General features: G+C 34.7%; 54 protein-coding genes, 1 other RNA gene, 1 pseudogene, 1 riboswitch and 1 other annotated feature (1 of these 58 running past the window's edge). Of the genes and pseudogenes, 8 read left to right on the plus strand and 48 right to left on the minus strand.

Features of this window, described 5'->3' with window-relative positions; translation table 11 throughout:
• Positions 1 to 611, plus strand: the 3' portion of a protein-coding gene (locus CBP76_RS09775) for a GntR family transcriptional regulator (RefSeq protein WP_102196701.1). The gene continues 106 nt to the left of window position 1, outside the view; only the last 611 of its 717 coding nucleotides appear in the window; its start codon lies beyond the left edge, outside the window; it ends in the stop codon at positions 609 to 611.
• Positions 612 to 792: 181 nt separating this feature from the next.
• On the opposite strand, the gene tsaD is transcribed toward CBP76_RS09775, so the two are convergent.
• From tsaD to CBP76_RS09940, 33 genes are all read right to left on the minus strand, one after another.
• On the minus strand, positions 793 to 1,812 hold the full coding sequence (gene tsaD, locus CBP76_RS09780) for a tRNA (adenosine(37)-N6)-threonylcarbamoyltransferase complex transferase subunit TsaD (protein WP_102196702.1): 1,020 nt from the start codon (positions 1,810 to 1,812) through the stop codon (positions 793 to 795).
• 10 nt (positions 1,813 to 1,822) lie between these two features.
• Positions 1,823 to 2,368, minus strand: a complete 546-nt coding sequence (gene rimI, locus CBP76_RS09785; RefSeq protein WP_245865725.1) for a ribosomal protein S18-alanine N-acetyltransferase — start codon at positions 2,366 to 2,368, stop codon at positions 1,823 to 1,825.
• Positions 2,337 to 3,059: a tRNA (adenosine(37)-N6)-threonylcarbamoyltransferase complex dimerization subunit type 1 TsaB gene (gene tsaB, locus CBP76_RS09790; RefSeq protein WP_102196703.1), complete on the minus strand. Its 723-nt coding sequence runs from the start codon at positions 3,057 to 3,059 to the stop codon at positions 2,337 to 2,339. The genes rimI and tsaB overlap by 32 nt, the downstream gene beginning before the upstream one ends.
• Positions 3,060 to 3,123: 64 nt before the next feature.
• Positions 3,124 to 3,648, minus strand: coding sequence for a folate family ECF transporter S component (locus CBP76_RS09795; RefSeq protein ID WP_102196704.1), 525 nt, complete (start codon positions 3,646 to 3,648; stop codon positions 3,124 to 3,126).
• Positions 3,649 to 3,705: 57 nt separating this feature from the next.
• Positions 3,706 to 3,800: riboswitch (THF riboswitch) on the minus strand.
• A 61-nt stretch (positions 3,801 to 3,861) separates the two neighbouring features.
• Entirely contained in the window at positions 3,862 to 4,605 is a 744-nt protein-coding gene (locus tag CBP76_RS09800) for an acyl-[acyl-carrier-protein] thioesterase (protein ID WP_102196705.1), read from the minus strand.
• Positions 4,606 to 4,608: 3 nt separating this feature from the next.
• Positions 4,609 to 5,478 carry a 16S rRNA (cytidine(1402)-2'-O)-methyltransferase gene (rsmI, locus tag CBP76_RS09805; protein ID WP_102196706.1) on the minus strand — a complete coding sequence of 290 codons (870 nt, stop codon included), beginning with the start codon at positions 5,476 to 5,478 and terminating at the stop codon, positions 4,609 to 4,611.
• A 14-nt stretch (positions 5,479 to 5,492) separates the two neighbouring features.
• Entirely contained in the window at positions 5,493 to 5,858 is a 366-nt protein-coding gene (locus tag CBP76_RS09810; RefSeq protein WP_102196707.1) for an initiation control protein YabA, read from the minus strand.
• A gap of 11 nt (positions 5,859 to 5,869) precedes the next feature.
• Positions 5,870 to 6,823, minus strand: coding sequence for a DNA polymerase III subunit delta' (locus CBP76_RS09815; RefSeq protein WP_102196708.1), 954 nt, complete (start codon positions 6,821 to 6,823; stop codon positions 5,870 to 5,872).
• A 1-nt stretch (position 6,824) separates the two neighbouring features.
• Positions 6,825 to 7,151: a cyclic-di-AMP receptor gene (locus CBP76_RS09820; protein WP_102196709.1), complete on the minus strand. Its 327-nt coding sequence runs from the start codon at positions 7,149 to 7,151 to the stop codon at positions 6,825 to 6,827.
• 2 nt (positions 7,152 to 7,153) lie between these two features.
• Positions 7,154 to 7,804 carry a dTMP kinase gene (gene tmk, locus CBP76_RS09825; RefSeq protein WP_102196710.1) on the minus strand — a complete coding sequence of 217 codons (651 nt, stop codon included), beginning with the start codon at positions 7,802 to 7,804 and terminating at the stop codon, positions 7,154 to 7,156.
• Between the two features lie 285 nt (positions 7,805 to 8,089).
• On the minus strand, positions 8,090 to 8,377 hold the full coding sequence (locus tag CBP76_RS09830) for a YaaL family protein (protein ID WP_102196711.1): 288 nt from the start codon (positions 8,375 to 8,377) through the stop codon (positions 8,090 to 8,092).
• Between the two features lies 1 nt (position 8,378).
• Complete coding sequence (gene recR, locus CBP76_RS09835; RefSeq protein WP_102196712.1) at positions 8,379 to 8,978, minus strand: recombination mediator RecR; 600 nt, start codon at positions 8,976 to 8,978, stop codon at positions 8,379 to 8,381.
• A complete protein-coding gene (locus CBP76_RS09840) occupies positions 8,978 to 9,307 on the minus strand; it encodes a YbaB/EbfC family nucleoid-associated protein (protein WP_102196713.1) in 330 nt (109 codons plus the stop codon). Before CBP76_RS09840 ends, recR begins: the two co-directional genes overlap by 1 nt.
• Before the next feature lie 11 nt (positions 9,308 to 9,318).
• Positions 9,319 to 11,034 (minus strand): DNA polymerase III subunit gamma/tau, encoded by a 1,716-nt coding sequence (gene dnaX, locus CBP76_RS09845; protein ID WP_102196714.1) that lies wholly within the window; start codon positions 11,032 to 11,034, stop codon positions 9,319 to 9,321.
• A gap of 137 nt (positions 11,035 to 11,171) precedes the next feature.
• An RNA gene (ffs, locus tag CBP76_RS09850) (signal recognition particle sRNA small type) lies at positions 11,172 to 11,254 on the minus strand.
• A 43-nt stretch (positions 11,255 to 11,297) separates the two neighbouring features.
• Positions 11,298 to 11,777, minus strand: a complete 480-nt coding sequence (locus CBP76_RS09855) for a nucleoside deaminase (RefSeq protein WP_166667250.1) — start codon at positions 11,775 to 11,777, stop codon at positions 11,298 to 11,300.
• Between the two features lies 1 nt (position 11,778).
• A complete protein-coding gene (locus tag CBP76_RS09860) occupies positions 11,779 to 12,093 on the minus strand; it encodes a hypothetical protein (RefSeq protein ID WP_102196715.1) in 315 nt (104 codons plus the stop codon).
• 43 nt (positions 12,094 to 12,136) lie between these two features.
• Complete coding sequence (locus CBP76_RS09865; RefSeq protein WP_102196716.1) at positions 12,137 to 12,739, minus strand: class I SAM-dependent methyltransferase; 603 nt, start codon at positions 12,737 to 12,739, stop codon at positions 12,137 to 12,139.
• A gap of 71 nt (positions 12,740 to 12,810) precedes the next feature.
• Entirely contained in the window at positions 12,811 to 13,179 is a 369-nt protein-coding gene (gene rplL, locus CBP76_RS09870) for a 50S ribosomal protein L7/L12 (RefSeq protein WP_102196717.1), read from the minus strand.
• 46 nt (positions 13,180 to 13,225) lie between these two features.
• Positions 13,226 to 13,729, minus strand: coding sequence for a 50S ribosomal protein L10 (rplJ, locus tag CBP76_RS09875; RefSeq protein WP_102196718.1), 504 nt, complete (start codon positions 13,727 to 13,729; stop codon positions 13,226 to 13,228).
• Positions 13,730 to 13,779: 50 nt separating this feature from the next.
• Positions 13,780 to 13,899: a sequence feature (ribosomal protein L10 leader region), on the minus strand.
• 34 nt (positions 13,900 to 13,933) lie between these two features.
• Entirely contained in the window at positions 13,934 to 14,614 is a 681-nt protein-coding gene (gene rplA, locus CBP76_RS09880; RefSeq protein WP_102196719.1) for a 50S ribosomal protein L1, read from the minus strand.
• Positions 14,615 to 14,717: 103 nt separating this feature from the next.
• Entirely contained in the window at positions 14,718 to 15,140 is a 423-nt protein-coding gene (rplK, locus tag CBP76_RS09885; RefSeq protein WP_010018673.1) for a 50S ribosomal protein L11, read from the minus strand.
• 125 nt (positions 15,141 to 15,265) lie between these two features.
• Positions 15,266 to 15,808, minus strand: coding sequence for a transcription termination/antitermination protein NusG (gene nusG, locus CBP76_RS09890; RefSeq protein WP_102196720.1), 543 nt, complete (start codon positions 15,806 to 15,808; stop codon positions 15,266 to 15,268).
• Positions 15,809 to 15,902: 94 nt separating this feature from the next.
• Positions 15,903 to 16,088 (minus strand): preprotein translocase subunit SecE, encoded by a 186-nt coding sequence (gene secE, locus CBP76_RS09895; protein WP_102196721.1) that lies wholly within the window; start codon positions 16,086 to 16,088, stop codon positions 15,903 to 15,905.
• Between the two features lie 13 nt (positions 16,089 to 16,101).
• Entirely contained in the window at positions 16,102 to 16,251 is a 150-nt protein-coding gene (rpmG, locus tag CBP76_RS09900) for a 50S ribosomal protein L33 (RefSeq protein WP_057880839.1), read from the minus strand.
• An 83-nt stretch (positions 16,252 to 16,334) separates the two neighbouring features.
• On the minus strand, positions 16,335 to 16,883 hold the full coding sequence (locus CBP76_RS09905; RefSeq protein WP_102196722.1) for a sigma-70 family RNA polymerase sigma factor: 549 nt from the start codon (positions 16,881 to 16,883) through the stop codon (positions 16,335 to 16,337).
• 133 nt (positions 16,884 to 17,016) lie between these two features.
• Positions 17,017 to 17,784: a 23S rRNA (guanosine(2251)-2'-O)-methyltransferase RlmB gene (gene rlmB, locus CBP76_RS09910; protein ID WP_102196723.1), complete on the minus strand. Its 768-nt coding sequence runs from the start codon at positions 17,782 to 17,784 to the stop codon at positions 17,017 to 17,019.
• Positions 17,765 to 18,178 (minus strand): Mini-ribonuclease 3, encoded by a 414-nt coding sequence (locus CBP76_RS09915; protein ID WP_102196724.1) that lies wholly within the window; start codon positions 18,176 to 18,178, stop codon positions 17,765 to 17,767. The genes rlmB and CBP76_RS09915 overlap by 20 nt, the downstream gene beginning before the upstream one ends.
• Positions 18,171 to 19,580 (minus strand): cysteine--tRNA ligase, encoded by a 1,410-nt coding sequence (cysS, locus tag CBP76_RS09920; protein ID WP_102196725.1) that lies wholly within the window; start codon positions 19,578 to 19,580, stop codon positions 18,171 to 18,173. The genes CBP76_RS09915 and cysS overlap by 8 nt, the downstream gene beginning before the upstream one ends.
• Before the next feature lie 80 nt (positions 19,581 to 19,660).
• Positions 19,661 to 21,157 carry a glutamate--tRNA ligase gene (gltX, locus tag CBP76_RS09925; protein ID WP_102196726.1) on the minus strand — a complete coding sequence of 499 codons (1,497 nt, stop codon included), beginning with the start codon at positions 21,155 to 21,157 and terminating at the stop codon, positions 19,661 to 19,663.
• Positions 21,138 to 22,400, minus strand: a complete 1,263-nt coding sequence (locus CBP76_RS09930) for a PIN/TRAM domain-containing protein (RefSeq protein ID WP_102196727.1) — start codon at positions 22,398 to 22,400, stop codon at positions 21,138 to 21,140. Before CBP76_RS09930 ends, gltX begins: the two co-directional genes overlap by 20 nt.
• A gap of 13 nt (positions 22,401 to 22,413) precedes the next feature.
• The gene (gene radA, locus CBP76_RS09935) at positions 22,414 to 23,835 is read right to left on the minus strand and encodes a DNA repair protein RadA (protein WP_425430305.1); all 1,422 of its coding nucleotides are present in this window, start codon (positions 23,833 to 23,835) and stop codon (positions 22,414 to 22,416) included.
• Positions 23,807 to 24,349 carry a dCTP deaminase/dUTPase family protein gene (locus CBP76_RS09940; protein ID WP_102196728.1) on the minus strand — a complete coding sequence of 181 codons (543 nt, stop codon included), beginning with the start codon at positions 24,347 to 24,349 and terminating at the stop codon, positions 23,807 to 23,809. Before CBP76_RS09940 ends, radA begins: the two co-directional genes overlap by 29 nt.
• Before the next feature lie 130 nt (positions 24,350 to 24,479).
• On the opposite strand from CBP76_RS09940, the gene CBP76_RS09945 reads away from it, so the two are divergent.
• The 5 genes from CBP76_RS09945 (at position 24,480) to CBP76_RS09965 (ending at position 31,656) form a co-directional block, all read left to right on the plus strand.
• Positions 24,480 to 24,782, plus strand: coding sequence for a GNAT family N-acetyltransferase (locus CBP76_RS09945; protein ID WP_102196729.1), 303 nt, complete (start codon positions 24,480 to 24,482; stop codon positions 24,780 to 24,782).
• Entirely contained in the window at positions 24,783 to 25,472 is a 690-nt protein-coding gene (gene rpiA / locus CBP76_RS09950; protein ID WP_102196730.1) for a ribose-5-phosphate isomerase RpiA, read from the plus strand.
• A gap of 13 nt (positions 25,473 to 25,485) precedes the next feature.
• Entirely contained in the window at positions 25,486 to 26,829 is a 1,344-nt protein-coding gene (locus CBP76_RS09955; protein ID WP_102196731.1) for a C1 family peptidase, read from the plus strand.
• 194 nt (positions 26,830 to 27,023) lie between these two features.
• Positions 27,024 to 29,447: a Xaa-Pro dipeptidyl-peptidase gene (locus tag CBP76_RS09960; protein ID WP_102196732.1), complete on the plus strand. Its 2,424-nt coding sequence runs from the start codon at positions 27,024 to 27,026 to the stop codon at positions 29,445 to 29,447.
• A 124-nt stretch (positions 29,448 to 29,571) separates the two neighbouring features.
• Entirely contained in the window at positions 29,572 to 31,656 is a 2,085-nt protein-coding gene (locus tag CBP76_RS09965; protein WP_102196733.1) for a KUP/HAK/KT family potassium transporter, read from the plus strand.
• 81 nt (positions 31,657 to 31,737) lie between these two features.
• On the opposite strand, the gene CBP76_RS09970 is transcribed toward CBP76_RS09965, so the two are convergent.
• On the minus strand, positions 31,738 to 32,259 hold the full coding sequence (locus CBP76_RS09970) for a hypothetical protein (protein ID WP_102196734.1): 522 nt from the start codon (positions 32,257 to 32,259) through the stop codon (positions 31,738 to 31,740).
• A gap of 210 nt (positions 32,260 to 32,469) precedes the next feature.
• Between CBP76_RS09970 and CBP76_RS09975 the strand changes: the two genes are divergently transcribed.
• Entirely contained in the window at positions 32,470 to 32,763 is a 294-nt protein-coding gene (locus tag CBP76_RS09975) for a hypothetical protein (RefSeq protein WP_102196735.1), read from the plus strand.
• A gap of 59 nt (positions 32,764 to 32,822) precedes the next feature.
• Here CBP76_RS09975 and CBP76_RS13500 read toward each other — a convergent pair whose 3' ends face one another.
• The 7 genes from CBP76_RS13500 to CBP76_RS10005 all read right to left on the minus strand — a co-directional run bounded on the left by CBP76_RS13500 (position 32,823) and on the right by CBP76_RS10005 (position 38,046).
• Positions 32,823 to 32,948 (minus strand): hypothetical protein, encoded by a 126-nt coding sequence (locus CBP76_RS13500; protein ID WP_281258475.1) that lies wholly within the window; start codon positions 32,946 to 32,948, stop codon positions 32,823 to 32,825.
• Between the two features lie 85 nt (positions 32,949 to 33,033).
• Positions 33,034 to 33,969, minus strand: coding sequence for a LacI family DNA-binding transcriptional regulator (locus CBP76_RS09980; RefSeq protein ID WP_102196736.1), 936 nt, complete (start codon positions 33,967 to 33,969; stop codon positions 33,034 to 33,036).
• Entirely contained in the window at positions 33,969 to 34,772 is an 804-nt protein-coding gene (locus tag CBP76_RS09985; RefSeq protein ID WP_245865728.1) for a Cof-type HAD-IIB family hydrolase, read from the minus strand. Before CBP76_RS09985 ends, CBP76_RS09980 begins: the two co-directional genes overlap by 1 nt.
• A 171-nt stretch (positions 34,773 to 34,943) precedes the next feature.
• Positions 34,944 to 35,801, minus strand: a complete 858-nt coding sequence (locus CBP76_RS09990) for a GRP family sugar transporter (protein WP_102196738.1) — start codon at positions 35,799 to 35,801, stop codon at positions 34,944 to 34,946.
• A 313-nt stretch (positions 35,802 to 36,114) separates the two neighbouring features.
• A complete protein-coding gene (locus tag CBP76_RS09995) occupies positions 36,115 to 36,789 on the minus strand; it encodes a 2,3-bisphosphoglycerate-dependent phosphoglycerate mutase (RefSeq protein ID WP_102196739.1) in 675 nt (224 codons plus the stop codon).
• Between the two features lie 64 nt (positions 36,790 to 36,853).
• Positions 36,854 to 37,732: a cation diffusion facilitator family transporter gene (locus tag CBP76_RS10000; protein WP_102196740.1), complete on the minus strand. Its 879-nt coding sequence runs from the start codon at positions 37,730 to 37,732 to the stop codon at positions 36,854 to 36,856.
• A 101-nt stretch (positions 37,733 to 37,833) separates the two neighbouring features.
• Positions 37,834 to 38,046, minus strand: coding sequence for a hypothetical protein (locus CBP76_RS10005; protein ID WP_245865731.1), 213 nt, complete (start codon positions 38,044 to 38,046; stop codon positions 37,834 to 37,836).
• Between the two features lie 193 nt (positions 38,047 to 38,239).
• On the opposite strand from CBP76_RS10005, the gene CBP76_RS10010 reads away from it, so the two are divergent.
• Positions 38,240 to 38,968, plus strand: a complete 729-nt coding sequence (locus tag CBP76_RS10010) for a DUF5067 domain-containing protein (protein ID WP_166667251.1) — start codon at positions 38,240 to 38,242, stop codon at positions 38,966 to 38,968.
• A gap of 69 nt (positions 38,969 to 39,037) precedes the next feature.
• Here CBP76_RS10010 and CBP76_RS10015 read toward each other — a convergent pair whose 3' ends face one another.
• The 7 genes and pseudogenes from CBP76_RS10015 to CBP76_RS13380 all read right to left on the minus strand — a co-directional run.
• Positions 39,038 to 39,778 carry a CPBP family intramembrane glutamic endopeptidase gene (locus tag CBP76_RS10015; protein WP_102196743.1) on the minus strand — a complete coding sequence of 247 codons (741 nt, stop codon included), beginning with the start codon at positions 39,776 to 39,778 and terminating at the stop codon, positions 39,038 to 39,040.
• 139 nt (positions 39,779 to 39,917) lie between these two features.
• Positions 39,918 to 40,496 carry a hypothetical protein gene (locus CBP76_RS10020; RefSeq protein WP_102196744.1) on the minus strand — a complete coding sequence of 193 codons (579 nt, stop codon included), beginning with the start codon at positions 40,494 to 40,496 and terminating at the stop codon, positions 39,918 to 39,920.
• 268 nt (positions 40,497 to 40,764) lie between these two features.
• A complete protein-coding gene (locus CBP76_RS10025; protein WP_102196745.1) occupies positions 40,765 to 41,133 on the minus strand; it encodes a DUF956 family protein in 369 nt (122 codons plus the stop codon).
• Between the two features lie 110 nt (positions 41,134 to 41,243).
• Complete coding sequence (locus CBP76_RS10030) at positions 41,244 to 42,155, minus strand: PTS system mannose/fructose/sorbose family transporter subunit IID (protein ID WP_102196746.1); 912 nt, start codon at positions 42,153 to 42,155, stop codon at positions 41,244 to 41,246.
• 19 nt (positions 42,156 to 42,174) lie between these two features.
• On the minus strand, positions 42,175 to 42,990 hold the full coding sequence (locus CBP76_RS10035; protein ID WP_102196747.1) for a PTS mannose/fructose/sorbose transporter subunit IIC: 816 nt from the start codon (positions 42,988 to 42,990) through the stop codon (positions 42,175 to 42,177).
• A 43-nt stretch (positions 42,991 to 43,033) separates the two neighbouring features.
• Positions 43,034 to 44,005, minus strand: coding sequence for a PTS sugar transporter subunit IIB (locus tag CBP76_RS10040; RefSeq protein WP_102196748.1), 972 nt, complete (start codon positions 44,003 to 44,005; stop codon positions 43,034 to 43,036).
• A gap of 905 nt (positions 44,006 to 44,910) precedes the next feature.
• Positions 44,911 to 45,031, minus strand: a pseudogene (locus CBP76_RS13380) (DUF4867 family protein); the annotation flags it as partial.

The following is a 45,031-nucleotide window of genomic DNA, read 5'->3' on the forward strand; positions in this document are numbered from 1 at the left end:
TTATGGAACGATTCTCAATCAGTCGCATGACCGCCAGACAAATTTTAAATAACTTAGTTGCAGATGGACTATTATATCGTGAAAAAGGCAAAGGAGTTTTTATTAATAAACGTATCATTCAGCGAAGCCAATACATCCATAGCTTTACTGAACAGATGAAAGATCGTGGATTAACCCCCAGTAGCAAAGTGCTTGAATTCAAAAAATTGGTCCCACCAGAAATCGTCCGCCTCTCTTTAGCAATGGATGAAGACGAACTTTGTTTCTTTATAAAACGATTGCGTCTAGCTGATAATAAACCATTTTCAATTGAAAAAATCTATACACCAGTCAACCTATTCCCTAAACTTGATAAATATGATTTCGAGAATGACTCTTTTTATCGAATCTTAGAACAAGAATTTCATAAGGAATTTTCATATGACAAAGAGGTTGTAAGTGCCACTAGTGTTGATGGAGAAATAGCTCAAAATTTATATAAAACAAAAAATGGTGTTGCCCTAAATGTCATTGATATCTTATATGACATTGAACAAACACCACTTGAGTATACTGAGTCTTGGTATCATGCTCAGCGCTATTCTTATATATCTATTAGTCAGAAACGTTGATTATTTGATCGGTAATTTTATTGCCGGTCTTTTTTTGTACCATTAATCAAGAGAGAACTTGATATATCATGGATTTTCTTTTGAATAATAATATGGTCCTACCTAGAAGATATTTTACTGTTTCTAAATCTTTAATAGAGCAAGTAATCAAAATCCGACTACTTACTCTATACCTTACAAATTACATATCAAAGTCCAAACTAGGATCAGCATTCAAATCCAAATCAGCAAAATCGCCCTTATCATACTGAATTTGAGCCATAGCACCGATCATGGCAGCATTATCACCACAAAGTCTTAAAGGTGGAAAGACTAATTCCATATCCAAATGACGTTTTTCAATTTCCTCAGCCAAACGTTTGCGTAATCCTTGGTTAGCAGAAACGCCTCCACCAACAACAAGCTGTTTGACAGGATGTTGCTTCAAAGCACGAAAAGTTTTATTGGACAATATATCTAAAACAGCCCCTTGGAAACTAGCGGCTAGATCATCTTTATTTAATTCCTCATGAACTTGATCAGCATGATGAACTGTATTAATAAAAGCACTCTTCAAGCCACTGAAACTAAAGTCCAAATTATCCTCTTGAACCATGGCTCTTGGAAAGTTAAAAGTATCATGTCCAATAGCAGCCATTTGATCAACTTTTTTACCAGCTGGATAATTAATCCCTAAAACCCGTCCTATCTTGTCATAAGCTTCACCAACAGCATCATCACGTGTATCACCAAGTGTATGAAACTCTCCAGGTCCGGTTACTAAAACTAGTTCAGTATGACCACCGGAAACAAGTAAAGACATAAATGGATATTGCAACTCGGTTACAAAATTAGCCGAATAAATATGTCCCGCTAAATGGTTTACTTTAATTAAAGGCAAATCATGTGCAAAGGCAACTGTCTTAGCAGCCATAATACCAATCAAAAGCGATCCTACTAGTCCAGGTCCATAAGTAACCGCTACGGCGTCCAAATCATCATAATCTACTTTAGCTTCGTCTAAGGCCAAATTGATACATTTAGTAACCTCTTCTACATGATGGCGGCTGGCAACTTCCGGAACTACCCCTCCAAAACGTTGATGACTCTTTATTTGTGTAGCAATAATATTTGATAAGATTTCTTTACCATTTTTAATAACAGCAACTGATGTCTCATCACAACTGCTTTCAAATGACAATATTAATGTATCTTTTTCCACAATAATCTCCTCACAGATCAACCATCATTTCCAATGCGTCGTGATGATTTCTAAAATAATACTTTTTATGGACAGTTTTTACCTTAAAGCCAAAGGCATCATACAAAGCAAGTGCCGGATCATTTGTCACATCAACTTCCAACGACATTTTCTGATAATTACGTTTACGACAATAGTCAAAAACCTGGTTTAACAAAAGATGCCCAATTCCCATATTTTGATAATCAACATGTACTGCTAAATTAGTTATATGTGATTCACTTTTATCACCCAATGACACGCCAATAAAAGCTACTACTTGTTCTTTATCAATTAAGGACAAATAAAGCGCATTTTTATTACTTATTTCCATCTTAACAATGTCAATTGGCCAAGGCACCGGAATCGGATAGATTGTTTCTTGCACTTTCATATATTCAATTGCATCTTTTTGAATAGCTTTTCTCAAAGTAAATTTCTGATCGTCAATCGTTATTACTTGTTCTTCAAAATCAAATCTTGGTGCTTTATTAATAAACAGGTTTTTAAACTTCTTCAACATAGGAAACATTGCCATTGTCCTTATGCCCCTTAGCATACCAGTCATGTTCCGCCTGCGTTAGACGTAAGTATGTTGGAACAAAATCATCAATATTTTCAACTGGTTTCTTTGTTTCCGCTAACTTAGCTAATTTGGCTGCATCTGGCAATGAATTTTCACTGGTAATGATTTTGGCATTAGGAAATTGATTTTGAATTAACTCTTGTAATCTTGGTGTAGCGTTAATAAATTCTAACTGACTTTCATCGTATTGCTTCAATGCATCAAATAACTTTTCCATCGAGGTGTGATGATCTTGCATTATGCTAACAAAATTATCACGTGAATTCTGATACACTCCGGCAAAGGCATTATCATTTCTAGCATCCATCAGTGGTACTAAAATATGAGCCTTATCTCCATTGGCCGCTAATAATTCCAAACTAGAAACGCCAACTAATTTTTTAGACAACGTATCAGTCAATGTTTTAGCAACTGTAACCGCAATTCTGACACCAGTGTAAGAGCCGGGTCCTTTGGAAACAGCAATTAAATCAATATCATTGATCGTTAAATTAGATTCTTCCAGCGTGTTTTTTATATCTGGCAAAATACTGATGCTATGAGTCTTCTTTTCGGTTGACTCCACGTGTGCTAAAACCTCACCATCGACTACAACTGCAACGGATAAAGGCTTATTAGATGTATCAAACGCTAATATTTTCATATTTATCCCTCATTCTTCATAAAACCTATTTTATCACAAATATTTAAACAAAAAAAAATCGACCCTATTGGCCGATTCTATTAAATTTTGAATTATCAATCCATTTAAGGACAATGTATAAAAGACCCGTTTGATAAACTAAACTGAAAGCCTCTTTTGCCAATCTTGGAATTAATAAAGTCACATAAGGAATATTAGTCATCATGTTAATCCACAAGGTATTCATCCCTGTATTAACAACCACTGTAATCAACAGAACTGTAACGAAAGTTCTCCAAACCGTTACTTTGTGATTGTACAACATGAAACCGTAAATTAATCCAGCTACTAAAGCCGAAAATGTGAATCCTAAGAAGAATCCACCAGCTGACGGCATTACCACATTACTGATCACATCAGCAATTACATTGGCAATAGCAGCTTTAAATGGTCCAAAATAATAACCCAATAAACCAATTGCAATAAAACTAAATCCTACTTTCAAAGTGTTACTACCAATAGATAACTTGGACAATACCATCTGCATTGCTATCAACAACGACATCCAAGTAATTTCTTGAACACTAACTACTGTGCTTCTACTGTTCATAATCGACATCTCCCCAAAGGAGCTGCCACCAGATATAGGCAAACGAGACATATATAAAGTGGCGAATGCGGAAACAAGATCGCGAGAAAACTCTTTGTCCGATGTTCACATTCCGTTCCATCGACACTTAACGCCTTGAATCCTACCCCAAATTTTTAAGTACTCGTTTATAATAGCACTATTTTTTCTGTAAACAAGTAATTTGCTCTGAAATTATTTATTTTCCCATTCAAATTCAGCAACAACGTTCAGAACGTCACCACTCTTTATCCAATGAATAGATTTATTGTTCGTATTATCAATTTTAGCAAAAGCCATAGGTTGACTATCAATATTCAATTCCTTATCGTACTTAATATCCATGCTCTTAATATGATGGTTGGCAATAAAATCCATATCTAAAGTATCAACCATCCAATCAAAATAATATGAGTTATTAACATGTTTATTAACATCAATATTATAGTAACCAATATGCTGTGCCTGTTTGAAGTCAAAATCAGCTGGTACTTTAATTCTTGGAAAACGAACTAATTTACTAGTTTCTTCAGCTCCAAATTTATCATCTAGTCGATCAGCTGCACCAACAATTTTGCGTTCTTTAATATCAATTAGGACAAATGCACTGGTAGCATCTACCATTCTATTGCCATTCTCATCATCAATCCAAAAATCACGATAAAAGAAATATTTATTATAACTTGTTGCTTGAGTAGTGATTTTTAACTTTTGTCCTAGACGTGGCATCTGTTTAATATCCATATGATATTGAACCACAACCCATCCCAAGCCATTATTTTTTACCATCTCACTACTATCCACAGCAGACTGATGGAGTTGTTTTTCAGAGGTTAAAAGCATTATATCGACCAAAGCTGACAAGCGCATGTCGCCAGTAAAATTGACAAAATAATACGGTACCTCCATCTCGATTGAAAAAGTTCTCTTCTCTGTCACTTTTTATTCCTCTCCAATTCCGTGATAAAGATTATAAACATCTTGTTTTTTGAGACCGTTCTTAGTTGCTATTTCTTTGATCGCCTTATTCGGTTTAATACCTTGGTCAACCAATTTATCAACTGCAAGAACCAAATCATCATCAGATTCTACCTCAATGGTCTCCTCTGGTTTACCGGCAATAATTAATACATACTCACCTTTAGGATCATTTTCTTCATAATACTCTGCTACCTGTGACAGGCTTCCTCTTAAGAAAGCCTCATGAATCTTGGTCAATTCACGTGCTAAGGTGATTTGTCGATCAGGACCAAAAGCCTCTATCAAATCTTGAACTGTTTTTTTGACCCGATAAGGAGACTCATAAACAATAGTTGTTTCAACCCGGTTTGCCAAATTTTCTAAAGCCTCAGTTCTTTCTTTACCTTTACGAGGTAGAAAACCAAAGAAGTAAAATGGCTGTGGAGCAATTCCAGAGGCAATCAACGCAGTAATTGAAGCAGTCGCACCAGGTAATGGTACAACTGGAATATCAGCCTTAATAGCTGCCTTAACTAATTCCTTACCCGGATCACTAATTGAGGGAGCACCTGCATCACTAACTTGAGCGATTTTGGTTCCCGCATTCATTTTTTCTATTAATTCTGGAATACGCTGGGCAGTATTATGTTCATGAAAACTTATTAAATTAGCTGGTATCTCTAATTTTTTTAATAATATCCCGGTATTACGAGTATCCTCAGCCGCAACCAAATCAACCTCTTTTAATGTCTTCAATGCCCGTAAAGTTATATCTTCCAAATTACCAATTGGCGTTGGCACTAAAAAAAGGCAACCCTTTGAATTATCACCAAAACTTCTCTGTTCCTTCATTCAAATAGCTCCCCTTATCTAATTTTAACTTTGTTCTTTTTGCCCTTGCCATTACTTCCATACAAAACATTCATACAGAAAATACATTCTTCATTATTCTTACGATGTGTTCCATAGAATTGTTGGCAAACATGAAATCCTTTACGATATAAATTTTCCAAATTCAATCGTGAATCGGATAACGTATTACCCTTGAAATCCTTATCTTCATAGCCAACCTTTTCCAAATGTTTTCGAAGATTATGATTTTCCATCTTTAATTCTTCTTTTTCTTCCAAGGTCTTGGATAATTCTTCTTTAAGCAAAGAAACTTTTTTACTTATATCATTTAATTGATTTGTAATTGTCTCAAATTCATCATATAAATCCTTCTCTGCCATAACTTCACCTACTAATCCACAAATTTTAATGACAAATCTTCTAAAATAGCTTGAAACGATACATTACTTTTCCACATTTGTTCAGCTGTGAATAAATCATCTGACATGTTAATAATCTTTTGAATATTTCTTTTTTCTAAGATATCCACAGGGGTTAATGTTGATTTTTCTAAATTGTACCTAATTGATAATATATCACTAAAAATTTGATTCAACATATTAAATACCAAATGTTGTTGGTCTTTATTCTCTACCAATGGCATTAGATCAGTCTGTACGTCCACAAAACAATTTATTTTTTGTTGATTTACTTCTTTCAACCAATTTGTAATAGCTGACAACAATGACTGATATTTTTCACCAGTGGTACTTTCCAAATATTTGATATCACTAACTTTTAAAGCCCGCAACGCCTGTTCTTCTTTGAAACCTAATTCAACCAGACTTGCTATTTCATCTTCATTACTTTGATTAGACAAATGAAAAATTTGTACTCGAGATTGAATCGTTGGAAGCAACTGTTTAGAAGAATCAGCTAATAAAATAATCATCAAATTGCCTTCTGGTTCTTCAATAGTTTTCAACAGGTTATTCGCCGCTTGAACGGTCATTTTCTCTGCTTCATCAATAATTAAGATTCTTCTCTTACCTTGAGTAGCAGCCATATTGGCTTCTTTTTTGAAGAATTTAATATCATCGACCCCAATACTCTGTTTTTCAGTTTTAATTTCAAGTACATCAGGGTTATCGCCTAATATTATTGTCTGACACTTTTGACAAGTTTGATCCGGCATTCCATTTTCTAGGTTATCGCAGAATTGACTTTGAGCTAACCAAATAGCCATCTGATGTCTTATCTTAGAAGAAGCATTATCAATTAAGTAAGCATGCGACAACATATTTGAAGAAATAATCTTTTGAAATTCATGAACAACACGTGGTTGTTCTTTAACTAAGTTTTCCATTTTAAAATCTCACAAATTTATCAACAGGCAGGATAAAACATGTAGCACCGCCAACTTGAACCTCAACTGGATCACTTAAACTAGAAGCGGCCTCCGGCATAAGGAAGGTTGGTGTAACGTATTGTGTTCTTGTATGACAGGTCTTCTTGATAATATTCAAAGCATCATCAATTTTGTCTTCTTCTACACCAATTAAAAAAGTACAATTTCCGGCTTTTAAGAAACCACCAGTTGATGGTAATTTAGTGGCTCTGAAGCCATCTTTAACCAAGCGTGTTTGTAATTGTTGACTATCTTTATCTTGTACGATTGCGACAATAAGTTTCATAATTATTCTCCTTTATTAAAAATATTAGGAAATCTATTTACGATAACAGTTAATGCATCTTGTACAACTTGATCAGGTGCTTGCTGTGCATTAATTGCTTTAATTCTATCAGGATTTGCTTTTACAATATCCATATATGAATCATAAACTCGATTATGAAAATCAATAGCTTCCTTTTCCAAGCGGTCCATTGCACCTTCATGATCTTTTTTGATTCTAGCTAAACCAACCTCTGGGGTTACATCAAAGTAGATTGTTAGATCTGGTAAATGCCCATCAATAGCAAAGTCATTTATTTCACCAACCTCTTTGGTACCGATCTGACGACCACCGCCTTGATATGCAATTGAGCTATCAACAAAACGATCACTCAGCATCACTTTACCTTCATTTAAAGTTGGCAAGATAACATCAATCAGATGCTGACGTCTAGCTGCGGCATATAATAAAGCTTCTGTTCGGTCATCCATCTCTTGATCGTGAATATCCAAAATAATTTTTCTGATTTTTTCAGAAATAGGACTACCACCTGGTTCTCTTGAAAGAACGATTTCTTTATTCGTCCGTTCTTGCAACAATGGCATTAGTTTATTTAGAGCTGTGGTTTTGCCCGCTCCATCTGGTCCTTCAAACGATATAAATATTCCTGGCATATATAATCTCTCCTAGATGATTACTACTATTTTACTTGAAATTGTGGATAAATGAAACTTTTGACATTGAGAGACTTGAGAAATAATTAATATAACGAGCTTATGCACAGCTTTTTTAGATCAGCAAGTGTATTAACTCTATTCTAAATATTTAAAAATAGTCTGTATTGATATCAATCAATGTTCTTTTGTAAACATTGTTGAAGATCAATACAGACTATTTATTTTTAATCAGTAAAACTATTTTAATAACAAATTATACAACAATAATTACTAGTCTTAATTCTACCAGTGTTTCTCTGCTCGACTAGGTTGTTTCAAGAACGTATCCTCATCTCCAAAGATAATGTTCGTTGTTGCCTTGGCCTTAGCTTTTCTTCTTCTAGCTTCTAAATATAAAAATTGATATTTCAATTGATCTAATTTTAAACGTATTCTAGTCGTATCGTCTATATCAACCGAATTATTCATCATTCTTTGTGTATTCCCGATTCTTTGTTGAATCTGGTGAATATTATCTAAGAGGCGATCGTCTTCCATTTTCTGGACGGTTACTTTTCTTCTACCAAACATGTTAAATCTCCCTGCGACCTAGAACTGCACTCTTTAGAGTCATTTCGTCTGCATATTCAATATCAGATCCCACGGCTAATCCGTGTGCTAGTCTAGTTACTTTTATTCCTGCTGGCTTAACTAATTTGGCTAAATACTGAGCGGTTGCCTCTCCTTCTGGAGTAGCGTTTGTAGCAATAATCAACTCTCTAACACTTTGATTTTCCTTCAAACGATTTAACAGCAGCTTAATATTCAAATCTTCTGGGCCAATTCCATCAACTGGCGATAAGACCCCTCCTAGTACGTGATATAAACCATTATATCCATTCATATCATCCAAAGACATAATGTCTTTGGCCTGTTCAACTACTAAAATAGTTGATTGATCACGACTCTTATCACTACAAATATTGCAAATTTCTTCTGTTGTAATATTGCCGCAGATTTTACATGAACGTAAATCTGTTTTTGCGGCAATCAAATTATCGGCGAATTCTTTCACTTGGTCTTTATCCATGCCCAAGGTAAAGAAAGCCATTCTTGTAGCAGTCTTACGACCGATACCTGGTAGCATCATATAACTATCAATTAATTTCGATATTGGTTCTGGATATTTCATTACATCAACCCGTTTGTGTATTTACCTAGTTTAGCTTGTTTATCATTATCTACTGCTTCAAAGGCATTATTCAAAGCATCGATCAACATATCTTGCAATGTATCAGGATCATCAGGATCAATAATCTTTTCACTGATAGTTAGATCGGCAATTTTCTTATCACCTGTAACCTTAACAACTACAAAATCATCAACTGACTTTCCAGTATATTCTGTTTTATTAAGTTCTTCTGTTGTAGCTTGAACTTCTTTTTGCATTTTTTGGGCTTGTTTCATAATGTTGGCCATGTTGCCACCCATTCCACCCATATTTGGCATACCTTTACTCATAATAATTCCTCCTAATCGTCTTTTACATCAACCACATCGTTACCAAATAATTTTAACGCTTCATCGACAGTGGGATCAGTTTTTTTAGTTTCTTTCTTAGATTCTACATTGTTTTGATTGCTTGAATCAATATTATTGTGAATATATTCTTTTCTAATATTAGGCCAATCAGCTTTGGGAACCAGAACTATCTGACAATCCTTTTTCATTAATCGACTAACATTATCGCTAAGTTCTTTTAAAAATGTTGTATCGTCTTGAGCCTGTTCAAACCACATAGCATAGTCAAAGGCCACGACAATACCATCCGATGATGCAGCAACTGGTTCTGCGACTTTCATCATAGCACGTTGAGTAATTGAAAGCATACTCATTAAATCGGGCCATATATCACGAGCAGAGACCAAATCATCTTTAGTAGCGCTCCCTAAAACCTTATAGATTGCGGTTTTGTTCAAACGAGCATTGTTATTAGCCCGACGATGGACTTTCTTAGGTGCAGGGGCTTCACTATTATTAATACCATTAGTAGACAAACTCTTTACTTGGTTTTGTAAATGTGAAATTTCATCGCGTAACTTATCAAATTCAGTATCATTTCCATCATCAGTTGATTCAATTAATGGTTGTTTTTCCTGAGTAATTTTGGGTTCACTGATTTTGACAGTTAAAATTTCCATATAAATATCTGTTTGATTGGAATTTTTAATATTTTTTTGCGTAGCACTGACTTGATCAACAATATAAAATAAACGAGTATTATCAAATTTATCGGCAATATCCAATAATTCCTGTGTCATTACCGAATTATCCATTTGTTTAGATAAATCAGAATTGGAGTTGTACAAAATTAAATTCCGACAGACCCGTATGATCATCTCTGTAAAACGCAACGCTGAACGCCCACTAGCCAGTATTTGATACAAACTAGTCAATGCTTCGGCTGGTTTATTATCAGCAATAGCTGTCATGTAGGAAACAATCTGTTCATTACTGAGAGCACCTGTAACCTCCTGGGCGTTCTTCAAGGTCAACTCATCATCGCCATAAGATAAAGCTTGATCCAATATGCTCAATGCATCACGCATTCCACCTTCGGCAGAAGCAGCAATAATGTTTAAAGCCTCTTCATCATAATTGATATTCTTATCATCCAAAATAAAAGTCATTCGTTTAAGAATATCCAGACGAGAAATTCTTCTAAAATTAAAACTCTGCGTTCTTGAAATAATAGTTGCTGGAATTTTTTGTGGTTCCGTCGTAGCTAAAATAAACATAACATTCTCAGGTGGTTCCTCCAGCGTTTTTAGCAAGGCATTAAAAGCACCCTGAGAAAGCATATGAACTTCGTCAATAATATAAACCTTAAATTTGGCTTCAGTCGGAGCATATTTAACTTTATCACGAATATCACGAATTTCTTCAACACCATTATTAGAAGCAGCATCAATTTCAATTACATCGTTCAAACGGTTTTCATTCGCAGCTATACAAATCTCACACTCATTACAAGGTTCACCATCGTGTGGATTCAAGCAGTTAACCGCTTTGGCTAAAATTTTGGCACAAGATGTTTTACCCGTACCACGTGGTCCACTGAATAAATAAGCATGACTGGTCATGTGACTAGCAACTGCATTACGCAATGTTTGGGTAATGACATCCTGACCGATTACATCAGAAAAAGTTTGGGGACGCCAAACTCGATATAGTGCTTGATATGCCATTTTTTCTCCTTCAAAAAATCTAATATATAAATTTTACCACAAGAGTTTTATCAAATACCGTTTAGAAAAAATTTACATTCTCTTTCTTCAAAGACAAAAAAACTCCTAATCTAAAAAGATTAGGAGGCTAATTTACATAACAAAAGGCACATGGTACACCTTACTTAGTGCTGCTTTCTTCCGAACCTGACACGATTCACAAGAGCACCATTGCCCTAAGGCCTTACGGCAATAACTATAATACTATAAATTATAAAATTTTGCTACTTTTTACGCCTAATTTCTCTAAAGAAATTTTGTAAAAGTTTAGCTGAATCTTCTGCCTTGATCTCACTAATAATTTCAATTGGTTGATGATTATAGCTAGTCTCCGTCAAAAGGTTATTAATTGAGCCAACAGAACCAGCCTTGGGATCTTTGGCACCATAATAAACTCCTTCAATTCGACTGTTAATAATAGCACCGGCACACATTGGACAAGGTTCCAAAGTAACGAATAAACTTGTATGTTCCAAGCGCCAACTGCCAATTTTTGAACAGGCTTTTTCAATGGCAATTATTTCAGCATGTTTTATTGCATTTTGAGTTTCCTCACGTTCATTCGATCCTCTAGCAATTACATCGCCAGTAACATTATTAACGATAATACAGCCAATTGGTACCTCTTTACGTTCCTGTGCTTTTTTAGCTTCATCTAAGGCCAAATCCATATATTGATTTATTTTGTCTTCTGAAAATATCATTTTAACCTATTAAATTGGTTACTTTCTTTTCTAAGTATTTTGGAAAAACAGGTGCTTTTATTTTTAATTGATTCTTTTCTTTTTGAAGTGACTCTAAAATTCCAATTAATTCTTTAACTTGTTCGTCTGAAAGTGTACCAACGAATTCCAATAATTTTTCATTACCTTGAAGATATTTATCCACATAGGATTCTAATTTCTCACGTTCTTTATTAACTGTTTTATTTTTCAAATACTTAATCAGCGATTTGACCATTAACATTGATCCAGCTGAAACTATTGATAGTCCTGCGACAATTAAAATTTTTTTCTTCATAAGAAAACGCCTCCAGTATGAATATAACATATCCCGGAATAATTTAAATTAATTTACTTCTTAGAATGTAATATCCTTTATCACGTACTACAACATCAACATTACCAAATGTTTGATCCATCAACTTTTTGGCCGAAGGAGCGCCTTGCTTCTTTTGTAAAACAATCCACAATTCACCATTAGGTTCTAAATAATCTTTAGAATCAGCCAGAATTGAATTAACAACATTTTTCCCCGCTCTAACTGGTGGATTGGAAACTATTAAAGCAAATTTGCCCTTAACATCTTTATAAGTATCTGATTCAAATATTTCAACATTTTTAATTTGATTATTATCAGCATTCTTCTTTGCTAGGTCTAATGCTCGTAAATTAACATCAACCATGGTTACCTGACGTTTATCTTGCTCTTTTGCCAAAGACAAACCGATAGGACCATAACCACAACCAACGTCTAAGATGTTGCCGGCTGGAATATCTTGGAAATCGATTGCTTCTATTAAAACTCGTGATCCATAATCAACTGTTTGTCTAGAAAAAACTCCACTATCCGACATAAAATCAAAATTGTGATCTCTCAAAGTAAAATTAAAATTCTTCACTTCATGTTCAAGACCAGGATCATTTTCAAAATATTGATTCGCCATATTTTTCACCTTTCTATTTGAGGGTAAAAAAAAATCCTCTTTACGAGGATTAATTTTATCATTAAAATGAATTACTTCAATGTAACTGTTGCACCAACAGCTTCAAGTTTTGACTTCATTTCGTCAGCGTCAGCCTTAGCAACGCCTTCCTTGATAACGCTAGGAGCACCATCAACAAGGTCTTTTGAGTCTTTCAAGCCAAGTCCTGTGATACCACGAACTTCCTTGATAACCTTAACCTTTTCTTGACCTGCTTCTGTAAGTTCAACGTCAAATGAGTCCTTTTCTGCAGCAGCGTCGCCACCAGCAGCACCGGCAGCTGCAACTGGAGCAGCAGCCTTAACGTCAAATTCTTCTTCGATAGCCTTAACAAGGTCGTTAAGTTCTAGGATTGAAGCTTCTTTTAAATCATCGATAATCTTTTGTGTATCTAAAGCCATTATAGTATCCTCCAAATATTATGAGTTTTTTGTTTAGTAATATTAATTAAGCGGCAGGTTCGTCGTCTTTGTCTGCAACGGCCTTAACAACCATAGCAAAGTCGCGAACTGGAGCTTGTAATACAGATACCAACATTGATAGCAAGCCATCTCTGTCTGGTAATGTTGCAAGTTCTTGAATTTGATCAAGAGTTGCTGCTTTACCTTCGATGATACCACCCTTAATTTCAACGGCTTCAACATCTTTGGCAAATTTAGCTGCTACTTTAGCAGGTCCAACTGGATCTGTTTCTGAATAAGCAATAGCTGTTGGTCCTACGAAGTATTCTTCTAGACCTTCAACACCGGCTTTTTCAGCTGCACGTCTCAAGATTGTATTCTTGATAACTTGCATTGTAGCACCTTGTTCACGTAATTCAGCACGCATTTCTGTTACTTGTTCAACGGTTAGACCTAAGTAATCAACAACGATTACTGACTTTGCGCCAACCAATTGTTTAGCAATTTCATCAACTTGTGCTTGTTTTGCTGCTAATACATCTTGCTTCATTATTACGTTTCACCTCCACAATTTTTTAGTTAATTATCTACAAAATTGGCTTAAAAATAATAAAATCTCTGTGCCCTAAGGACACAGAGATTAAGTGAAATAATCTTCTGGCCTCGGCAGGATATTAAGACTTTCATCACCTGAGTCTTCGGTAGAAATCAACTATATTAATCTATCATTATTTTGGTAGTTAGTCAACACTAATTAAGCGTTGATTTTTAGACCAGGTCCAAATGTAGATGTCAAGTTAACACTTGTTACATATCCACCCTTAAGTGAAGCTGGACGTGCTTTCAAGATTGCATCGTAGAATGTTGTAAAGTTTTCTACGATCTTGTTTGTATCAAATGAGATCTTACCAATTGGTGCATGAATAAGACCATTTGAATCAACACGGTATGTAACTTGTCCGGCTTTAATATCATTAACAGCCTTTGTAACATCCATTGTAACAGTACCTGTCTTAGGGTTAGGCATCAAACCTTTAGGTCCAAGAACACGACCTAAACGACCTACTTTAGCCATCATTGGTGGTGTTGCAACAGCAACATCAAAGTCCAACCAGCCATCTTGAATCTTTTCAACAAGGTCATCTGAGCCAACAATATCAGCACCGGCTGCTTCAGCATCCTTAGCTTGTTGTCCTTCAGCAAAGACAATAACCTTTTGTGTCTTACCAGTACCATTAGGCAGTACGATAGCACCACGAATTTGTTGATCAGCTTGCTTTGGATCTACATCCAAGTTAACAGCAACTTCAACGGTTGCGTCAAATTTAGCAAAGTCAACTTTCTTTAATAATTCAACAGCTTCTTCAGCAGTATATTTTTTATCTTTATCTACTTGTTTTAATGCTTCTGTATATTTCTTTCCATGCTTAGCCATGCTAAGTTCCTCCTTGCTTTGTGGTCTTTCGGAGATTAATATTTTCTCCTCCCACTTGTTAAGAATGCTTTCACATCCCTGTAAACTGCTTAAATCTAGTCTTTTACTTTACTTCAAAGCCCATACTTCTTGCAGTACCAGCAACCATACGCATTGCAGATTCAACACTAGCAGCGTTTAGGTCTTTCATCTTGGTTTCAGCAATTTCGCGAACTTGGTCTTCAGTAACAGTGGCAACCTTATTTGTGTTAGGTTCGCCAGAGCCCTTTTCAACGCCAGCAGCTTTCTTCAATAGAACAGCAGCTGGTGGTGTCTTTGTAACGAAATCGAATGAACGGTCTTCGTATACTGAGATAACAACAGGAATGATCATTCCCTTTTGATCTTGTGTACGTGCATTGAAGTCCTTTGTAAAGGCAACAATGTTAATACCAGCTTGTCCCAAAGCAGGACCAACTGGAGGAGCTGGAGTAGCCTGTCCAGCAGGAATTTGTAATTTTACTACGTTAGCAACTTTTTTAGCCACGGTGCATACCTCCTTGTTCCGTGATGTGGTCATGATGAGAATCAAAATTTTCTCTCCCACATGTATGTATCAAAAACATACCGTTATATAGTAGCACGGTCTACTAGTCTTAGCAATAAGATTTTTTACTTTTCAACAGCTGAAAAATCAACTTCAGCACTAGTCATACGTCCAAACATATCAACATCAACTTTAAGTTTTCTATGCTCTTCATCAATTTCTGTGATCTTACCATGAGTATCTGAGAAAGCACCATCAGTAATTTTAACTGTTTCGCCAATTTCAAAGTCAGATGGATTGTTTTGAGAACTCATACCGAATTGACTTAAGATATTGTCAATTTCTTCAGGTAATAGAGGTGCTGGCTTACTACCAGAACCGTGACTGCCGACAAAACCGGTAACACCTGGAGTATTACGAACGATAAACCATGATTCATCGGACATAACCATTTCTACTAGAACATATCCAGGAAAAGTCTTTTCCATTTCTTTCTTTTCTTTACCGTTTTTTACCTTTGTTTCTTCTTCTTCAGGAACAACTGCACGGAAAATATAATCCTCCATACCCATTGATTGAGCACGTGATTCAAGATTTTCCTTAACTTTGTTTTCGTATCCTGAATAGGTATGCAGTACATACCATTGCTTTTCGCCAGCTTCAGCCATAATTTCCTCCAAAAATTCAAAATAAAAAAACTCCGAACAGGTCGAAGTTTTTTTCGTTACAAGTATAATAGCAAATTTTGACTGTAGTTACAATCTATTTACCCATTACAAATGTTTGTAATAATGCAACCAATCCCCAATCAACTAATGCAAAGAAGATTGCGTACATCAATGACGTTGCGATAACAGTCCATGTATCACGTCTGTTTTCTTTAAATGTAGGCCAAACAACTAATTTCATTTCTTTATTGACACTACCAAAAAATTTAAATAGTTTCATTTGTTCCTCCAGATTATCTTGTTTCTTTATGTAATGTATGTTTACCACAGTGCTTACAGAACTTCTTAACCTCTAAGCGTTCTGTTCTGTTAGGGTTCTCAGTGATCGTATAGTTACGTGAACCACAAACTTCACAAGCAAGGGCGACTTTTCTTAATCCCATGTTTATCTCCAAAATCTAATCTTAATCTTATTAATTGTAAACTCTGGAAGGTAGTTTGTCCATTGCAATCTCATGACAAATAATTAAGAATTATATCCTGAAATTTTCTTTTTACAGGAAAAAACAATTTCTTGAAACCTTTTTTCATCACAATTAATATCGTCACAAGCCTTTTTTAAAGTAATTTTTCCGAAAATGAATTGCATAGCAACCAACTCATCTTGTCCCATTGTACTGGTCACTTGTTCAATATGTTCTGAAAGTTCCACTAGTCTCCTATGACCTGGCGTCGTCAACTGATCTTGATCACTTTCTTCTAAAAGTTTAGCTAATGTATTTACTTTTCGTTTGTTAGCATTTTCTCGTCTAATTAAATCAATTGCATGATTTCTAAACCTTAATTTAAAAAAACTACCAAATTTTGAACCAGTCGAACCATCAAATATTTTACATGTTTGATAACAAATAAAAAAAGCTTCTTGATACCAATCACTGTGGTCAAAACCAACAATATAGTATTTATTGCACATGTTATCAATCATTGGTCGGTATTTCTCAATCAATTTACTCAATGCAAATGAATCATTATTAGTTCTAATCTGATCAATCCATAGTGTTTCGTCGCTATGCATTTGGTAATTTTATTACGGACAATAATCTTATAATTAATAAAATAACACGTGATAGTTTTGATTTTAAGAGAACATTTGTTTACAAAAAAAACGAATGAAATATAATTTTTCAAATTATACTTCATTCATTAATTTAAGCATTTCTTGAAGCAAAAGCTTGATACAACAGAACACCGGTTGCAACTGAAGCGTTCAAACTTTGCACATGTCCAACCATTGGAATATTCAATGTTTGGTCTGCTTGTTTAAGAACTAGTGGTGAAATGCCCTTACCTTCGTTACCAATAATTAGAGCTATTGCTCCTTTGGCATTCCAGTTACGGTAATTATCACCTTCCATAGCTGTACCAAAGACCCAAACATTACGTTTCTTTAAATCTTTAATAGTATTAACTAAATTAGTTACTCGAACCACTGGCACATGCTCAATTGCACCAGTTGAGGTCTTAGCAACAGTCGACGTTAGACCTGTTGAACGATGCTTTGGTACGATAATTCCATGAACGCCTACAGCATCAGCTGTTCTCATGATTGAACCCAAGTTATGGGGATCTTCAATCTTATCCAAGATCAAAATAAATGGATCTTCATTTTTTTTCTCGGCATTTTTAAAAATATCATCTAATTCGGCGTATTGATAAGGAGCAATATAAGCCGCCATACCTTGATGGTTTCCACCATCACTAATATCATCCAATTTATTCTTGGGTACTTCTTGAACAATTAGACGATCACGTTTAGCCAGCTTAATTGCCTCGGCAATATGTTCACTTGAAAGTCCCTTTTGTACCAAAACTTTATTAACACGTTGATCAGCGGTTGCGGATTTCAATAGTTCCATAACTGAATGAACTCCGTAAATTAACTCTTTTTCTTCCGTATTATTCGAATTGTCTGTCATCGGCTTCACCACTCTCTACTTCATCTATGCACCATTGTGCTAATTCTCTAACCCGTGCTTTGTTATCAGTCAAATCTAAATAACCAAAAACAGCTTCAAATCCAGTTGACATATGATATGTAACTACACTGGTATTCTTTGCTTTGGTTTGTTTCTTAGCATTTCGACCATTTTTATAAATCCTAATCTCTTGTTCTGTCAAAACATCTTTATCCAGCATCAAGGTAATCAAAGATGCTTGAGCTTTGGCCGAAACATAGTGCTTGGCTTGGTGCTGTAATTCATTAACTTTAACAATATTCTTGGAAAGTAAATGTTCACGTACAAAAACCTCGTAAACGGCATCCCCTAAATATGCCAGAGTTACACCATTAAACTTTTTAACATCAGTCATCAATATGCCACCGTGTTCCTTGAGGTGTATCCTCGAGGATCACACCCATTTCTTTTAATTGGTCACGCAACTTATCACTCGTTGCAAAATCTTTATTTGCACGCGCTTGGTCACGTTGGTCAACCATATTTTGAATTTCTGCAGACAAATCTTGTTGACTATCTAATTGCACACCCAAAATACTTGTTAAATTAACCATAGCTTCTAGAATAACATTCACAGCATTTTTAGCAACTGTCTCTTGAGAGCTGTAGTTATTGGCTAAGCTAACCAGATTAAATATTTCTGTTAAACCATTTTGAACGTTAAAATCATCGTCCATAGCTGTTCTAAAATCAGTAATAATTCTCTCAACTTGATTCTGAATATTTTCAATATCCACTGACTCAGTTGCATCATCTAGCCTAAACTTCAAATTATTATAAGCCGTTTTGATCTTGTCCAAATTATCGGCAGCCTTTTGTAAGTTAGTCTTAGAATATTCAAGTGGTCGACGATAATGTGTTGACGACAAGAAGAAACGTAACACTTGTGGATTGGTTGTTTTTACTAAATCATGAACTGTAACAAAGTTACCTAGTGATTTACTCATCTTTTCATTGTTTTCTACTGTCACAAAACCATTATGCATCCAATAGTTAACAAATTTCTTTCCTGTTTTAGCTTCACTTTGGGCAATCTCATTCTCATGATGAGGGAATTCCAAATCCTGACCACCACCATGAATGTCAAAAGTATCGCCTAAGTATTTAGTCGACATAACTGAACATTCAATATGCCAACCCGGACGACCTTCACCCCAAGGCGAATCCCATTTAATTTCACCAGGCTTAGCTTTCTTCCAAAGTACAAAATCAATTGGGTCTTGCTTCTTATCAAACTCTGTATCTCCAATATGTTCAGAAGCACCCTCAACCAACTGATCAATATTTTGATCAGAAAGTTCGCCATAATGTTTGAACTTGCGGGCTCTATAGAAAACATCCCCCTGAGATTCATAAGCATAATCCTTTTTTACTAAATCAGCGATAAAATCAATGATTTCTTGAATATTATCAGTTGCTCTAGGATTAATTGTTGCTCTTTGAACGTTAATGGCGGCAATATCTTCATAAAAGGCTTTAATAAATCGATCGGCGACCTCTGGAACTGTAATCCCCTCTTTATTAGCTTCTTTGATCATTTTGTCATCAACATCAGTAAAATTAGAAACAAATTTTACATCATAACCTAAAAATTCAAGATAACGACGCACGGTATCAAAGGCTACGATTGAGCGAGCATTTCCAATATGAATGTAGTTATAAACTGTCGGTCCACAGACATACATGTTTACTTCGCGAGGTGTTATTGGTTTAAATTCTTCTTTTTGACGGGTTAATGTATTGAAAATTTTCAACATAATCTTCACCTATATAAAAAAGGGGTTGAGGCAAACTAAGTTTTCCTTCAACCTCTTTTAAATTTTTCTTTTTTAATTGATTAGTTCATTTCTGCTAAAGTCTTGTCAATATTGGCAAGTGCTTGATCACGACCGAACAATTCAATAGTTTCAGCAATAGCTGGACCATGCATTGTTCTAGTTGTGGCGATACGAGCTGGCATGTATAGTTGTCTTCCCTTAACACCAGTATCAGCACGAACTGATTGAATAGCATTCATTATTTGTGTGGCTGTGAAGCGATCAAGATTCTCAAGTTTGCCTTTCAAATCTTCAATCGCAGTTTTAGCATCATCATTAGCTAGTTCTTGTTGTTCATCATCGGTTAGATGTTCTGGTTGATTGAAGAAAACATCTGATAATTCAACGATTTGTTGTGTATAAGACATTTGTGGCATATAAAGTTCTGTTAAATGTCTTACCCATTGAATTTCATCTGTAGATGGATTAGCACTGATACGTTTAGCTTCGATCAAGTTAGCAATTACCAAATCAGTAATCTCTGAAACGTCGGCTCCTTTAACATATTGGTTATTAACCCATTCAAGTTTCTTTTGATCAAACTTAGCAGGTGATTTACTTAAGCGTTTTTCATCAAAAATCTTGATAAATTGCTTACGAGTAAATAACTCATCTTCGCCGACTGGTGACCAACCAAGTAAGGCAATGAAGTTAAACATAGCTTCTGGTAAGTAACCTAATTCACGGTATTGTTCGATGAATTGGAGAATTGATTCATCACGTTTACTTAGCTTCTTACCTGTTTCAGTATTGATGATAAGTGTCATATGACCAAACTTAGGTGCTTCCCAGCCAAGTGCCTCATAAATCATCAATTGTTTTGGCGTATTAGCAACATGATCATCACCACGTAATACGTGTGAAATTTCCATCAAATGATCATCAATAACAACAGCAAAATTATATGTAGGCATTCCATCACGCTTTTGGATAACCCAATCGCCACCAATAGTATCTGAACCAATTGAAACTTTACCTTTTACGATATCGTCCCATTCATAGTTCTTACCAACTGGTACATGGAATCTAACAACTGGTTGTAATCCAGCATCTTCTGCTTCTTTAATCTTGGCAGCCTTTTCTTCTTCGGACATACCTTCAAATTCATATTCATAATGAGGCATTTGTCCATGAGCTTCTTGGTCTTCACGCATCTTTGTTAGTTGTTCTTCAGTCAGATATGATTTGTAAGCCAAGCCCTTTTCAAGTAATTCATCAATATACTTTTGATAAATATCTTTTCTTTCTGATTGACGATATGGACCATAGTCGCCACCGACATCTGGACCTTCATCCCAATCAACACCAAGCCACTTAAGATTTTCTAGTTGACTCTTTGTACCGCCTTCAACGTTACGCTTTGTATCAGTATCTTCAATACGGATAACGAAAGTTCCCTTATGACTACGTGCAAACAAGTAGTTAAAGATAGCTGTTCTAGCATTTCCAATGTGCAAGTGACCTGTTGGACTTGGTGCATATCTTACACGAATTTTGTTATCTGACTTTTTTGCCATTTCTTTGTTCTCCCCTTTTGTTTCTTGAGTTGTTTCTATTTGAATTCCGATTGCCATTTCCACGGTTATTGCCGTTATTGTTACGGTTGTTAGAATTCTCCTTAGCACTACTCTTTTCCTGGATACCATGCATTGAATGTTTAGGTTTTGCAAAAATCATTTTACCAGCATCGGTTTGCAATGCACTAGTTACAACGACATCAACATCTTTGTTAATGAAGTATTTACCTTCTTCAACAACGACCATTGTACCATCTTCTAGGTATGCGACACCTTGCTCTCTTTCAGTACCCGCTTTAATAACTTTAACAGTCATCGTTTCTCCTGGCAAAACCATTGGTTTCAAAACTTTGGCTAATTCGTTAATGTTAAGTACTTGAACATTCTGAAATTCACTGACCTTACTTAAATTATAATCATTTGTGATGACAGCACCACCGATTTCTTTAGCTAACTTAAGCAATTTCATATCAACTTCTGGAATATTATCATAATCACGCGTTGTTGTTTCATAATTAATAGTTTGGTCCATTTTAATTTCATTCAAAATATCCAAACCACGACGACCACGTTCTCGCTTTTGATTATCACTAGAATCAGAAATAAGTTGTAGTTCATGAACAACAAAGTCTGGAATCATCAACTTACCTTCTAAGAATCCAGTTTGAGCTAATTGATGAATTCTTCCATCAATTACAACTGAGGTATCAAGAATCTTATATGGATAGAAATCCTTTTTAGCCGAACGACGAGTAACCTCTCCTTCAGAAGCTATCTCATCACTCTTTTCAGTTGCTTTATTAGCAACATTAGTCCTTTTAAGAGAGAAATTACTCCAGTCGTTTCGACGACTAGTTCCCATTCTAAAGCCAAGCCAACCAAAAACAATCATTAAGATTACTGGAATCACATTTGAAAACATATTATGCATCAAATAAAACGGAATCGAAATGATATTGGCTAAGGCTAAGCCTCCAATTAAGAAGACTGAACCATAAATGATCCAACCTGGCGACCTTGAATTCAAATACTTTTCGATTCTTTGATTCAAATCTAAGATTGGTTTAACAAACAAGAACGACACAAAATAAAATATAATACATCCAATAAGTCCATCAAAATAGCCGTTATTGACAAAAGCAACTCCTGCTAAACCGGTAACTTCCCATAAACTAGGTAAAACCGTAATTCCAACAGCAATTCCTAGCAACGCGAAAATAATATTTACTACAATTTTTCGCATAAAAACCTCCTCATTAAAAAATCTTGTTCATGGCGTCTAATACTGTCGTTACGCCAATTATCTTGATTTTGTTATTCTTAGACCAATCACCAAGATTGTTCTTAGGAATAAAAATACGCTTGAAGCCCAATTTTTCAGCTTCATTAACTCGTTGATCGATGCGGTTAACTCTTCTAACCTCACCAGTTAGGCCAACCTCACCCACAAAACAATCCGTTCCAGAAATACCTAGATTCTTATAACTGGACGCTATTGACATAGCCAGAGCTAAATCGATTGCTGGTTCATCCAGTTTCACACCACCCGTCGACTTCAAATATGCATCCTGGTTTTGAAGCATCAGATTACCACGTTTTTCCAAAACAGCCATGATAACAGAAACTCGATTATGATCTAATCCAGTTGCCGTCCTTTTGGCATTTCCGAAAATAGTTGGTGTAATTAAAGATTGAATTTCGACCAAAATAGGTCTAGTTCCTTCCATAGATACTACAACGGCGGAACCATTGGCATCAGCTAAACGTTCCTCTAAGAAAATTTCTGACGGATTAGCAACCTCAACTAGTCCCTTTGTTCTCATTTCAAAGATTCCAATTTCATTTGTCGAACCAAAACGATTTTTAACTGAACGTAAAATTCGATAACTATGATGGGTATCCCCTTCAAAGTATAAGACAGTATCCACCATATGTTCCAAAATCTTAGGCCCAGCAATTGCTCCACCCTTAGTTACATGTCCAACGACAAAAACGGTAATGTTCTGCTGCTTAGCAATATTCATCAATTCTGCCGTAACCTCACGAATCTGAGAAATACTACCGACGGCCGAGGTTATCTCAGGCTCATCCATTGTTTGAACAGAATCTATAATTAAATAGTCTGGACGCATGTCATCGATAGTCTGACGAATATAACTCATATCTGTTTGGGGATACAAATAAAGATTATCACCTGTAATACCTAAACGGTCAGCACGCATCTTAATCTGAGAGGCACTTTCTTCCCCAGACACATATAATACTTTACTACCATCTTTCGCCAATTGCCCTGAAACTTGAGTTAACAGTGTTGATTTCCCGATTCCAGGATCACCACCGATCAAAATCAACGACCCAGGTACAATTCCTCCACCTAATACGCGGTTCAATTCACCTAATTCTGTTTCAACTCGAGGTTCTTTTTCAAAAGAAACATTCTCCAACTTAACTGGCTTGGTTTCCAAATCACTAACACGACGACTTGGTGTAGCACTAGCTTTACTAGCTTCTGGATGATCAATTTCTTCTACCATTTGGTTCCAAACGCCACAATTAGGACAACGACCTAAATATTTAGGCGATACATAACCACAATTTTGACAAACAAACTTTGTTTTCGCTTTAGCCAATAAAATTGTTCCTTTCTTATTATATTCCTGAAGAGCCAAATCCTCCATGGCGTTTCGTTAATCCACCCTCATCATCATCCGTTGTAAGATAATTGATAAAGATTCCTTGGGCCAAACGCTCACCCTTTTTAATTTTGTAATCAACAGGGAAAAAATTGATCAATTGAACAAATAATTCTCCCTCATTACCGTCGTTATTATAATAATCTGCATCAACGACACCAATACCATTAGGAATTGATAAACCACGTTTCAATGGATTGCTGGAACGGCTGGCAATAATCAATACCTCATCATCTTGCATGAAAGCCTTAATTCCAGTTGGTACTAGAACAGGTTTAATAGATTTTTGAACTTCAGCAATTTTATCATCATCCATTTTGCCCTTATTGAGCAAAAATTTCAAAACATTTAAAACACCAAATTTCCAAATAGAAGGTACAACAAAATCTTCTGCGCTTTCGATATCATAACCAGCGGCATTTTTAGTTTGACGAGCTGGTAAATTGATACCCTTACCTTGATATTTCTTTACAATTTCAAATCCACGTTTTTTTGTCAAATTGAAAACTCCTTAAGCATTAGATAACTAAAATAATAGCATTTTCGACGTTATAAAACTATTCAATCGACTGACTTTCTACTTATAATAGAGTAATATTAAATTAATTAATCAGCTAGGAGGTAATTTTATGGAAATGAAACACGAAGACGGTCGTTTTTATTTAGAGGACGACGATAAAATGATTGGTGAAATAACCTATTCTAAAGTAAAAGATGGAGTCATTTCACTTGACCATACTTATGTTGATGACAGTTATCGTGGTCAAGGTTTAGCTGGGAAATTACTAAACGCTGCTTTAGACTTTGCTGATCTCAAGAGACTAAAAATAGTCCCCGTTTGTGAATATGCTAAAGCAGCTTTTGAAAGAAAACCCGAAATTAGATTTCTATTAACTGAAAATTACCAAAAGCTACTAAAGGGGGAAAATTAGTTGAATCAAAATGAATTGAAACAAGCAGTTGGTATCAAGTCTGTAGACTATATTAAAAGTAATATGGTAGTAGGTTTGGGTACTGGCTCCACTGTTTATTATATGATTGAGGAACTTGGCAAGAGATATCAAGCTGGGGATATCAAAAATATCGTAGCCGTAACTACCTCATCACGATCTGAGAAGCAAGCCCAATCATTAGGCATTCCCACTAAAGACCTTAATTCAGTTGATCACATTGATTTAACAATCGATGGTGCTGACCAAATTGATAAGAACTATCAAGGTATCAAAGGTGGCGGTGCGGCACATTTACTTGAAAAAATGGTTGCTACTAATTCAACTAAAAATATTTGGATCGTAGATCAATCGAAAATGGCTGACACTTTGGGTAGTTTCCCACTACCTTTAGAGGTTATTCCTTTTGGTTGTGAAAAAACTTTCTCTGATTTAGAGAAGGAAGACTTACATCCCGAATTCCGTTTGGATGAAAATGGAGATCGAGTTTTGACACATAATAAAAATTACGTGATTGATTTAAAGATGGGATCAATTACCCATCCTCATTTACTAGCTGAATGGCTAGACCATCAAGTTGGAATAGTTGCACATGGACTATTTCTTGATATAGTTAATACTATTATCGTCGGTTATGAAAACGGACCTAAAGTAATCGATAATATCAGATAAAGGAGAATATTGTATGACTAAGGAAATTACATCATCTGAATTAGATAAATTTCAATCAGCTTTTGAAAACACACCAGGTTCTTCAGCAATCAAAAATGCTGTTGCTAATAATGGATTGTTCAAATCAAGTGAAACAATCGCTTCTAAAGTAGCGATGGACCCTACTTTCTCAGTAGAACTAGACACTGGTAAAGTGGCTGATCAAAAGCAATCAGGTTTATGCTGGGTATTTGCGGCATTAAATACTATGAGACACCCTCTTCAAGATAATTTTAAAATCAAAGGTTTTGAATTATCACAAGGTTACATGCTTTTCTGGGACAAACTAGAAAAGTCTAACTATTTCTTTGAGAATGTTATCAATACTGCTGCCTTGCCAACTGGCGACCGTAAAGTTGATTTCCTAATGGCAACCCCTCAACAAGACGGTGGACAATGGGATATGGTCATGGCTCTTGTTCAAAAATATGGTGTTGTTCCCAAGTCTGTAATGCCTGACACATTCAGTCGTACAAATTCCTCTGAATTGAATAACGTTCTTAACAAGAAACTTCGTAAGGATGCCATTATTTTACGTAACTTAGTTAATGACAACAAATCCGAAGAAGACATTGATCGCAAAAAGAACGAACTGTTAAGCGAAATTTACAAAATCTTGGTATATACAGTTGGTGTTCCACCTACAAAATTTGACTGGGCTTATCGTGATGATGATAAGAACTATCACAAGGAAACAGGTATCACACCTCAAGAATTCTTTAAGAAATATGTTGGTTGGGATTTAGATAGTTATATTTCAACTATCAATGCTCCAACTGCCGATAAACCATATAACCACGTTTATACAGTTGAGATGTTGGGTAATGTTATTGGTGGACGTCAAGTACGTCATTTGAACCTTGAAATCAATGACTTTAAAAAACTAGCTATTAAACAACTTCAAGCTGGAGAAACAGTTTGGTTTGGTAGCGATGTTGGTCAAAGCTCCGACCGTAAGATTGGTATTATGGATACAAACATCTACGACCTCGAAGGCTTATTAGATACCGATCTTAAAATGACGAAGGCTCAAAGACTTGATTACATCGAAAGTATGATGACTCATGCTATGGTTATTACCGGCGTTGACCTTGATGAAAATGGCAATCCGTTGAAATGGAAAGTTGAAAACTCATGGGGTGAAAAAGTTGGTAACAAGGGATACTTTGTTATGAGTGACTCATGGTTTGATGAATTCGTCTATCAGTTGGTTATTAACAAGAAATATCTACCAGAGGATCTTAAAACAACCTTTGAAAAAGAATCAAAGGAACCTAAGGTTCTTGCACCATGGGACCCAATGGGTGCACTTGCTTAACATTTATTAAAAGAGAACAAAAATATACTTAGCTTATAAGAATTATAAAGAGAACCAGTAATCAAAATTGATTACTGGTTCTCTTTATTTTAAACGGAAGAAATTATGTTTTTTCTTCCCTCTTTTTTAATATCTATCTAAAACTGCTCTTACTGCTCTATAATGAAATTAATATTTGAAAAGGAGTTGTCTATATGAAAAATAATCAATTTGCAATCCGTCCAACTGAATTTAAAGATCAAATAGAGGAACTAAAAACAATTGGTTTTTTAGATAAAGATAATGAGGATCAAACAGACCCTATTAGACTTTGGAAAAGTTTTTTAAGTAAAAGTTTTTTGGAAGCCAAAACGTCATCAATTTTCGAAGAAAAACTTAAAACATACATGGCAACTGAAACTCAAAATCTTAATGAATACTTAGATTCGGCTACTCATTTATCCGTAAAAGCATTTTATAATGTCGCCTTACAATTATTAAAATTCAATCCTGATGTTGACTTTGACTTCAATGACCCTTTAAATGCCATGAAAAAAATTCAGCTCATGATAGCCAATCATAACAACGATTCATTTAATATTGATGAATTAAAATCAGCTTGGTATTGGTTATTGGCAACTCATAATAAAAATGGTCAGACTTATTTAGACTCATTGGCAGCCAAAGGTTATTTCATCGATTTCTATGGCAAAGTAACTAAACCGATGTTATTCAATGGAAAGACCTTACCCGTCTTTGATCCCCATAAATTAATTCATGAGGTAGTCTATGTAGAGTCTCCTCAAGATAGCGATCATGATGGTAAACGTGATTTACTTAAGGCTGAAATTTTAAGACCCCAAGCAACTGAAAATGGTCTGAAAGTACCAATCCTTTATACTGCCAGTCCTTATAATCAAGGTACCAACGATGAGACTGGCGAAAAATTAACTCACAATGTTAATGTACCACTCAAACATAAAGTACCTAACGATTTACAATATTCTGATATTGAATATCATGCATCAAATAATGAAGTTCCTGCTCCACGATCAATCAACGGCGAAACTAAACATGCTGAAGAAGATTTCTCAAGAGAAAATTCTTACACTCTAAATGATTATTTTCTTGCACGTGGATTTGCTGTTGCCTATATGGCTGGAATCGGCACCAAAGATTCAGACGGACTTAGAACTACCGGTGATCCTGAAGAAACCATCTCAACTGTATCCTTAATAAAATGGCTAACTGGTGAATTACCCGCCTTCACTAATCGAACTGATAACATTGAAATCAAAGCCTGGTGGTCTAATAAAAAAGTTGCCATGACAGGACGCTCTTATTTGGGGACTTTAGCAACTGCGGCCGCAACAAGTGGAGTTAAGGGGTTAAAGACCGTTATCAGCGAGGCTGCTATCTCAAACTGGTATGATTATTACCGCGATGGTGGCCTAGTAATCGCACCCGGTGGTTTCCCTGGTGAAGACGCCGATGTGTTAGCAGAAGAAACTTTTAGCCGTCGACTACAACCGGGAGATTTTCAAAAAATTAAGACTTCCTGGAATAAACAATTAAAAGATATTGCAAATGGTCAAGACCGCAATACTGGTGATTATAATACTTTTTGGGACGCTAGAAATTACCATAAAAGCTTCAAAAATATTACTGCCGATGTATTCATGGTCCATGGTTTAAATGATTGGAATGTCAAACCAAGAAATGTTGAGAAACTTTGGAACGGAATCAAGTATAACGGCGTTACACAAAAAATAATTCTCCATCAAGGTCAACATATTTACATTAATGCTTTCAGGTCCATTGACTATAACGACATCATTAATCTCTGGTTAACATATGAATTACTTGGAGTTGACAATCAAGCTAAAGAAATCATTCCGAATGTTATAATTCAAGATAATACTAAGCCAGAGAATTGGAATGCTTATAAAGACTGGTCTAACAACAATAATGAGCAAGTAGAATACAAATTATCAAATGATAAATTAGTCACTAAGTATATTCAATCTAATAATGAGTCTTTCACAGATTTTCTTCCCGAAAGTGATTTCAATTTTTATAGTAAACATAACGATACCTGGCAACACGATCTGATTGCCAATGATAATAAATTAAAAAATGAGCAATTAATATTCAAGACTGATCCTATAAATACTGATCTAATTATTGACGGTAAATCTCATATACAATTAAAAGTTTCATCAAGTCAAAACATTGGTTTATTGAGTTTTCAAATTATTGATTATGGTGAAGCAAAGCGTTTGAATGCTTCACCAACTATACTTGGAAAAAATAATCTAGCTCAGACCTATGACTGGCGTGAGGATGATTTGCGCGAATTCACTTATGCTAGTCCTTCTCCTTTTAAAATGATTACTAAAGGACACATTAATTTACAAAATCGGAATAATAACTATAAAGTAGATGAACTAAAGCCAGATGTTTTTTATGATATAAACGTTGAATTACAACCTACCTTTTATAAGTTATTAAAGGGCCATCAACTGGGCTTAATTATCTATGCAACTGACTTTGGTATGACTGTTCGCGGGAATCAAAATATTACATATACAGTTCAAACAAGGGATTCATCATTGCTAATACCAATACACAAAAAATAGTGCCATCAGTGGCTATATACTTTGATATATGGCTTAAACTACTAGATCAAAATTAAGTGGTTTCATACTATCAAATCGAATGTTATAATGCCTGTTGAACTGTTTATTTTTGGAGATTATTTATATGGAAAAGACACAACTTAATTCATTTAAGGGTAACCCCCATTCAAAGATGAGTATCGCAGGGTTCCTAATTGCTTTAGGAATCGTATACGGGGACATTGGTACTTCTCCTCTATACGTTATGCATTCTTTGATGGTTGGGAATGGCGGACTTGAAAAAATGTCCACCAATTTTATCTTAGGAAGTGTTTCCTTAATTTTTTGGACACTTACTTTAGTAACCACAATAAAATATGTACTAATTGCTCTAAGGGCAGATAACCGTGGTGAAGGTGGAATCTTCGCTCTTTATACTTTGGTTAGAAAGCGAGCTAAGTGGTTGATCATACCCGCTATGATTGGTGGAGCTACCTTTTTAGCTGACGGCATGATGACTCCAGCAGTTACTGTTACAGCTGCTATTGAGGGTTTAAAGGGTATTGAAATAAATAATACTGTTTTAATCAGTACCCAAAACCAGGTTATCATCGTCACTTTGGTCATCTTATCAACGCTATTCTTTATTCAAAGATTCGGTACTCAAATGATTGGTCGAGCTTTTGGACCTATTATGTTAGTTTGGTTTGCCTTCTTAGGATTGATGGGTATTATGAATCTATCATCTGACTGGTCAATGCTTAGAGCTTTGAATCCTTACTATGCAATCGAATTATTAAGAAGCCCGATCAATATTCGAGGTATCTTCATCCTTGGTAGTATTTTCTTAGCTACTACCGGTGCTGAAGCTTTGTATTCAGATATGGGACATGTTGGTCGTCCTAATATCTATACTAGTTGGCCTTTTGTTAAAATTTGTTTGTTACTTAGTTATTTAGGACAGGCAGCATGGCTTTTGAGTGTTAAAGATAATCACACACTTCAACAAATGGGATCAGCTATGAACCCATTTTATCAATCAATCCCATCTGACTTCAGACTCTTCGGAATCTTCCTATCGGCTATGGCTGCTATCATTGCTTCTCAGGCTTTAATTTCCGGCTCATATACATTGGTATCTGAAGCCACTAAATTAAGAATTTTCCCAAGATTAAAGACTTACTATCCTACAAACTTTAAGGGACAACTTTATATCCCTACTGTTAATTCAATTATCTGGGTTGTTTGTTTATTCATTGTCTTCTATTTCAAAACATCAGAAAACATGTCTAATGCTTATGGTCTAGAAATTACTATTACCATGCTAATGACTACAATTCTGCTCCATCAATGGTTACTAATGAAACGTGCTAATCGCTTCTTTACAACAATCATTGTCAGTTTCTTCTTTATTATTGAGAGTATATTCTTTGTAACTAACAGTAGTAAGTTCATTCATGGTGCTTATATTACAATGTTTATTGCTGCTTGCCTTATTGCAGTCATGTTCATCTGGAGATATGGTGAACGTCTAAAAGATGACAACACTTATCGGAGCCACTTTGTTTCATTACTTGCTTTCAAACATCAACTAAATGATCTAAGAAAAGATCCAAGTTATCCACTATATACAACTAATTTAGTTTATTTAACTAAAATTCATGATGGCTATCGCATTAAGAAAAATATTCTTTATTCTATTCTTGATAAACGTCCAAAACGGGCTCAAGTTTACTGGTTTGTAACTGTTAATGTTACTGATGAACCTTATACAGCCGCTTATAGTGTTGAAACCTTTGATACCGACTATATGGTCAGCGTTCAACTCTATCTTGGCTTCAGAGTTGACCAAAAGGTTAACGTTTATCTCCGCCAAGTAGTCAACGACATGATGTCTAATGGCGAAATTAAGCCTCAACCTCAAAAATATACAACAATTCCTGATCGTGAAGTCGGTGACTTCTCTTTTGTAATCATCAAAGAGGTATTGTCCCCTGATACTAAGATCAGTAGTTTAAAGAAGAGTGTTATTCATATGAGATTCTTCCTTCAAAAATTTATTTCACCAGCTAACTGGTTTGGACTTTCATACAGCGATGTTGTGGAAGAACGTGTACCATTAGTACTTGGTAAAGTATCATTGAATCGTTTACGCCTTGTTAGAAAAGACCGTTCAGCCTTGAAGGATATCAAGATTGATGGCGAAATTGATGACGATGACGACGAATAATAAATTATGTGTCTAGCAAAAAAGCTGGTCTGGTAACTATTGTAAATATAGTTACTGAACCGGCTTTTTTTGTATAATTTTTTATTTTGTTTGAAAAACCTCAACCTTATGCTGACCTAGTTTTGATGTTATGAAGTCGACCACCCACTCGACATCTTTTTCTGGAGCACCCGTCTTTAATAAATTCCAAGACAAATCTAAGGCAATACTATCACCGTTATCAATTCTTAAAACGATATAATGTGGTGTCCATTTATCAGCCTTCTTACTAACAACTAAGGCATAAGATTTAATATCACTAAAAGGAATTGCTTGCTGTCTCTTAACCGTTGGCAAAAAGATTGCCTGAATTCTTTTTTGCCATGTACTGTAATCATAATAGTAAATATCCTCATTAGTTATCTTCCAAAGTCCATAGAGCGTTGGCAAATAATGTGGATAGATAATTAGACTTTCTAACAAAAAGGCTAAAATACCAGCAACCAATCCCAAGAACAATGCTTGTTTAAAAAGAATAAACACAAAAGTTCCAATGGCAGTGCCAAAAATCAGGCTATTAAATAAAGGTTTCAAGTTTAATTTTCTTGCAAAACTTTTTTCCATCTTCATCGCCTACTTTTATTCTTTTTATAATAAATTTGAACTAAAAATAGTCTGTTTATGGAAATAAAGCAAAAATAAAGCCTACAAATAGACAAGTTGTAATAACTCAATCCTTTAAATTTTAACTGCTCATATATTCTTTTATAATGCATATAATCAATAATTACTAATTTTATATTGATTACAAATTAAGAAAAGAGTGTGATTATTATGTTTACTTATATTCAAATAATTGACACCGACACTGAGGTTTTTAAAGGATATGTTTATTATCAATTTCTAGATGATGCACTCTCTATGACTTTAATTAGAGGTATGAGAAAACTCCATCATATTGTTATTCCTTTTGCAGACATTACCGACTTAATCGTTGATAAGCTTTATGGTGAAGATCGTATTAATTTTATTTATAATGGCAAAAAATATTCCATCATTAATACTGGCTATGGAGAATCGAAATACTTCGAAGATCACTTGCTTAATGCTACTAATCTTCAGGTCTAGTTTATACGTATGAATATATTCATTGGATTCATATTTATAATCGTCGGACTTTGGCAGACCTACACTACCAGTAACCATTTCAAAGATTTAAAAATCGAAAGCAAAACATCTCCATTTGCTTTATTAGCATTATGGTCTTCTCTAGTGCTATCTGTTTTTTTCTTTTTTGCTGGAATTGCTGCCATATTTGGTTACCTTTAATCTCCTTTAAATTCAAAAGATAGACACGATTTGCCAGATTATGGTTGTCGTGTCTATCTTTATAAGAATTCATCTTTCCCGTATTAAATAAGATTTAATGGGGATTTGTTTTATTATATTAGAAATAGCCAATTTTAAAGCAGTCTGCCCGACTATCTCGAATTGATGATCAATTGTAGGTAAATGTGTAATTCTTCCTGACAATTGATTTTCTTGCCCCATCATCGAAGGAACCTTTAAGGCATGATCCAAATAATATTGTCGAGCTCCAACTGCCACATCGTCACCATTTGCAAAAATGAAGTCAGGTCGTTCATTTTTTTCAAACAATCGCGATATGGATTCATAACCATCTCTATAAGTCGTAACATTCGTATCGACTATTCTAGCATTACGTCCAAAAACTTTTTTAAAACATTCTAATGTAACCTTACTGGTAGCACTAAATTGATTATCTCGACTTAGAAGAATTCCAACTTTTTTATAACGCTGTTGCTTGATCCACTCAAATGCCTCAATAAAGGTTTCCTTTCTCAAAGCATAGGCTGCTGCAATATTAAATTCCCCTGGGTTTTCACAACAGACAATCGAACCATATTTTTGATATTTGAGTAATTCTTTCATAGGGATTCCACGAGAGGTAAATATTAAGGCATCATAACTTTTACGACGCAATTGTTCTAAATATTTTATTTCTAAATCAGCATCATATTTTGATTGAAGAACTACCACGTGATAACCACTAGAAAAGGCTGTTTTCATTATTCCTTGTAAAACATGAGTAAAGTACGGATGCAATGTATGTGGTAAAACCACGCCAACGTTATACGTCTTGCCACGACTTAAATCACGAGCTACATCATTGGGAACATAATCTAGCTTGTCAATTATGCTCTGAATTCTATTGCGAGCCTCCTCTGACACGTAGCCTGAGTCATTAATACATCGAGAAACGGTAGATACAGAATATCCTGATAATCGAGCTATATCTCTAATATTTGTCATTAGTTCACTTCCAGATACTTTTCTATTCCAAAGGCTACACCATTTTCATCGTTAGTTTGCGTAATGAATTTACCGTAAGCCTTTATTTCATCCAAAGCATTCTCCATAACAATAGGCGTACCTACGCTTGCAAACATTGGTAGGTCATTATGCCCATCCCCAAAAGCTGCCATCTCGTCTTTAGATATATTTTCTAAATCTTGAATATATTTGATTCCTCTAGACTTCTTCGCTTTTACATTAGTTATTTCCAAATAATTCAAACCAGTTTGCTTAATACTTACATTCAAATTTAAACTGTTTAATTTTTGTTCTAAAGTTTTAAGTTTAAGTTTTCCAAAATCAATCAACATTATTTTATAAATATTAATACCTTCAGTAAATAGATTAGCATAATTAACTATTTTAGGAATCTGTCCTGTCAATAACGTTTCATATCTCGTACCATCATCAATTTTTTCCGAATACCAATTATTAGAGTCATAACAACTACAGCTAATATCTTTAAAGTTAATTGTAATATAATTAATAATTTTTTTGACTATTCCTATATCTAAAGGATCGTCAGCCAATATTTCTAAATCATCTTTATTCTTTTTGAAAATCAAACCACCATTAAAGGCAATTTGTGGTGAATTCAAATGTAATTTATCAATTACTTCAGTCATTTCCATTGGTGCCCTAGCAGAAACTAATGTGAACGGTATTTGACTATCATTAATTCTTTTTATATTCACTGAACTAATTCTACCGGTGCTATTCAAAAGTGTTCCATCCATATCGGAAAATATATGTTTTATCAAACTGCTTGCCTCCCATATCCTTTAGTAAATAATTCTAATTTGTGGAACGGGTACCATGACAAGTATTATATTTTTATAACTAACAAAAATAGGGATAACAACTTGATTGAGTTGTCATCCCTATTATATTAATTATCCAAAGCTAAACTTACTTTGTTCATTTTATTATACTTATGCAAATGACGTGGCAACACTACCAACCACAATCAAAACAATTCCCAAGATCGTAAAAGTCAATTCACGTTGGCTCTTATGTTCGTGAAGTACAAAGATTCCACCAAAGGTTGCGATAATAACATTCAACTGCGTCCAGATGAAAGCAGAAGTATTACCATTGGCCTTTGCAGAGAAGATATAGGCAAAAGCTGCAATTCCCCAAGCAATACCAGCAATAATATTTTGATATTGTTCTTTTTGTTTAAATGAGTTTCTATCAGTGAACAAGGCATAGATGATTGATCCTAATAAGATACCTAACATTTCCGGTAAGAAAATACCTGTACTACTTTCAGCTTTGACAATTGGAATATTAGGAAATGAAGAATAAATCCAAAATCCAACAGTTGTACAAAGTAGGAAGAAAATATCTTTAGTTTGGATACCCTTGCCATCTGTATTATCTGAAACAGACGTTAAGAGTGCACCTGCCACAACTATGGCTAAAGCAATAATACCAATAACCTTAGCATGAACTCCTGCCCAATCTCCAAAAATCAACATCCCAATAATAGAATTACCAACCAATTGAAAAACAGTTGATAATGGCACGGTACCTGAAACTCCGATTCTCTTAAACGATATGAATTGGCCGATTTGACCAATTGTCCACAAGGCACCACATAAAACTGAAAACCAAAATGCTTGTGCACTTACACTTGGTTGTGTAACTAAGTAAGATATCAATCCAACAATTGTTGCTCCTGCACCAATACCAAACATTTGGTTAACTGATGACCCGCCAACTTTTCCGGTAATTAGTGGCATAACACCCCAACCAAGAGCCGGTATTAAAGCAATTAAAATATTCATTTGAAATTCCCTCTCGATTTGGCCAAATACTAGTAATAATTATTTTTTAACGTGCTATATTTCATATATATTAAGGAACTATCTGTTTCTCACAATACATTTATTAGTCATGCTTAAACGAACATTATTACAATAACTTATCTAAACAAGCCCATTTGGCACTAAAAATTTGTTTCACTTATCTAGACCATTTAAATAGTTTACATCATCTTTTCTAAAAAGAAAGCATTTTCGTAAAATAATTCAAAAAAAATGAAAGCACCTTCATGGTTTTTATCTCCATTAAGATTCTTTCATTCTTTTCAATACAAATTTATTTTTTCATTCTATTATTATTAACAATATTTAATTTATCATCAAATTCATAAATCAAGGGTTTACCGTTAGCGACCTCGACCCCATCAATATCCTTATCATTGATATTCTCAATATATTTAATCAATGCTCTAATTGTACTCCCATGAGCAACAATCAATTGATTCTTACCGTCAAGTAACCTTGGACCTACATTATCAACATAATAAGGAATAATTCTCTGATAAGCCTGATAAAGACTTTCGGCTCTTGGCATAATCTCAGGTCCAAAATATTTATAAGGTCCGATATTAGGATCTGGTTGGGTTAATCTAGGTGGAATGGAATAAAAACTTCTTCTCCACTGATGGACCTGTTCCATTCCAAATTCTCTTCTAGTCACATCTTTATTTTGTCCTCGTAAGGCTCCATAATGACGTTCATTTAAGCGCCAAGTCTTAGTAATAGGCACATAGTTAAGATTTAGTTCATCTTGAATAATATAGGCCGACATAATTGCTCGTTTTAAAACTGAAGTATGGACATGATCAAAATAAAGGCCCTCCAATTGTTCAGCCGCCTTGTGTGCTTGAACAATCCCCTCTTGGGTCAAACCTACATCACTCCAACCAGTATACTGATTTAGGGCGTTAGCAATACTTTCCCCATGTCTTACCATGACAAGTTTTACCATATTACGAAATTCCCAACTTTCATATAAAATTACCTTTTAATCTTAGCACAATTAGACTTTCTTATTAATCTATCAATGAATTATCAAGTCCCCTAGAACATTCAGCCTGTAATGTCACGTGTGTGATATTGAATTCTTCATTTAACATTTTATCAACCTTATCATACAAACCATCAAGCTCCGACATATTACAATTTCTTTTAACATTAATATGAGCATCCAACATAATATGATTTTCATCAATCATCCAAACATGAATATGATGTACCTTGACAATTTCCGGAATTGTCATAATTGCATCAGAAACGACATCCAGATCAATTTTAGGACTTGCTTCCATAAGAATATTGACTGTTTCAGAAACAACGCTGTAGGCTTCTTTTAGGAGCCAAATTGCAATAACAATTGTAATTAATGGATCGACCCAATTCCAATTGAACAAAATCACAAAAATTGATGCTATAAATACTCCAATAGAAGATAAGGTATCGGTCAACATATGTAGAAATGTAGCTTTTATGTTCAAATTATGTTTAGAACCTGTTAACAACATCAACATAGAAACAAAATTAGCAATTAACCCTACCAAGGAAACGATCATCATTAATCTGCCATTGATATGTTGCGGCTGTGATAAACGTTTAAATGATTCAAACACCATCATCAAGGTAATAACGACCAAAACAATCGAGTTAACAAAAGCCGCTAAAATTTCGGCCCTTTTGTATCCAAAGGTTTTCTTAGTATTATTTTTACGCCGCCCAATAACACTAGCAACATAAGAAATAACAATTGATAAAGAATCTTCCAAATTATGAAAGGCATCAGAAATTAACCCCAAACTCCCCGAGAAAACTCCACCAATAAATTCAGCGACGGTAATTAACACATTCAGCATAGTTACGTAAAAGAATCTTTTACCAGTTACTTTTCCATTTTCCATAACATTGCCTCCTTGTGTCTATCATAACAATAATTTTATTGAAAATATAAAAAAGGTGGAACTAAAATAGTTCCACCATATAAACACTTGTATTTATCCTTCTATTTAGTTGTTAACTTAGCAACAACTTTAATGGGATGAGCTACATCAATGATATCAGAGAACCTGTTTGTTACATAGTCCCTCATACCGTCACGTGCCTCTTTTTTAGAAACGTTGTGACAAATGCGCTTCTTAGCAACTGTTTGGCCTTCTTTACTAAAGAAGTTACAAGTAACTTCATAATCACCATGATTACCAAAAAACAACATCATTGTGACCCCCTTTTCACAAAATAACTATCTCATTAACTTCGACCAGATATTTATACCACTTTTTTAAAGTCAGTTCAACACCCTAAATTAAAATTTCTTTTTTAAAAAAAACAAGCATTTTTTAGTTAATTAATTCATACTTAGTAATTATGATATTATGGTCTTAACGAATTATTCACAGGGGAGTAACGTTATGAAACGACAAAATAGAACTGGCAGAACACGTATGACTCGTGAAGCACTTCGACGTAAAAGATTGCCTTTCTACAAAAAGAAAACATTTATAATTCCCATTATCTTAGTTGTTATAATAATAATTGGTCTATTAGTTTTTTGGAAAGTAAACAGCACCGATAATACTCACTCGACACAACCTTCCAGAAAAATTGAAAAGGTTAGCAAAAAACCAACTAAGAAAAAGCCCACTAAGAAAAACAAAGCACAAAAGGTTACCAAGGAGAATCCTGCCCAAAAAGTTGAAAAACAACCTGAACAAAAACAAGATACCACTCCTAAAATAACTAACCCTGGAACTTATGACAATTTAACTTATGATACCGATTGGTATACTTTTAAAATCTCTAACGAAGTTAAATTAATCAAAGATACTAATGGTGACGCAGCTTTATTAGTAAAATATAATTATACTAATAAAACACAAAAAAATGCTGTCCCTCAACAAGTTCAAAATACAGCAATTATGCTAAAACAAGACGGTCAACAATTGAGTGCTACTACGGCCACCGGGGATAATGAGGCACTTGTTAGTGCAAGTAATACTGGTCAAGTTTTACCTGGTAAAAGTTTTGATGGTGCTCTCTTAGTAAAGGTTAATAGTACAACGTCTGAGGTCACAATGTACTTCAAAAATATACAAACTAACGACTGGCTAGATAGTACACAGCCGCTCAAACTAGATTAAAAAATAAATCCCCATCTGGTAGCCACAAAACGGTTACCAGATGGGGATTTATTTTCAAGATGAAAACCTCTAGTTATTAATTTCTTTTACTTTAAAATTTCGTAATTGAATGTACGCAATTATCAAAGTAATTGCCAGAAAAATAATCATCCCATATATTGAAATTACTGAAAATGTGGTTTGTGACGCTTGTAACATCGTTTTATCAGAAAACATAGGAAACATATCTCGTAAAGCGTGTAAAAGAATAACAATACTTAGATTACTCGTCTTCAAATATATTGTTCCGAATAATACACCAACTGCAATTGCAAATATTACCTGTGATGAAACATAGCCTATTGGTAGACGTCTTAAATTGGTCATATGGATCAATCCAAAAAGTACGCTTGATCCTATAACCGTACCTAAAGAATTATTCTTAGTTATTTTCAAAAATAAACCAATTAAGATCCCTCTAAAAACAAATTCTTCGGCTAATCCTACCAAGAGACAAATAGCTATTACTGTGAATCTAATTTTAAAATCAGAAACGCCTATCATTGGTAAATCTAAAAATGCCACAATAATAATTGCTGGCAAAGACGTTAATAATTGTCTCAATATATTTCTTTGATTGAACCAATGTATTTTCTGCTTAAAATAAAATTGATTTAACAAATATGCTACTAAAAATACTATTAAATCTCCTAATGCCTGCCACATACTGGTTACTTTCTTACTAACAATTAACCCCATTACACTTAAAACAATCGGAAAGATCAAACTCGCTAGAATGACTTTGGTTATATTATTTTTTATAAATCGCATTATTTTCCCCCCTATAATAATTATATTAAATAATTACTTGACATGAAACGCGTTCGATAAAGTATTCTTTAACCGTTGAGATACAGATTCTGTGGGACCAGCCATAATCCTTCATGCAGAAATCACCCTTCAATGTATTTCATAAATTGTATATTTGTTTAGCCATATTATGGGCTTTTTTAGTCTCGATATTAGAATTAAGCAATTCAACAATCTGATTAATATCTTCTTTATCTACGGAAAATTTATTATTCTTCCAATCACAAACTAACTTAATCTTTGAACTACCGGTATTAATTATTACATAATGCCCCCTCCGATTCAGAGAAGCCATAAATGGCCCTCCTGAGAGATATTTTATATTCATAATAGATTTACCATCAACCATTAAAAATGTCTCAATACTTGAATATGGAAGCTTAATAGCACTCTCATTAAACGGAAATAATATAGCTTTAACTATTTTACCCCAATTATTATAGTTATAATAATAAATACCTTCCTTATTAATTCTCCAATAACCATAATATCTATTAAAATAATGGGGATAAATTACTAAACTTTGAATAAAGAAGGCTATTATTCCACTACTGATCCAAAATATTAATTCATGAGTGAACAACGAGTAAACGATAATAGAAATTGATATACCAAAATAAACACTAACTGCCAATGGTTTAAAACTGATTTTTCTTTGAAAATTCAATTCTTTTTCCATTTTGATCACCTTGGTTACCTATAATTAATTACTATTAAAATAATCCCTATTTAAATATTTTTCCATAATACTGTTTTAAAGTTTGCCAGATTGTCATTTTTGGAATAAAAAAACAAGATAGTATAATTTATAACTAAATTGTGGGACAAGGTATAGCTTTTCTACTAAAAAATGGGACTTAGTAATCAAAGCTTGATTACTAAGTCCCATTTGTCCTAATGCTCGAAAGTGGACATCTTTTCTATCCCACTTTCATCTTTAAAATTTATTATTTCTTTTTCCTTGTAAAAGCTCGTTTAATAACCTCAAAGAATCCCAACGAACGAACAATACGATCTGGTTTAATGTAAACTCGAATTGCTCTTAAGACCTTCTTAGGATCTCTTGAAGAAAATGAAAAAGTCCCATTCTTTTTTGTCTCAATTGCAAACCTAGGTATCCATCTACCGCCAAAAATAACTGAAACAATTATATGATTGACTTCAGTCCAAGGAATTTGAATATAGTTATTAGCATCACGGTCATCATAAAATTCGAAGCCTTTATCTCCGACCATGATTTTACCGTAATCTGCCATACCCAAATGAGAAGTTGCATTCATGACCAAATCCGACTTCGTATTTATTGATTGAACCATTTAAACTAACCCCTTTATCTTAATTAGAAATATTATACGTCTGCAATAAACTATTATCAAAAAAGAGGCGAACTCTTTTGAGTTCACCCCAGATTGAAATTTTCCAATAATTACATAACATGAATTACGTGTAATACAACACCAAGTACAAATAGGCCAAGAATAATAACGATTGGAGAAACTTTCTTCTTTAATAACCACATGCAGAACAATGTTAGAAGCAAAGCTGCTAGTCCTGGGATCAATAGATCCAAGTTATCTTGCAAAGTTGTTACTTTGTGAGCTGTCAATGATAGACCAGCTTTTTGTTGAATCAAAGCTTCCTTAACGCCTTGTGCACCTGATGGAAGATGTGCCCAATCAATGTAAGCACCCTTATCTAGTTTAACAGTTGAAACTGTTGGTGTGAACTTAACAGCAACCCAACGATTAACCAATGAACCTAAGATAAACATACCTAAAATTGAAGCACCCTTAGTAATATCTTGTAAGATACCACCAGAAAGGTCATCTGTAATAGCTGAACCGGCTTTGTAGCCAAGTTCTTGTGTGTACCACATGAAGGCCATACGAATAGCATTCCATGCTACGAAGTAAATGATTGGTCCAAGAATATTACCAGTCATAGCCAATGAAGCGGCCAAAGCACCGATAATAGGCTTAACAGTGAACCAGAACACAGGATCACCAATACCAGCCAAAGGACCCATCATACCAACTTTAACACCTTGGATAGTAACATCATCGATAGGTGCACCATTGGCACGTTCTTCTTCCAAAGCCATAGTAACACCTAAGATAGGTGAAGCTAAATATGGGTGAGTATTGAAGAATTCCATGTGACGCTTCAAAGCAGCGGCACGGTCTTCTTTTGTTTTATATAATTTTTTTAGGACTGGGATTAATGAGTAAGCCCAACCACCATTTTGCATACGTTCGTAGTTCCATGAACCTTGTAGGAAGGTTGAACGCCACCAAACGGAAATTCTATCTTTTTTAGAAATTTTTACTTGATCTGCCATTTTTTTGTGTTCTCCCCTCTTAGTAGTTATCTATAATGTCGCCAACCGGATCACCAGTGTTAGAGTTTCCTCCATCACCGTTGCCTCCGTTACCACCTGATTTTTCCAATTTCAAGTAGACAAGAGCGATTGAAATACCGATAGCACCAAGACCAATAAGTGTTAATTGTGTAACTGTAGCTAACACAAAACCAATTGCGAAGAATGGCCATACTTCTCTAGTAGCCATCATGTTGATAACCATTGCATAACCAACGGCAACAACCATACCACCACCGATTGACAAACCATCTGACAACCAAGCAGGCATAGCATTTAATAATTCCTTAACGGGGCCAGCACCGATAGCTAGGATCAATGCAGCAGGAATAGCGATACGAACACCTTGCATACAAATAGCAATATATTGCCACATTTCAATTTTCTTAAAACTACCTTGTTCAGCAGCTCTATCCATAATATGAACAATACCAGTTGCCAATGTACGACATAGAATTGTTAATAGTAGTCCGGCAACAGCCAAAGGAACAGCGATGGCAATAGCTGAACCAACACCAGCCTTACCTTTACCACCAAGAACAAGAATAATAGCTGAAGCGACAGCTGCCAAAGCAGCATCAGGTGCTACAGCAGCACCGATATTAGCCCAACCTAAGGCGATCATTTGTAGTGATCCACCAAGGATAAGACATGGTAATAATTGACCTGTAACTAAGCCGATTAAAGTACAAGCTATAACTGGTTGGTGAAAGTGGAATTCATCCAAGATACCTTCCATACCAGCTAAGAAAGATACTAAAACGACTAGAATAATCTGAATAGCATTTAATTGCATGATTATTAATCCTCCGTTTATTTCTTAAACATATATGTATATATTATTTTGCTTTATTAAGTTCGTCTTGAGCTTTCTTCATGATGCTATCAAGATCATCTTTTGAGTCTGTAGGAACTTTACGAACATCAAACTTGATGCCATCTTTTTCCATAGCCTTATAAGTATCGATATCATCTTGGTCAAAAGCCAGAACCTTATTAGGTTGAACCTTACCAACTGAGTGAGCCATTGAACCAACATTAACCGTCTTCAATGGAACTCCTCCGTCGATAGCTTTCTTAACATCTTGTGGTGTTTCGAAAAGCAACAATGCACGTTGACCACCAAAGTGTTTGTCATCTTTGGCAATCTTGATCATTTGATTAATAGGAATAACATGAGCCTTAACACCTGCTGGTGCAGCTTGCATAATCATTTGCTTACGCAAGTCATCCTTAGCAACGTTATCTGAAACGACGATGATACGTGTAGGATTTGTTGTCTTAGTCCATGCAGTAGCAACTTGACCATGCAATAGACGTGTATCAACACGTGCCAAAACATATTCTAGTGAACCAGGCTGACCACCTGTAGGTGCTTGTTTAACTGCAGCCTTAGGAGCTTCCTTTGGTTGCAATGATTCTGGACGGACCTTAACACCGTCTTTTGCTGTTTCAATAATATGAGCAGCAATCTCTTGTGCTGAGTTCATTGATAAACGTGAAGCATATGCCTCAATCAACATAGGCAAGTTAAGACCAGCAACAATAGCCCATGTATCCTTATGTGCCTCGAACAAACCATTTACTTGGTTGAATGGTGTTCCACCCCATAAATCGACTAGGAACAATACTTGTTCTTGGTCTTCTAGAGAAGAAACAGCTTCTTCCAGTTTTGCCTTAAGATCATCAGGACCCATGCTAGGTTGTAATGTAACGGATTGAACATCTTTTTGTTCACCGAAAATCATTGACCCAGACATCTTGATACCGTCGGCAAAGTCACCATGGCTTGCAATAACAATTCCAACCATGTTTAATCCTCCTTTATTTTTATGTCATTAAAGCGCTTACTTTGACCACCCATTTATGATCGAATTGACAATAAAAATAGAATAATTTCTAAATAAACCGCTTTAATAGAGCTCACCCTTCATGTGAACCCTTACATAATATCATTTTTTCAGAAAAAAAACAGCCCTTTTAATAAAAAATAAACAAACAAAAACAAATCTAAACTTTTAAGATAAATTATTTAGCTGATTTTTCACATATCTGGTTCATCGATTTGAGCAATAGTACCATGATATTTATAAAATAGGTATTATTTATATTAGAACTCATAGAAAGAATTTGACTGATTTTTCAACACTTTGTGACAATTGAAAGTTATACATAATTTTCTTTATTTTCAATTTTATTTTTAAAAAAATCCCTTTATAAAGGCATTTTCAATTAACTTAAAAAAGTTCAAGAAATTTTGATGGCTTATTTTCAGTTGTTACTTTTATGTAACGGCTTGTCACATGGATTTATTAGTCCTTTATTTTGAAAAATGGTATACCTAGAATAAACTTAATTTGCTGAAAGTGGTTGATACCAGTTATCTATGCCAATTTTAATTAAATTAAATTTTATTGAAGTCAAAAAAATATTTTTTTATTTTAATATATATTTTTTTATTAAGTGGGTATTCATACAAAATACTCATTAAAACTTATGAAAGAGACAACTAATATATATAAACTTTTACTAATGGTTACAATACTTGACTTGAAAATTTGTTTATTAATCTTGTATGATAATTAATTTTTAACTTCTTATTATAGGAAGTCATTTGAAAACAAAAGTACTTTAACGTTATGTGGATAAAAAAAGTACCAATCTAATGACCATTGAAAAATGGTCATTAGATTGGTACTTAAAAATAAATATTCTTTTATTCTGCCAAAGGCTTCATTTCTATCATTTTACCTGTCAAACCGACTTGAACTCCAATCGCAATTTTATCCTTCCGACTAGGATCAACTACTTGAAATTTATTCTGTTTAACAATTCTT

This window comes from Companilactobacillus nuruki (genome assembly GCF_002872255.1).
Classification (GTDB): domain Bacteria; phylum Bacillota; class Bacilli; order Lactobacillales; family Lactobacillaceae; genus Companilactobacillus; species Companilactobacillus nuruki.

Excerpts from the sequence above, each read along its gene's own strand:
- rimI (WP_245865725.1), bottom strand. The coding sequence starts at position 2,368 with ATGGCAATGTTTCCTATGTTGAAGAAGTTTAAAAACCTGTTTATTAAT.
- tsaB (WP_102196703.1), bottom strand. The coding sequence starts at position 3,059 with ATGAAAATATTAGCGTTTGATACATCTAATAAGCCTTTATCCGTTGCA.
- CBP76_RS09795 (WP_102196704.1), bottom strand. The coding sequence starts at position 3,648 with ATGAACAGTAGAAGCACAGTAGTTAGTGTTCAAGAAATTACTTGGATG.
- rsmI (WP_102196706.1), bottom strand. The coding sequence starts at position 5,478 with ATGAAGGAACAGAGAAGTTTTGGTGATAATTCAAAGGGTTGCCTTTTT.
- CBP76_RS09810 (WP_102196707.1), bottom strand. The coding sequence starts at position 5,858 with ATGGCAGAGAAGGATTTATATGATGAATTTGAGACAATTACAAATCAA.
- CBP76_RS09815 (WP_102196708.1), bottom strand. The coding sequence starts at position 6,823 with ATGGAAAACTTAGTTAAAGAACAACCACGTGTTGTTCATGAATTTCAA.
- CBP76_RS09820 (WP_102196709.1), bottom strand. The coding sequence starts at position 7,151 with ATGAAACTTATTGTCGCAATCGTACAAGATAAAGATAGTCAACAATTA.
- tmk (WP_102196710.1), bottom strand. The coding sequence starts at position 7,804 with ATGCCAGGAATATTTATATCGTTTGAAGGACCAGATGGAGCGGGCAAA.
- CBP76_RS09830 (WP_102196711.1), bottom strand. The coding sequence starts at position 8,377 with ATGTTTGGTAGAAGAAAAGTAACCGTCCAGAAAATGGAAGACGATCGC.
- recR (WP_102196712.1), bottom strand. The coding sequence starts at position 8,978 with ATGAAATATCCAGAACCAATATCGAAATTAATTGATAGTTATATGATG.
- CBP76_RS09840 (WP_102196713.1), bottom strand. The coding sequence starts at position 9,307 with ATGAGTAAAGGTATGCCAAATATGGGTGGAATGGGTGGCAACATGGCC.
- dnaX (WP_102196714.1), bottom strand. The coding sequence starts at position 11,034 with ATGGCATATCAAGCACTATATCGAGTTTGGCGTCCCCAAACTTTTTCT.
- CBP76_RS09855 (WP_166667250.1), bottom strand. The coding sequence starts at position 11,777 with ATGATATTTTCAGAAGACAAAATAAATCAATATATGGATTTGGCCTTA.
- CBP76_RS09860 (WP_102196715.1), bottom strand. The coding sequence starts at position 12,093 with ATGAAGAAAAAAATTTTAATTGTCGCAGGACTATCAATAGTTTCAGCT.
- CBP76_RS09865 (WP_102196716.1), bottom strand. The coding sequence starts at position 12,739 with ATGGCGAATCAATATTTTGAAAATGATCCTGGTCTTGAACATGAAGTG.
- rplL (WP_102196717.1), bottom strand. The coding sequence starts at position 13,179 with ATGGCTTTAGATACACAAAAGATTATCGATGATTTAAAAGAAGCTTCA.
- rplJ (WP_102196718.1), bottom strand. The coding sequence starts at position 13,729 with ATGAAGCAAGATGTATTAGCAGCAAAACAAGCACAAGTTGATGAAATT.
- rplA (WP_102196719.1), bottom strand. The coding sequence starts at position 14,614 with ATGGCTAAGCATGGAAAGAAATATACAGAAGCATTAAAACAAGTAGAT.
- nusG (WP_102196720.1), bottom strand. The coding sequence starts at position 15,808 with ATGGCTGAAGCTGGCGAAAAGCAATGGTATGTACTGCATACCTATTCA.
- secE (WP_102196721.1), bottom strand. The coding sequence starts at position 16,088 with ATGAAACTATTTAAATTTTTTGGTAGTGTCAATAAAGAAATGAAATTA.
- rpmG (WP_057880839.1), bottom strand. The coding sequence starts at position 16,251 with ATGGGATTAAGAAAAGTCGCCCTTGCTTGTGAAGTTTGTGGTTCACGT.
- CBP76_RS09905 (WP_102196722.1), bottom strand. The coding sequence starts at position 16,883 with ATGCATAGCGACGAAACACTATGGATTGATCAGATTAGAACTAATAAT.
- rlmB (WP_102196723.1), bottom strand. The coding sequence starts at position 17,784 with ATGACAGACAATTCGAATAATACGGAAGAAAAAGAGTTAATTTACGGA.
- CBP76_RS09915 (WP_102196724.1), bottom strand. The coding sequence starts at position 18,178 with ATGACTGATGTTAAAAAGTTTAATGGTGTAACTCTGGCATATTTAGGG.
- cysS (WP_102196725.1), bottom strand. The coding sequence starts at position 19,580 with ATGTTGAAAATTTTCAATACATTAACCCGTCAAAAAGAAGAATTTAAA.
- gltX (WP_102196726.1), bottom strand. The coding sequence starts at position 21,157 with ATGGCAAAAAAGTCAGATAACAAAATTCGTGTAAGATATGCACCAAGT.
- CBP76_RS09930 (WP_102196727.1), bottom strand. The coding sequence starts at position 22,400 with ATGCGAAAAATTGTAGTAAATATTATTTTCGCGTTGCTAGGAATTGCT.
- radA (WP_425430305.1), bottom strand. The coding sequence starts at position 23,835 with ATGGAGGATTTGGCTCTTCAGGAATATAATAAGAAAGGAACAATTTTA.
- CBP76_RS09945 (WP_102196729.1), top strand. The coding sequence starts at position 24,480 with ATGGAAATGAAACACGAAGACGGTCGTTTTTATTTAGAGGACGACGAT.
- CBP76_RS09955 (WP_102196731.1), top strand. The coding sequence starts at position 25,486 with ATGACTAAGGAAATTACATCATCTGAATTAGATAAATTTCAATCAGCT.
- CBP76_RS09960 (WP_102196732.1), top strand. The coding sequence starts at position 27,024 with ATGAAAAATAATCAATTTGCAATCCGTCCAACTGAATTTAAAGATCAA.
- CBP76_RS09965 (WP_102196733.1), top strand. The coding sequence starts at position 29,572 with ATGGAAAAGACACAACTTAATTCATTTAAGGGTAACCCCCATTCAAAG.
- CBP76_RS09970 (WP_102196734.1), bottom strand. The coding sequence starts at position 32,259 with ATGGAAAAAAGTTTTGCAAGAAAATTAAACTTGAAACCTTTATTTAAT.
- CBP76_RS09975 (WP_102196735.1), top strand. The coding sequence starts at position 32,470 with ATGTTTACTTATATTCAAATAATTGACACCGACACTGAGGTTTTTAAA.
- CBP76_RS13500 (WP_281258475.1), bottom strand. The coding sequence starts at position 32,948 with ATGGCAGCAATTCCAGCAAAAAAGAAAAAAACAGATAGCACTAGAGAA.
- CBP76_RS09980 (WP_102196736.1), bottom strand. The coding sequence starts at position 33,969 with ATGACAAATATTAGAGATATAGCTCGATTATCAGGATATTCTGTATCT.
- CBP76_RS09990 (WP_102196738.1), bottom strand. The coding sequence starts at position 35,801 with ATGAATATTTTAATTGCTTTAATACCGGCTCTTGGTTGGGGTGTTATG.
- CBP76_RS09995 (WP_102196739.1), bottom strand. The coding sequence starts at position 36,789 with ATGGTAAAACTTGTCATGGTAAGACATGGGGAAAGTATTGCTAACGCC.
- CBP76_RS10000 (WP_102196740.1), bottom strand. The coding sequence starts at position 37,732 with ATGGAAAATGGAAAAGTAACTGGTAAAAGATTCTTTTACGTAACTATG.
- CBP76_RS10005 (WP_245865731.1), bottom strand. The coding sequence starts at position 38,046 with ATGATGTTGTTTTTTGGTAATCATGGTGATTATGAAGTTACTTGTAAC.
- CBP76_RS10010 (WP_166667251.1), top strand. The coding sequence starts at position 38,240 with ATGAAACGACAAAATAGAACTGGCAGAACACGTATGACTCGTGAAGCA.
- CBP76_RS10015 (WP_102196743.1), bottom strand. The coding sequence starts at position 39,778 with ATGCGATTTATAAAAAATAATATAACCAAAGTCATTCTAGCGAGTTTG.
- CBP76_RS10020 (WP_102196744.1), bottom strand. The coding sequence starts at position 40,496 with ATGGAAAAAGAATTGAATTTTCAAAGAAAAATCAGTTTTAAACCATTG.
- CBP76_RS10025 (WP_102196745.1), bottom strand. The coding sequence starts at position 41,133 with ATGGTTCAATCAATAAATACGAAGTCGGATTTGGTCATGAATGCAACT.
- CBP76_RS10030 (WP_102196746.1), bottom strand. The coding sequence starts at position 42,155 with ATGGCAGATCAAGTAAAAATTTCTAAAAAAGATAGAATTTCCGTTTGG.
- CBP76_RS10035 (WP_102196747.1), bottom strand. The coding sequence starts at position 42,990 with ATGCAATTAAATGCTATTCAGATTATTCTAGTCGTTTTAGTATCTTTC.
- CBP76_RS10040 (WP_102196748.1), bottom strand. The coding sequence starts at position 44,005 with ATGGTTGGAATTGTTATTGCAAGCCATGGTGACTTTGCCGACGGTATC.